We start from the raw sequence: 57,671 nt of genomic DNA, 5'->3' as shown, positions 1-57,671 counted from the left end.
CCTGATGGAAGAGCTGTTCAAGAACGGCGTCAGCCTGGTTGCTACCTCCAATATCGTGCCCGATGGCTTGTACAAGGACGGCCTGCAGCGCGCGCGCTTCCTGCCGGCGATTGCCCTGCTCAAGCAGCACACCGAGATCGTCAACGTCGACAGCGGTATTGATTACCGCCTGCGCGCCCTGGAACAGGCCGAGTTGTTCCATTGGCCGCTGGATGCCGCCGCCGAAGAAAGCCTGCAGAAGAGCTTTGTCAGCCTGTTGCCCGAGCACTGCGTGGTGCAGGAAAACGAGGCGTTGATGATCGAGAACCGTGCCATCGTCGCGCGCAAGGTCGGTGATGACGTGGCCTGGTTCGACTTCCGTGAACTGTGCGATGGCCCGCGTAGTCAGAACGACTACATCGAACTGGGTAAAATCTTCCATGCGGTGCTGCTGGCCAACGTCGAAAAGATGAGTACTGCCAAGGACGACATGGCCCGACGTTTTATCAACCTGGTGGACGAGTTCTACGACCGCAACGTTAAGCTGATCATCTCCGCCGAGGTGGAGCTTAAAGACCTCTACACTGGCGGTCGTCTTACCTTCGAGTTCCAGCGCACGCTGAGTCGTCTGCTGGAAATGCAATCCCACGAGTTTCTCGCGCGGCCGCACAAGCCTTAACTCAACACGCGTACATTCGTACCTAAAAGCCCGGATCATTTCGGGCTTTGTAGTTGATGGCCGGCTGAAGACAGTCAGGCCGTCTGCGCCCAGGCAGGATAAACTCTGCGCCATCGACTTTTTTCTGCGGTTAGCCCTATGACCTTTGCCTCCCTCGGCCTGATCGAGCCTCTGCTGCGTACTCTCGACAGCCTCGATTACAAAACCCCCACCGCCGTGCAGGCGCAGGCCATCGTGCCAGTGCTCAAGGGCCGTGATCTGATGGCCGCCGCGCAAACCGGCACCGGCAAGACCGCCGGTTTTGCCCTGCCGGTGCTGCAACGGCTGATGATGGAAGGGCCGCAGGTGGCCAGTAATTCGGTGCGCGCGCTGGTGCTGGTGCCGACCCGTGAGCTGGCTGAGCAGGTGTTGCAGAGCTTTCTCACCTACGGTCAGCACTTGCCGCTGCGCAGCTACGCGGTGTATGGCGGGGTCAGCATCAACCCGCAGATGATGAAGCTGCGCAAAGGCGTGGATGTGCTGGTGGCCACCCCCGGCCGCTTGCTTGATCTGTACCGGCAGAATGCGGTGAAGTTCAATCAGGTGCAAACCCTGGTGCTGGATGAAGCCGATCGCATGCTCGACCTGGGCTTTGCCAGTGAGTTGGAGAATGTTTTTGTGGCGTTGCCGAAAAAGCGCCAGACCCTGCTGTTCTCCGCGACCTTCTCGGACGCCATTCGCGCCATGGCCGCGCTGATGCTCAACGACCCGCTGAGCATTGAGGTCAGCCCGCGCAACGCCGCCGCCAAATCGGTCAAGCAATGGCTGATCCCGGTGGACAAGAAACGCAAGAGCGAGCTGTTTCTGCACCTCTACCAGAGCAAGCGCTGGAGCCAGGCTCTGGTGTTTGTGAAAACCCGCAAGGGTGTTGATGAGCTGGAAGCCGAGCTGCAACGCCACGGCATCAGCGCCGACTCGATCCACGGCGACAAACCCCAGGCCACCCGTCAGCGTGCCCTGCAGCGCTTCAAGGACGGCGAGGTCAAGGTGCTGGTGGCCACCGATGTGGCGGCCCGTGGGCTGGACATCGACGACATGCCGTTGGTGGTCAACTTCGATCTGCCCATCGTGGCCGAAGACTATGTGCACCGCATCGGCCGTACCGGGCGTGCTGGCACTACCGGTCAGGCGGTGTCGCTGGTCTGCGCCGACGAAGTGCAACTGCTCTCGGCCATCGAAACCCTGACCCAACAAGTGCTGCAACGCATCGACGAACCCGACTTTATCCCCGACCACCGCGTGCCGCAGACCCTGCCTGGTGGTCAGGTGGTGAAAAAACCGAAGAAACCGAAGAAGCCAAAAGTCGTTGGCGGTGGCAAGGGCGGCAGCCTGGGGCGCTGGATGGAGGCCGACGAGCCAGCCGCCCCGGCGGTCAAGGCTGTGCGCAAGGTGCCCAGCTTTGGCGGTAAGCCGGCCAAGGGCGGCAGAAAACCCTAGGGTGGACAACGCGAAGCCCGTCCACTGCTGGGGCTAACTGTTCTGTGCAATCCGCCAGAGCACGCCGCTGGGGTCGATGATCACAAAGTCGCGCATGCCCCAGGGCTGATCCTGGGGCGGCACCAGACGCACGCCGAAGCGCTCGACCAGCTGCTCATCCAGCACCTTCTGCCACCAGGCCTCGACGTCTTCCACCAGCAGGTGCATGACGAAGTTATCCGCCTGCTCCTTGATGTAGAGATTCTGCAGCAAAAAAGCGCAGTGTTCGCCGTGGCTGAAATAAGCCAGGTCATCGCCGACCCAGCCGGGTTTGAAACCCAGAGCCTGGTAGAACGCCTGGCTCACGGCGAAGTCGCGGGCGGGTACGAAGGTTTTCAGTTCAACGCTGTGCAACATCGGATGGTTCCTGCGCGAGTGGTGTCGAGCAGGCTAATACGGTTGGGCCGGCCCTCTGCCGGAGCCTGGCGAGTAGAGATTAGCGGCTGGCCTGCGCTGCTTCCAGCTGCTTCTTGTGGGTGGCAGCGGCCGTCATGTCATAGATCACCACACAGATGTGTTCCACTGCGTTGCCCGAGCCGCCCAGTGGCAGCAGGGTGACGTTCTGGTACATAAAGTCTTCCTGGCCTGTGATCGGCTGGTAGTTCTTGAAGTGCATCAGGTAGGGATGTTGTTCCCACAGGCTGAAGGCGCGGGTGCCCAGTGCCACGACGGTATCGACCTTGCGCCGCAGCCAGGCTTCGTCGATTTCACTGAACAGGCTGAACAGGGTTTTGCCGTGCACCTCGTCCGGGCCCATGCCGGAATGGTTTTCCATAAAGCTGTTCCACACCTCAACCCGGTATTGGCGGTCGAGCACGATCACCCCGACATCAATGCACTGCACGATATCGAGCAGCCAGTGAACCTCTTTGATATCTATCTGTGCAGGCATGGCTTAACTCATCAGGTAGTTGAGCTTGTTAGTCAGGCGTTTGATCGAATCTTCGGTAAACAGCAGCAAGAGGTCGAAGTGAATGCTGTGGGCTTCCAGGCTGTAGCTCACTTCAATGGCCAGCGTCTTGCGCCAGCGTCGTTGGTTGAGGTGAATCAGCCGCTCGATGGATGAATGCTGGCCCAGCAATTGCGGGTGGCCCTGAGAAAAACGCACATCAATCTGCTCGGCAATCCCGGCCAGGCAGGCACCGGTGAGGATGCTGGCCAGGTCCAGCAGCATTTCCGAGGTCTGGGTGTCGTCCTTGGGTTGCCAGCCCAGCAGTTTCGCCATGTCGGCCACTTCCGAATCATGGAACAGCAGCAGCGCCTCGCCAGCAATGCCATCACCGATAAAGCCCTGGCACACCGCGCTCAGGCGTTCACCGCGCATGGCATCGGTAAGGGTCATGTGCAGCTCACTGACCTCGAAGATGTTCACCTGCGGCACCGGCAATTGCACAAATACGTGCAGCACCTTGGCCAGTAACGCGGCGGCGCGGCCCATGGCGACGTTGGTGACCTCGCGCAGGGCATCGCGGAAGTTGACCTTCAACTCATCCAGTACGGCGGCCTGGGCGAGGGCGGTGGGGGTGGCCTTGGGGTCGAACAGGCCGAGTTCGAGCAGGGTGCTGCGCAGCGTATCGGGGTCGGCGGGTTTCTTGATAAAGGCCAGTGCGCCGAGTTCCTTGACCCGGCGTACGGCTTCGTCCTGAACGTCGCCGGACACCACCACCACTTTGCAGGCCAGGCCCTCGGCGCGCATGGCGGCGAGGGTTTCATAGCCGTCCAACACTGGCATGGTCAGGTCCAGCAGCATCACCTGGCCCAGCCCCTGGCGCAGGGCGGCCAGGGCCTCCTGACCGTTGGCAGCCTGGCTGATGGTCACCGGCCATTCGGGTGGCAGGGCGCGAATCAACTGCTTGCGCGCCATATTCGAGTCGTCGCAGACCACTAGTGGAATCACGGCTGGAGAGTACCTATGCGCGTGGAAGATCACCGCTCTATGACGGTTTTTCCAAAGCATAGTCGCTTGACGTGCGGCGTGGGGGCTTATCTGTGGTGTGACAGCCAGTTGAGCATGCCCTGGGCAGCGCGGCGGCCACTGGCAAAGCAGGTGGTCAGCAGATAGCCGCCGGTGGGCGCTTCCCAGTCAAGCATTTCCCCGGCGCAGAAGGTGCCAGGCAAGGCCTTGAGCATCAGCTGGCCGTCCATCTGTTCGAACGGCACGCCTCCGGCTGTGCTGATGGCTTCATCCAATGGCCGTGGACGTACCAGGGGGATCGGCAGGGCCTTGATTGCACTGGCCAGCTGTGCCGGATCATTGAAGGTTGCGGCGCTGGCCAGTTCCCGCAGCAGCGCCGCTTTGGCCCCATCGATCCCGGCCTGGCGGTGCAGGTGCTTGGCCATGGACTGCGACCCGCGCGGTTTGCTCAGGGCCACCTGCAATTTGCTCAGCGGCGTTTGTGGTAACAGATCAAGGTGTACGGTGGCGCTGCCGTGCTGGTTGATCGTTTCACGAATAGCTGCCGACAGGGCGTAGACCAGGCTGCCTTCGAGGCCGCTGGTGGTAAGCACACACTCGCCCAGGCGCGGTGTTTCTCCGGGTAGGCTGAGGCTGACGTTCTTCAGCGGCGCGCCGGCGAACTTGTCGCGCAGAAACGCGCTCCAGGCCGTTATATCGAAGCCGCAGTTGCTGGCCTGCAAGGGCGCGATCGTCACGCCGCGGTCTTGCAACAGACTGACCCAGGCGCCATCCGAGCCCAGTCGTGCCCAGCTGGCGCCTCCCAGAGCCAGCAGGGTGGCGTCCGCTTTGATCAGGTGCTCGCCGGCAGGCGAGACGATCCGCAACGCGCCCTGATCATCCCAGCCTAGCCAACGATGGCGGGTGTGGATGTACACGCCCAGTTCACGCAGGCGCTTGAGCCAGGCGCGCAGCAGCGGCGCGGCTTTCATGTCGGTGGGGAAGACCCGGCCCGAGGTGCCGACAAAAGTGTCGATGCCAAGGCCGTGAATCCAAGCGCGCAGGGCCTCGGCATCGAAGTCCTGCAGCAGCTTGGTCACTTCTGCCTGGCGCGCGCCATAGCGGGCCACAAAGGCCGGCTTGGCTTCGGCATGGGTGATATTCATCCCGCCGACCCCGGCCAGGAGGAACTTGCGCCCCACCGAAGGCATGCCGTCGTAAAGGTCGACCTGCACACCGCCCAGGGCCAGCACTTCGGCCGCCATCAGCCCGGCGGGGCCGCCGCCGATAATGGCAACGCGAGAGGCAGGTGGTTGGTGGTTGTCGGTCATGGCGATATCGGGCGGGAATTAAGGGCGTGCATTCTAACCGAGGCCGCGTGCGCCTTGTCATTTGCCCCGGCTTCGGGCAGGGTCGCGGGGTGAATTTCTGACCGGAGCCCCTTTATGTCTGACCTCTACCCCAGCATCGACCCCGACGGCCTGATCGAATATTCGGTGGTCTACACCGACCGCTCTCTCAACCATATGTCGCAGTCGTTTCAGGGCGTGATGAAGGAGATTTCCAGCACCCTGAAACAGGTCTACAACGCCCATGCGATGGCCATCGTGCCTGGTAGCGGCACCTATGGCATGGAGGCCGTGGCGCGCCAGTTGGCCACCGGGCAGAAGTGCCTGGTGCTGCGCAACGGCTGGTTCAGCTACCGCTGGACGCAGATTTTCGAGATGGGGCAGATCCCCTCTGAGTCTATTGTGCTCAAGGCGCGTCCGGTCAGCGAAGGCAGCCAGGCCGCCTATGCCCCGCCGCGACTGGCCGATGTGCTGGCGGTGATCGCCCTGGAAAAACCGCAGGTGGTGTTCGCCCCGCACGTGGAGACCTCTTCCGGCATGATTCTGCCAGATGGCTACCTGCGCGCCGTGGCGGATGCTGTGCATGCGGTCGGCGGCCTGTTTGTGCTCGATTGCATCGCCTCCGGCACCCTCTGGGTGGACATGCAGGCCTGCGGCGTGGACGTGCTGATCAGCGCGCCGCAAAAAGGCTGGAGCGCTTCGCCGTGCTGCGCCCTGGTGATGCTCAGCGAAGCCGCCCAGGCCCGCGTCGAAGCCACGCAAAGCACCAGCTTTGCCTGCGACCTGAAAAAGTGGCTGCAGATCATGCAAGCCTACGAACAAGGTGGCCATGCCTACCACGCCACCATGCCCAGCGATGCCCTGGCGCGTTTTCGCGATGCCATGCGCGAGGCCGAAGCCATTGGTTTCGCTAAGGTGCGCGAGCAACAGCAGGAACTCGGTGAGCGGGTGCGCGCCTTGCTCGCCCGCAAAGGCTTCAAAAGCGTGGCCGCCGAAGGCTTCGAGGCTCCCGGCGTGGTGGTGTGCTACACCACCGACGCGAGCATCAAGAACGGCAGCAAATTCGCTGCCCAGGGCCTGCAGATCGCAGCGGGCGTGCCGTTGCAGTGCGATGAACCAGCGGATTTCCAGACCTTCCGCCTGGGCCTGTTCGGGTTGGACAAACTGGGCAATATCGAGCGCACCGTGGCGACCCTTGAGCAGGCGCTGGATAAGGTGTTGGCGGGTAGTTGAAATAAATAGGTGTTGCTGGACTTGATTAACCGTGCGGGTGAAATTTTGCTTGAGGAGAGGCTGATTTCTATCGTGGCCAAATCAGAAGTGACCATTACTGCACTGAAGGCAGTTAGGCGGTTGAACCTGAGCTCTTGGTGTATAGGTGCGGGCGCGATTCGTAATCTTGTTTGGGATCACCTGCACGGTTTTGAAGTGGCAACCAAGTCCGATGACATAGATGTCGTCTTTTATGACGCAAACAATCTTTCCCTGGAGTTGGAGCAGTCCTTAAAACTGCAGTTGGACTTGTCCGAGCCTGAGTTTGCTTGGGATGTAGTTAACCAGGCGGCGGTTCATACTTGGATTCGGCCTCATCCCGGTAAAAAAATGATGCCGTTTCGTTCTCTAGCAGAAGGCGTAGCTTCATGGCCTGAGGTGGCTACATGCGTAGGCGTTACGCTTACGACATCAGGAAAGATTGAGGTTATTTCACCTCATGGCCTTATCGATCTTTTTGAAATGGTGATTCGCTGGAATCCAGAGCGCGTTCCGCGTGAGGTTTACGAGGAGCGCGTTGCTGATAAGCGTTTTTCTGAGCGCTGGCCAAGAGTCAAAGTTCTACCATGTCTTTAAGACTAAGTATTTCGATACCCATAAATCGTCTTTGCGTTACAGCTATGACTTCGGTCTATGGGTATCGCTGTGCTTGCGTGATCTGGCGGGTTAGCCGACCTTGACCGCCTGCAGCGTATAGCTCAATGGCAGCCTTTGCGGCTGGTTATCCAGCCGCCATTCACCATCCTCGCCCAGGCTCATCTGACCCGGTAGGGCTTCCCAGGGCAGGCTGGTGTGTTCTTCCAGTGCCGTCAGACGCATGCCGTGACGCAGCAGTGCGGTGATGATTTCGCCCAGGCCGTGGTTCCATTCGTGGGTGATGCTGGCGGTCAGCAGGGTGTCGGTTTTGACGTAGGTGTGCTCGTTATCCCAGACGGTGGGTTCGCTGTGTTCGAAATAGGGGTGGGCAAGCTGCAGGGCGTCCTCGCAGTCCTCGTCGAGCGCCATCAGCACCGGATGGGCTTCACGTAAGAACAGGCGTCCGCCGGGTTTTAGCAGGGCGGCGACATTGCGCGCCCAGTCATCGATCTGCGGTAGCCAGTTCAGTGCGCCGATGCCGGTGTAAATCAGGTCGAATGATTGCGCCCCGAGCACCTTGGCGGCGTCGTAGACCGAGGCTTCGACAAATTCGATGTGCTCACCGCAGCTGCTTGCCAGTTTGCTGGCTTGCGCCAATGAGGCGGCGGAGAAATCCAGGCCGCTCATCTGCGCGCCCAGACGGGCCAGCGACAGGGTGTCGGTGCCGATATGGCACTGCAGGTGCAGCGCGCGCAGGCCGTGGATATCGCCAAGGCGCGGCAGATCAAAGCGCACGACTTCGGATAAATGCGCGGGCGAGGTGATAAACAGCTGAACCTGGTAATCGGGCGACGCCGCATGCAAGGCGGCGCGCTCGTTCCAGTTGGCTTGGTTCAGGGCAAACGAGTCATCCATGACGGAACTCCATTCAATGTGTGGGGGAATGCGTATCCAGTGCGCTCAGTATGGCGTGGGCCGCCTTGATTCGGGCGGCGTTGGGGTAGTTCTTGTTGGCCAGCATGACCAGGCCGAGGTTCTGACTGGGAACAAACACCGCGTAGGCGCCGAAGCCGCGGGTTGAGCCGGTTTTATTGAACAGGCTGTCGCCTGGCGCTGTTTCCGGCGGTGCGAGGCGTTTAGCCGGTTGCGACTCCAGAGCCATGGCTGGGGAGTTGCCGGCTTGCAGGCGTTCCAGGCTGATCGGGTAGGGGTAACGCTCCCAGCCGAGGCCCTGGGTCATCTCGCCGACGCGGTAATAACCGGTGTGGGTGATGGCGATGGCGCGTTGCAGATCCTCGGTGAGACTGGCCGGATCAAGGTTGGCCTGGACAAAGCGCAGCATGTCCCGGGCGTTGGTTTTCACCCCGTAGGCTTCGGCGTCGAGCATGCCCGGCGTGACCCGCAGCGGCTGGTTGTCCTGGCTGTAGCCGTAGGCATAGCGCGGCAGCTGCGCCGTCGGCACCTGGATATAGCTGTGTGGCATGCCGAGCGCGGGGAACAGCGTGCCCTCCATCAGCGTGGGGAACGGCTGGGCCATGCTGCGCGCGGTGAGATGGCCGAGCAAGCCAATGCTGGGGTTGGAATAGCGCCGATGGCTGCCGGCGGCGTATTCAGGCTGCCACTGGCGGTAATAGGCGAGCAGGCTGGCCGGGTCGGTCACGCTGTCGGGGAACTGCAGCGGCAGCCCGCCAGCGCTGTAGGTGCCGAGGTTGAGCAGGCTGGCGTGTGCCAGCGGGCTGCCTTGCAGCTCGGGCCAGTGCTGGCCGGCGCTGTCGCTAAGGCTCAGTTTGCCGGTACTTTGCGCCAAGGCGGCGAGGGTGGCGGTGAGCGGTTTGCTCAGCGAGCCGATTTCAAACAGGGTGTCGCTGCTCACCGGCTGCTGGTCGTCCAGACGTGCCACACCATAGTTGAAGTAGTGCGCCTGGCCGTTGTGGGTGATCGCCACGGCCATGCCAGCGATGCCGTATTCCTGCATCACCGGGCGGATGGTTTCGTCTACCCGTGACTGCAATGTGTCGCCGGCGTGCGCGGCATTAGCGAATGCGAGAGCGGCAAGCAGTGCCGGCAGGGGGCTGAATTTTCCGTACATGCTGGGCGAATTCCTTGGTGGTGAAGATGCGCGATGTGACAGCGCTGATGGCTTTTTTATCCCAACCCGCGTGCCTGCCAGACCTTGGCGGCGCTGTGGTGCAGGATGCCGTGGCGTTTAGCCAGGGCATAACGGTCTTTGTCGTAACCGCCGCCAATCAGCCCGACCACCGGGATGTCGCGGCCCAGGCAGTGGTTGAGTAAGGCTTCGTCACGGGCGGCGATGCCGGCATCCGTCAGGTTGAGGTAGCCGAGGGCGTCGTGCTGGTGCACGTCGACACCGGCGTCGTAGAGCACGATATCCGGTTGATACAGCGGCAGCAGGTAATTGAGGGTGTCGTTGACCACCTTGAGGTAGTCGTCATCGCCCATACCGTTGGGCAGTGGAATATCCCAGTCACTGGCGGCTTTGCGCGCCGGGTAATTCTTCTCACAGTGCAGCGATACGGTGATCGCTTCCGGGGTGTTCTCCAGCAGGCGCGCGGTGCCGTCACCCTGGTGCACGTCGCAGTCGAAGATCAGCACGCGCTGGGCCTTGCCGCTGGCCAGCAGGTACTGACTGATCACTGCCAGGTCATTGAAGATGCAAAAGCCAGCCGGGTGATCGTAATGCGCATGGTGGGTGCCGCCGGCCAGGTGGCAGGCCAGACCGTGTTGCAGGGCTTGCTCAGCCGCCAGCAGCGAGCCGCCCACCGCCCGAATGGTGCGCTGGGCCAGGGCGGCGCTCCACGGCAAACCGAGGCGACGCTGCTCCTCATAGGCCAGTTCGCCGCTGGCAAAACGCTGGATATAAGCCGGGCAGTGGGCCAGGGCGAGTACGTCGGTGGGGCACAGTTCGGGGCGTAGCAGCTCGGCATCGGTGCTCAGGCCGCTGGCGACGAGGTGATCGCGCAGCAGGCGAAACTTCTCCATGGGGAAGCGATGGTTGGCCGGGAAGGGTGGGCTGTAGTCGTCGTGATAGACCAGCGGCAGGCGCATGGTGTCAGGCTCGGGCAGAGGTGGCCAAAGTATGGCGGCAGGTTCTGCTTGCGCTCAAGCCCGGCGCTCGATTGGCTAGAATGCTGCCATTATTGTCCACATCCATCTTTCAGTCGGGCCGACAAGCGTTGGCAAAGTCTTTACCATCTCGCCCCCCAGCCAGATGCGTTAACAGGAGAGTGTGCATGAGTCAGGTGTTGAATGAGTTGGTCGCCCTGCTGACCCTGGAAACCATCGAAGAGAATCTGTTTCGCGGCGTCAGTCAGGACCTCGGCTTTCGCCAACTGTTCGGCGGCCAGGTGCTCGGCCAATGCGTGTCGGCGGCCAGCCAGACGGTTGAACCCGAGCGCCATGTGCACTCCATGCATGGTTATTTTTTGCGCCCTGGCGATGCCGCGCTGCCGGTGGTGTATCAGGTGGATCGCGTGCGTGATGGCGGCAGTTTCAGCACGCGGCGGGTGACGGCGATCCAGAAGGGCAAACCGATCTTTACCTGCAGCGCCTCCTTTCAATTCGATGAAGAAGGCTTCCATCACCAGAACCCGATGCCGGATGTGCCAGGACCGGATGAATTGAAGTCGGAAACCGAACTGGCCCGCCTGGTGGTCAATGCCTTGCCCGAGCGCATGCGCGAGCGGGCGATTAGCGACAAACCGATTGAAATCCGGCCGGTGACCCTGAGTAACCCGTTTGCTCCCAAACCCTGTGACCCGGTCAAGCACGTGTGGTTCCGCGCCGCTGGCGAGCTGCCGAATGAGCCGCAGTTGCACAAATTACTGCTGGCTTACGCCAGTGACTTCAATCTGCTGACCACCTCGATGCTGCCGCATGGCGTGTCGGTGTGGCAGAAGTTCATGCAGGTCGCCAGCCTCGACCATTCGCTGTGGTTCCACGGCAACCTGCGCATGGACGACTGGCTGCTGTACAGCATGGACAGCCCCTGGGCCGGCAACGCCCGTGGCTTCTCCCGTGGCAGCATCTTTAACCGCCAGGGCCAGTTGGTGGCCTCGGTGGCGCAGGAGGGCTTGACCCGAATCCGTGAGGATTGGAAATGAGACGCGAGGACTGGAAATGAGCCTAAGCGCGGCCCGCCATTGGGTGTTCGATATGGACGGCACCCTGACCCTGGCGGTGCACGACTTCGAGGCCATCAAGCGGGCGCTGGATATTCCACTGGCGGACGACATCCTCGGCCATCTGGCTGGGTTGCCGGAGGCCGTCGCGGCCGCCAAGCATGCCTGGCTGCTGGAGCATGAGCGTGAATTGGCCCTGGCTTCGCAGCCCGCGCCAGGGGCGATTGAACTGGTGCGTGAATTGCGTGAACGTGGTTGCCGTCTGGGCATCCTGACCCGCAATGCTCATGAGCTGGCGCTGCTGACCTTGCGCGCGATTGGCCTGGATGACTGTTTTGCCGTGCCTGACGTGATCGGCCGTGACGAAGCACCGCCCAAGCCTGATCCGGGCGGCTTGCTGCATTTCGCCCGAACCTGGCAGGTCGCGCCGAGCGAGTTGGTCATGGTCGGTGATTACCGCTTTGACCTGGAATGCGCCCGCGCCGCCGGGGCGCGCAGCGTGCTGGTCAACTTGCCGGAAAACCCCTGGCCGGAGTTGGCCGACCATTTCGCCGTGGATTGCCGGGCGTTAAACGGCCTGTTGTAGGGTGGGTCGGGGCGCGTAGCTGGCGCTCCGCTCATCCATCACTGGTGCCGCAATTGGTGGATGGATACAGCGTCATCCACCCTGCGTGTGGTTACTCAATGACCGCACCCTGACTCCAGATCCCTGAGGATCGGGCAGTCCGGACGGTCGTTGCCCTGGCAGCTGTCCATCAACTCCTTGAGCGTGTCGCGCAGGCCGCTGAGTTCGCCGATCTTGCGTTCCAGTTCGTTGATATGGGCAGCGGCCAGGGCTTTGACGTCGGCGCTGGCGCGTTGACGGTCTTGCCACAGAGCCAGTAGTTGGCTGACTTCGGCCAGGGAAAAGCCCAGGTCGCGTGAGCGTTTGATAAACGCCAGGCGATGCAGATCCTGCGGGCTGTATTGGCGATAGCCGCTGTCGCTGCGGCCGGCGGCGGGTAGCAGGTCGATGCTTTCGTAGTAGCGAATCATCTTGGCGCTCAGGCCGGTTTGCTGGGCGGCTTGGCCGATATTCATCCTGCATCTCCTGCCCTGTGGCTCATTTGTGGTCCTTGGGTTTCCAGGTTTTCAGCAGCAACGCATTGCTCACCACGCTGACGCTGGACAGCGCCATGGCGGCGCCGGCGAGCATCGGGTTAAGCAGGCCGGCGGCGGCCAGCGGAATACCGATCAGGTTATAGGCGAAGGCCCAGAACAGGTTCTGGCGGATCTTGCTGTAGGTGCGTCGGCTGATCTCCAGGGCGTCAGCCACCAGACGCGGGTCGCCGCGCATCAGGGTGATGCCAGCGGCGTGCATGGCCACATCGGTGCCGCTGCCCATGGCGATGCCGACATCAGCGGCGGCCAGCGCTGGCGCGTCGTTGATGCCGTCGCCGACCATGGCCACCACCGCGTGTTTTTCCAGCGCGCTGATGATCGCCGCCTTGTCCGCTGGTAGCACGTCGGCGTGCGCGGCACTGATGCCTAACGCTGCAGCCACGGCCTTGACGCTGCCGGGGTTGTCGCCGCTGATCAGGTGGCTGGCAATGCCTTGAGCGGTCAGCGCGGCGATGGCCTCGGCTGCGCCTGGTTTAAGTGTGTCGCCAAAGGCAAATAGGCCGAGCACCTGCGGTTGCGGCGCCAATTCCAGCAGCCAGGATAGGGTGCGGCCTTCGGCTTCCCAGGCCAGGGCGTCGGCGGCCAGTTCATCGTGGTGCAGGAAGTGTTCTTCCAGCAGGCGTTTGTTGCCCAGTGCCAGTTGCCGCTCGCCGATCTGCCCGGCGATACCGCGCTCGGCCAGCGCCTTGCTGTTGCTGACGTCGGCAAGGTGCAGCTGCTGCTCTGTGCACTGATCCAATACCGCTTTGGCCAGCGGATGTTCGCTGCCGCGTTGCAGGGCGCCGGCCAGTTGCAGCAGTTGAGTTGTGTCGCCATCGACCGCGCGCAGATGGGCGATGCGCGGCGCGCCAGAGGTCAGGGTGCCGGTTTTGTCGAAAGCCACCAGGGTTACCGAATGGGCGATTTCCAGGGCTTCGGCGTCTTTGATCAGGATGCCGTGGCGCGCCGCCACGCCGGTGCCGGCCATGATCGCCGTGGGCGTGGCCAGGCCGAGGGCGCAGGGGCAGGCGATGACCAGCACCGCCACGGCATTTAGCAGCGCGGTTTCGACATCCGCGCCAAGCAGCAGCCAGCCGAGCAGGGTGGCCAGAGCGATCAGCAGCACACTGGGCACGAAGACCTGGCTGACTTTATCCACCAGCTTCTGGATCGGCGCTTTCGCCGCCTGGGCATCTTCGACCAGGCGAATAATCCGCGACAGCACGGTTTCCGCGCCCAGGGCGGTGGTTTCCACCAGCAGGCGGCCTTCGCCGTTGATGGCTCCGGCCGTTACGCAGTCTCCGGGCTGCTTGGGTTGCGGCAGGCTCTCGCCGCTGATCAGCGCTTCGTCGGCATGGCTCTGGCCTTCGCGGACCAGGCCATCGACCGGGAAGCGTTCGCCGGGCTTGACCACGATGGTGTCGCCCAGTTGCAGCTCACCCAGCGCCACCCATTGCTCGACGCCATCCTGCAGACGTAAGGCGCGCTCCGGACGCAGCGCTTGCAGTGCGCGGATGGCGCTGCTGGTCTGGCGTTTGGCGCGGCGTTCCAGGTACTTGCCGAGCAGAATCAGTGTGATGATCACCGCCGAGGCTTCGAAATACAGATGCGGCATGCTGCCCGCCGGACTTATCGCCCATTGATACAGGCTCAACCCGTAAGCGGCGCTGGTGCCGATGGCCACCAGCTGGTCCATATTGCCGGCACGGGCGCGCAGAGCGCTCCAGGCCGCGCGGTAGAAGCGCGCGCCGAAGATAAATTGCACCGGCGTGGCTAGGGCGAACTGCAGCCAGGCTGGCAGCATCCAGTGCAGGCCGAAGGGGGCGACGAGCATGGGAATGACCAGCGGTACGGTCAGCACAATCGCCAGCAGCAGTGACCAGCGTTCGCGCTGCAGGGGCCGCTCGCCGGTGGGGTGTGTCTGGGGTGTATCGCCGAGCAGGCTGGCGCGGTAGCCGGCCTGGCTGACGGCCTGTAGCAGAACCTGGTGATCAGTGCCGCGCAGCACCTGTAACTGCGCACGCTCGCTGGCCAGGTTGACGCTTACCGAGAGCACGCCCGGTTGCTGCGTCAGGGCGCGTTCGATTCGGCCCGCGCAGCTGGCGCAGGTCATGCCGTCCAGACTTAGCTCCAGACGCTCGCTGGGCACCGCATAACCGGCCGCGCTGACGGCGTTGACCAGTTGTTCCAGGCTGCCCGCGGGCGCTTCGACGCGTGCCTGTTCACTGGCCAGGTTGATGCTGACACTGACGACATCGGCCACCTTGGCCAGGGCGCGCTCGACCCGCCCGGCACAGCTGGCGCAGGTCATGCCGGCAATCGGCAGGTCGAAGTGGATGAGGTTGGACATGCGCGATCCTCCATAGCAATTCCCGGCAGGATCAACCTTGCCACCTTGGCAAGGTCAAGTGCCAATGCATTCGCCTGCCACCCTGCACGTGTGCCTGCGGTGCGTTGCCGCATAACGGTTACAAGGCGCGCCCGGCAATTTTTAGGGCTTGACCTTCCCCCGTTGGCAAGGGGGACACTGTGCGCCTATTCCAGATGAGTAAGGTGATAACCGATGCAAGCAGCAAGCGTTCATACATTCCGGGTTGAAGGCATGACCTGTGAGCATTGCGTCAAGGCTGTGACTGACGCTGTGCTGGCGCGTGATGCGGCGGCTGAGGTGAAGGTGAAGCTGCAGGGCGGTGAAGTGCGAGTCAGCAGCAGCCTGCCCAGCGATCAGTTGATCATCGCCATTGCCGAAGCCGGTTATGGGGTCGGTTTGGCCTGATCCAGTAGTTCGGTGGCTGGCCAGTCGCAGATCAGGCCGCGAAAGCAGGCGTCGACCATGGGCGCGGTGTCGCTGAGCGGGTCGAACAGATTGGGGTCGCGCGACCAGTCGTAGAACAGGCCAATCAGCAGTGCATGCACGGTGCGAGCGGCCAGGCGCGGCGTCAGCCCGGGATGCAGGCGCAGGCGGACTGACGGCGTGTTGAACTGCTGTTCGCAGAGCGCGATAAACAGGTTGATAAAGGCCTCTTGGCGCTCTTCGGCCTCGCGCAGTTCTTCGGTGAACTCACACTTGCGCAGCAGGATGGTGAAGATACGTTTCTTCTGCGGCTCGCGGGCCAGGTTCTCGATGGCCTCGATACACAACTCGCGCAGGGTCTGCAGCGGGTCGTGCTCGGGGCAGCCGCGCATACGTTCGGCCAGCTGTTCCGGCGGCAGCCGCACCTGATTGAGCATGGCATTGAACAGGTCGGCCTTGTTGGCAAAGTGCCAATACACCGCACCGCGCGTTACCCCGGCATGCCGCGCAATGTGCTCCAGACTGGTGTGCGCCACGCCTTTTTCCAGGAACAGCGTTTCGGCAGCCTCGAGAATGGCGCGGCGGGTTTTTTCGGCGTCTTCTTTGGTTCGGCGCATGGCGGCAGGCGGATTTCTGGCTAGGCTCAAACGCGAAGTGTAATGAATCGAGGGGCAATATTCTATTTACAAACACTTGTGTATGTAACTAGCATTGCCAGTCTCAAATGTTGCGCCCTGCGTGTTCTCGGAGACATTCATGCTTTTTGCCCGTCATCTGCCGGTCGTTGCCGGCTCCCTGTTGCTCGCTACCCTGGCTTCCTCACTGCATGCTGCTGATGCACCGCCGGCTCCCGAAGTTGTTGTGGAAATCGTTCAAGCTGCATCATTGCCCTTGGAGCTGGAATATTCCGCACGTACGGCAGGCTTTCGTGAAGTTCAAGTGCGCGCTCAGGTCAGCGGCATCCTGCAGGAGCGTACTTACCTGGAAGGCAGCCAGGTCAAACAGGGCCAGGTGATGTTCCGTATCGACTCGCGTACCTATCAGGCGGCGTTGAGCCGGGCCAAAGGCGCGCTGGCGCAGGAGCAGGCGCGCTACCGGCAGACCGAACGTGACCTCAAGCGTATCCGTGAGCTGCAGAAGAAAGGGTTTGCCAGCGAAAGCGAACTGGACAATGCCGTCTCCAACTTCGAGCAGAGCAAAGCGAACATCCAGGCGGCCGAGGCCGAGGTGCAGTCCAAACAGATCGACCTCGATTACACCACGGTGAAAGCCCCAATTTCAGGAATCACCAGCAAGGAAACCGTGTCCGAGGGCAGTCTGGTGGTTGCCGGCGACCCGAGTGCCAGCCTGCTGAGCAATATCACTCAGCTGGACCCGATCTACGTCAACTTCGCCGCCCCGGATTCCGATGTGGAAAGCGTGCGCAGCGGCCTGCAGAACGGCAGCCTGGTGCTGCCGGAAGACGGCAAGATGAGCGTGCAGATCAAACTCGGCGACGGCAGTGTCTATCCGCTGGAAGGTAAAGTCGATTTCACCGACAGCCTGGTTGACCGTGGTACGGGCACCGTCAGTGCCCGCGCTGTCGTGCCTAACCCGGATCAGAAGTTGCTGCCGGGCCAGTTTGTTCGCGTGCAGGTCAGGGGGCTGAGCATTCCCAACGCCATGACCCTGCCGGAGCGGGCGATTGCTCAGGGGCCGGGCGGCACTTTCGTCTACGTAGTCGATGAGGGCGGCGTGGCGCGCATGCGTCAGGTCACCACCGGGCACACCGCCAAGGGTCGCTGGGTGATTGTGTCTGGCATAAGCGCCGGTGAACGGGTGATTGTCGAGGGCCTGCCCAAGGTGCGCCCGGATACGCCGGTAAAAGTTGCCGCCCCAGCCGCCAGCCAATCTTAAGGAGCGCCCCCGGTGATCTCACGCTTCTTTATTGACCGCCCGGTATTTGCCGCGGTCATCTCGATCATCATCGTGCTGGCGGGCCTGATGGCCATGCGCACGCTGCCGATCGCTCAGTACCCACAGATCCTTCCGCCGCAGGTGTCGGTCAGCGCCAGCTATGCCGGCGCCAGTGCCCAGGTGATTGCCGAGACCGTGGCTGCGCCGCTGGAGCAGTCGATCAACGGCGTGGAGGGGATGATTTACCAGCAGTCCAACTCCGGCGGCAACTCGATGAGCCTGTCGGTGTACTTCGAGGTGGGGCGTGACCCCGACCAGGCCACCATCGACGTCAACAACCGGGTGCAGGCTGCCCTGGCCAAATTGCCGGAAGAGGTGCGCCGGCAGGGCGTCAAGGTGCAGAAGAAGTCCTCGGACATTCTTCAGGTGGTGACCCTGTATTCGCCGGATGGCTCGCGCGACCCTGTTTATATCAGCAACTACGCGCTGATCAACGTGATCGACGAACTCAAGCGCCTGCCGGGCGTGGGCGATGTCAGTCAGTTCGGCTCGAAAGACTATTCCATGCGCATCTGGCTGCGCCCGGACAAGCTGGCACAGTACAACCTGACGCCGACCGATGTGGTCAATTCAATCCGCGAGCAGAACTCACAGTTCGCCGCTGGCAGCTTCGGCCAGCAGCCACTCAAGCAGGAGCAGGATTTCACCTATACCGTGACCACCCAGGGTCGTTTCACCGACCCTAAAGAATTCGAGAATGTGATTCTGCGTACCGATGAAACCGGCGCCAGCCTGTTGCTCAAGGATGTTGCACGGATCGAACTGGGTGCCCAGGACTACTCGCTGATGACCTCGCTCAATGGTCAGCAGAATGCCGCCTTCGGTGTCTACCTGCAGCCCGGCGCGAATGCTCTGAATACTGCTGAGGCCGTGAGCACAACGCTGGAGCGGCTGTCGAAGAACTTCCCCAGCGGCATGACCTACAAAGTGCCGTACGACACCACCAAATTCGTGCAGGTGTCGATTGAAGAGGTGATCCATACCTTCTTCGAGGCGCTGGTGCTGGTGGTGCTGGTGGTGTTTATCTTCCTGCAGAACTGGCGCGCTACGCTTATCCCGGTGCTGGCCATTCCCGTTTCGCTGGTCGGTACGTTCGCCGGGATGTACATGCTTGGTTTTTCGATCAACCTGTTGACGTTGTTCGGCATGGTGCTGGCCATCGGCATCGTGGTGGACGATGCGATTGTGGTGATTGAGAACGTTGAACGGGTGATGGCCACTGACAAGATCGGCCCGCGTGAGGCGACCATCAAGGCCATGGAGGAAGTCACCGGGCCGATCATCGCCATTGTGTTGGTACTGTGTGCGGTCTTTGTGCCAGTGGGCTTCCTCGGCGGTCTGGCGGGGGAGATGTATAAACAGTTCGCCATCACCATTGCCGTATCGGTGGTGATCTCCGGTATCGTCGCCCTGACCCTGAGTCCGGCGCTTTGCGCCTTGTTGCTCAAACCCGGGCATCACGAGCCGGCTGCGCCATTCCGCGCCTTCAACCGGGTGTTCGACAAGTTGACCGATGGCTACACCGCGGGTGTGCGCTTCTTCCTCAAACGTTCGGCGGTCGGCCTGCTGCTGTTCGGTGCGATGATCGCGGTGATGGTGCTGCTGTTCAACCGAGTGCCCAGTTCCCTGGTGCCCAATGAAGACCAGGGCTATGTGATCAATGCCTACTTCCTGCCACCGGCCGCGTCGTTGACCCGCACTGAGAAGCTGACCGGCGACGTGACGCAGCAGTTAATGAAGCACCCCGCCGTGCAGGATGTGGTGACGTTTGCCGGTTTTGACGTGCTGACCTTTGGTACTCGCAGCAGTGCGGGGGTGTCGTTCGTACCCCTGAAAGACTGGAGTGAGCGCACCACGCCAGAATTGGATGCACGCAACCTCACTGGCCAGTTCATGGGCATGGGGGCTGCACAGAAGGACGGTGTGGTCCTCAGCTTCAACCCGCCGCCCATTACCGGTATGAGCACCACCGGCGGGTTTGAGGGCTTTATCCAGGACCGTAGTGGCGGCACGACCGCGCAACTGGCGGGCAAGGTGCAGGCTTTTCTCGCCGCAGCGGCAAAGCGTCCTGAGCTGGCCGGCGTGCAGAGCACCTTCAGCGCCAATGTGCCGCAGTACTTTATCGACCTTGACCGTACCAAGGCGCGTGCTCTGGGCGTACCGGTGAACGATGTGTTCACTGCCATGCAAGCCACGTTCGGCAGTTATTACGTCAACGATTTCAGTCTGTATGGCCGCACCTTCCAGGTCAGCCTGCAGGCCGAAGCAGAGTTTCGCAGCAAGCCGGAAGACCTGTCTCAGGTCTATGTGCGCGCAGCCAGCGGTGAATTGGTGTCGCTGGCCAGCCTGGTTAAGGTCGAGCGCATCCTCGGGCCGGATACCTATGCTCGCTTCAACGTTTACCCGGCGGCGAAGATCCTCGGCGGACCGGCGCCTGGTTATAGCTCGGGGCAGGCCCTGAGCGCGATTCAGGAAGTGGCAGATGAAGTGTTGGGCAGTGATTACAGCATTGGTTGGACCGGTTCGGCCTTCCAGGAAATCGCTACCCAAGGGTCGGGCAGCAGTGCCTTTATCTTCGGTCTGATCATGGTGTTCCTGATCCTCGCCGCCCAGTACGAGCGCTGGACCCTGCCGTTGGCGGTGGTTACAGCGGTGCCGTTTGCGGTGTTCGGGGCGATTCTCGCGGTGTGGCTGCGCGGCATCGAGAACGACCTGTACTTCCAGGTCGGCCTGGTTACGCTGATCGGTCTGGCGGCGAAGAACGCCATCCTTATCGTCGAGTTCGCCGTGCTCTGCCGGCACCAGGGGATGGGGATCTTCGAGTCGGCATTGGAGGCGGCACGGCTGCGCTTCCGGCCGATCATCATGACCTCGCTGGCGTTCATTCTCGGTGTCGTACCACTGGCGATCAGCTCCGGCGCAGGTTCGGCCAGTCGTCACTCGATTGGTACCGGGGTGATCGGCGGCATGCTGGCCGCGACCTTCCTGGCGATCTTCCTGATTCCGATGTTCTACCTGTTGGTGGAGTCGCTGGCGGCCAAACTCGGCAAAAGCCGGAAAAAAGCCGATTTGCCGGCGTGACCACGTAAGGGCAAACCGTAGCCCGGATGCACGCCGGGAGCGCTTTGTCAGCTTGCCGTAGCTTGGGGCTTATCCGGGCTACGGCGGCTCCATCTGTTATTTCATTTCTGGACCCCCATGCCGTTACGTCTTTTGCTGATTCTTGGCGCGCTAAGCGCCTTTGGCCCGCTGGCCATCGATTTCTACCTGCCGAGCTTCCCGACCCTGGCGCGCGCGTTCTCTACCGATGTGGAGCATGTGCAGCTGTCGTTGGCCGCCTACTTTGCCGGTCTGGCCATCGGTCAACTGGCCTATGGTCCATTGGCCGACCGCTTTGGTCGGCGCAAACCATTGTTGGTCGGAGTGTTGCTGTTCAGTCTGGCGTCACTGGCCTGTGCGCTGGCACCAAGTCTTGAGTGGTTGATTGCTGCACGGTTTGTCCAGGCCTTGGGTGGTTGCGCCGGGATGGTGATTTCGCGAGCGGTGGTGCGCGATCTGTGTGACCCGATCAGTTCGGCCAAGGTATTTTCCCAGCTGATGCTGGTGATGGGCCTGGCGCCGATTCTTGCGCCGCTGGGCGGGGGGCTGCTGCTCAGTACGCTGGGTTGGCCGTCGATTTTTGTCTGTCTGACCCTGTTCAGCTTTATCTGTCTGTTGGCGGTGGCTCAATGGCTGCCGGAAACCCTGGCCAAGGAGGCGCCGCCTGCACCTTTGCGCGGCGCGTTGGGCGAGTACAAGCGGCTGTTTACTGATCTGCCGTTTCTCGGTTACGCGCTGACCGGAGGTTGTGCGATTGCCGGGATGTTTGCCTATATCGCCGGTTCACCGTTCGTATTCATCGAGCTGTATGGCATACCTGCCGAGCATTATGGCTGGCTGTTCGGCAGCAATGCCCTGGGCTTTATTCTGGTGGCGCAGCTGAATGCCTGGCTGGTGGCACGGCACGGCCCATCCTACTGGTTGGGTAAGACCGTGTGGTTCTACCTGGCGTGTGGCCTGGCGCTGCTGCTGGTGGCACTGGCCAAACCACAAGCCTTGTGGCCGCTGCTGATTCCACTGTTTGGCTGTATTGCCAGTCTGGGCATTCTTCTGCCCAATGCTTCGGCCTGCGCCATGGCCGGGCAGGGTAGCCATGCCGGCAGCGCATCGGCGCTGCTGGGCAGTCTTCAGTTCGTTATTGCCGCCAGTGCCGCCGCTATGGTCGGCGTGCTGCATGACGGCACGGCCTGGCCAGTTGCGGTGGTGATTTTCAGCTGCGGCCTCTTGGTAGTAGGGTTTTCGCTGTTTACTCGTTGGGTGAGTGCCGAGCTTTAGCCGGTGGCGCGCAGCTGCGTAGCGGGTAGGCTGTGCGGAGCATTCAGGCGTGCCTGCAGGATGCTGACAAACTGCTGCGCTTCGCCCTCACTGCGAAATGTGACGCTCTGCTTGCCCATGCAGACTTGCCAGCTACGGCCGGTTGCCGGGTTGTTAATGGGTTTAATCATGACGTTCATGAACAGACCTCCTCTGCGAAGAGGGCAGTCTAGTTGTTCGAGATGAACTTTTATTGACCTGTAACAAGTCAGCTGACGGTTGGTACGAAGGGCTCTGGCTCGCTGGCTTTTGCCCCACTGAACTGCACGGCCAATCCGGCCAGTCGAGTGAACTCGGTTACCAGGGCGATATCGGCCGAGCTGGGGCGGGCTGGTTGCGGGTAATAGATTCCGAACGTCCCTAACACCTGGCCGCTGTCATCCTTGAAGGGTAACGACCAGCAAGCCTGCAACCCTGCCGCAAGCGCGATGCCTTTATAGTCTTTCCAGTAGCGGTGGGTGTTGAGGTCCTCGGCAATGACCAGTTCACCGCTACTGGCTGCATGCCCGCAAGAGCCGACTTCCGGCCCGGCCTGCACACCATCAATGGCTTGGCTGTAAGTCTCCGGCAGGCTGGGGGCGGCACCGATGCGCAGGCGTTGGTGGGCATCAAGCAGCATGATGGAGACGCGCATCTGTGGTTGCAGGCATTCCAGGCGGCGGCTGATGCCCGCAAGAATACTTTGCAGCGAATGCTGACCAAGTAACTCATCAAGCACGGCATTGCGAGCCTGCTGCAATTGCTGAATCTGGTGGCGTTCATGCATGTCACGCAGGCTGCCATGCAAGCCTTGTTCAAGCGAGCTGAGGTTGAGCTGCAGTTCAACCCGGCGAATTTCGCCGCTGCGAGTCTGCAGCTGGCATTCCAGGCGAAGATTATCCAACCGACCCGTACGCAGTTCTGCCAGGTGCTGGCTCAGCGGCATCTGGCCTAGTTCTGGCATAAAGCGTTGCAGCGGGCTACCCAGGCTGTCATGCAGGGCATAGCCGCTGATCTGCTCCCAGGCGGGGTTGAGGAATGTCAGCTGATTTTCGGTATTGGTGATGAAAATCGCATCGCCCAAGTGCTCGACCAGGCGGCGGTAACGGCTCTCGCTGACTTGCAGCTCGCTGTCGATTTTTTTCTGTTCGGTCAGGTCGATGTCGACGCAGTAGAGCTCTAGCTGGTCGAGGCTGTTACGTAGCATCAGGTGGCTGGAATACACCCAGACCAGGCTGCCGTCCTTGCGTTGCAACTGGATTTCCGCCGCCGGAATGGGAGGACCTCCGAGTTGCCAGAGCTTGATGGCATTGACCACTTTGTTACGTGCCGTTGGTGGCACGATCAGCTCTTCCAGGTGACGACCCATGACTTCATGCACGTTGTAGCCATAGAGCTGATTGCTGGCCTGGTTCCAATAGATCACCCGGCGTTCGCGATCATAGCCTTGCACGGCGATACGGGGAGTCTGTTCGAAGAGTTGGCGAAAGCGCAGGTCACTTTCGCGCAGGGCGTTCTCGTCCCGTTTCTGGGTGGTGATGTTCTGTATTGTGCCAAGTACCTCGCCTTGTTCATCGGCTTCACCGCGCAACATCAACCAAGTGCTTTGCTGCTGGTTGGGTTGCAACAGGCGGGTACTGACGCTCAGGGTGGTCTGGTCTTGCAAAAGTGCCTGCATGGCGCGCTGCACGGCAGCACGCTCGGCGGGGTGCAGCCAGCTGAGTAACTGTTCCAGGCTGCATTGCGCATCGCTTGCGGGGCGGTCGAGCAGGTTCAGGGCTTCCTGGCTCCAGTGAAACCCCTCATGGTATTCCCAACTGCCAAGTGCAGCATTGCGATGTGCCTGCTTGAGCAGCTGGCTGTTGTGTGTCAGGTCCTTCAGCAACTGATCCTGCGTCTGGCGATCACGGAGACTGACCAGAAAAATCAGCCCGGTACTGAGCAGGATAAACAGCACTTCCTTGGTGATATGCAGCTCGGCTATCAGTGCGCGGTCTTGAACCAGGGCATGCAGCAGATTGTCGCTGCCCAGAATCCACAGCGTGCTGAACAGGCTGTACACGCAGGCCAGGCGCAGTGGGCCTTTAAGGTCAGGTCGCATCGCTTACCGCCTGTAGGTCATCCAATGTACAGGTTGAGAGTGTTCACGCCGCCTGACAGCGCGTTAGCACTCCGGAAAGGGTAGCTGTCAGCCATGAATCTGCCGAGCACTTCGGTAGCATTTGTACGCAGCCGTGGTGGCAGACGTCCTTAGGTGCGCGCCGTGTGCTTCAGTCTGTCGTGGCCGGCACCGGCGTGTTCTGCAGGTCCAGCAGGGCTTTCTTCGCTGCGCTGTGCATGGGCACGCCAAGCTCGCGCAGGGCGTTTCGGCTCGATAACTGAGCGCCCTGGATGCTGCCATTGGCCAGCCATGGGTTATTGCGGGCAAACAACAGTTGAACCAGTCGTTCTATTTCGGCAGGGGTCAATTGCTCGCCTGTCAGTAACATGCTGGCGACTGCCAGTGTGGGTACCGCTTGTGCCTGCCCCGGATAGGTCTCGGCGGCAAAGCTGAACGCAAAGCTGCCGGGGCGTTGTGCTTGCAGGCGTTCGAGTGCGCTTGACTCCAGTGGGATCAGCCTGAGCGCAAAGGCTTCGCTGGCGGCGCGGATGTGATCAGCCGGTGCGCCTATTACATGAATCAGCGCATCCAGTTGGTCATCACGCAGTGCTTTCAGCGCCTGCTGCAGATCCAATTCGGTCACCGTTTGCAGGTCGCTCAGGGGCAGCTTGTGTGCCTCCAGAATCGCCAGTGCAGTGAGGCGTGAGGCTGAACCAGGCTGGCCAATATTGATCCGCTTGCCGCTTAAATCAGCCATTTTCAGCATTGGGCTGTCGGCCCTGACCAGCACATGCACCGGCTCGGGATAAAGACTGGCGATGGCCTGCAGGGCAGGGTCCGGACCTTGGGACTGTAAAGCACCGGTGCCGTGGATGGCCGCGTAGGCTGCATCGCTTTGTGACAGCGCCAGCATGGCATCGCCCTGGCGCAGCAGGCGCAGGTTGTCCAAGCCGCCCTCGGTGTTTAACACCGGCAGGCTGATGCCCTCACCACTGAGCTGTTGGCTAAATGCGTTGGCAAACCGGGCGTATTGGCCACCGGGTGGACCACCGGCCAAGGGGTAGCCATTTTTTAAACGTGACAGCCGCCCTTGAATGTTATTCAGCGAACGTTCCAGTTCTTCGCTGATGGCTTTGCGCTGCTGTGGCCCGGAGTCTCCGGGGCTGAGGTTAAGTGCCGTGCTGAACGCATTCAGCAGATTTTCCCGTGTGCTACCGCCGCCTTCATTGGCGCGCGCCTCGCGCGGGGCGGTAAAGCCTTGCGGCACCTCAGCCAGCCACTGGCCGCCCTGTTCACGGTAAATCAGACTGCCGTGAATGGTTAATGCATCGCCCGCCTGGTTGCCGCCCGTATCTATCCCGCTCAACCCGCGCGGGCCTGCGCCCATTAAGCTGATCAGGCTGGCCACGCCTGGGGAGTCCCAGGCACCAAAATTTTGCGCCTGTTCAACCTTGAGCGTGGCATCGAAGTAGACCACCAACCGCTTTTCGCCGGGTGGCGCGTTGGCGTCGTTGGCAGTGCCGCGGCGTTTGAGATCGGTCAGGCGTAACACCGAATCGGGAAAGGCTTGATGCAAACGTTGCTGCACATCGTGCTGCAAGGTGTCGCTGGCCGGACCTTTGGAGCAGCCATAGAGCAGCACCAGGCTGAGCACGGCTATGAATGCGCGCATGCTTAACCTCCGATCCATGGCAGTGACAGATAACCCGTTAGCACCAGCGCGTTAAGCAGGTCAATCAGGAACGCCCCGATCAAGGGCACGACCAAAAAGGCCTGGGGTGCGGGGCCGTACTTCTGAGTGATGGCCTGCATATTGGCAATCGCCGTGGCCGTCGCGCCCAGGGCAAAACCGCAAAAGGCGGCTGACATGACGGCGCTCTCGTAATCACGTCCCACTGCGCGGTACACCAGCCAGCCGCCATAGACCACCACCAGCAGCAGTTGCCCAAGCAGAATGACGATTAAGGGGCCCGCCAGGCTGGCGACGTTGGCCAGGTTCAGGGTCATCATGGTGATGGCGAGAAACAGCGCCAAGGTTAGGCTCGAGAGCATATCGATCCCTGAGTCGTTCAAGCGCAGGCCCACCAGATGACCCGCGTTGCGAATCAACACACCCACCAGCAAGCACCAGAGAAAGCTGGGTAAGGTGACAGGGCCGCCACTGACCAGATCACCCAGCCAGCGCCCGGCGATGACGGCAATCAGTACAGCGGCGAGAACCGGAATCAGATTCCCCGCGCTGATTGGCGCGTTTGCCTGGGTGTCTTGGGCGCTCTGCGGGGTGGGTTGGCCCGTCACGTTGTTGGCGAGGTTATGACGCTTGATCAGCCATTGGGCCAGCGGCCCGCCGCAGATACCGCCCAGCACCAGCCCCAGGGTCGCGGCGGTCATGGCCAGTTCCATGATCGACTGGATGTTGTTCACTTCGGCAAAGCGCTCGGCATAGGCCGCCCCCGTACCGTGGCCACCGACCAAGGTAATACTGCCGCCCACAAGGCCCATCAGCGGGTGCATGTCCAGCCCCCAGGCAATCAGCAAGCCGGTGAGGTTTTGCAGAAACAGGAAAGGGATCAGTACCAGAACAAACAGCAGTAACCGCTTGCCGCCTTGCCTGAGCAAACTGAGATTGGCCGACAAACCCACAGCCGCAAAAAACGCCAGCAAAAGTACGGGCTTGAGGGTGTTGTCAAACACCACCTCGGCCGGGGAAAACTGCCCGGCAAAGAGCATACCGAGAGCAAACAGCAGACCGCCGGTTATGGGGTCCGGGATGTTGTAGTGCGACAGCCAGGGCACCAGGCGGTTGACCACACGTCCTAGCAACAGCACCAGCGCGGCGATCAGCAGGGTTTCCAAGGGGAGTAGGGTCACTCGATGCTCCTAGCGGCGTTGGCGGATGCCCACGTTGAGGTCGTGCACTCATCCATGCAGGCGGCGTTACGGCATGGCCTTGGCGCTTATTTAATACTGCCCTGAGTTAAGCCGCCCGCGCTACTGCCTTCCAGTATGGCCAGGCGGGCGTCCCGAATCGCCGCATAAGCATGGTGTTGGCTTTGACTGTCGTATGCGCCGCCTGAAGCCGGGGGACATTCTGCCAATGCCCCACTACTATTGTTGTCGGCCACATGCGACATTGCATCGCAGTGCCGCTGTGTCACAGGCACCCGGAGCAATGCTAGAGTCGCGCCCCATGAAAATGACCTGTACTGACCGTCGTCTGCTGGCCTGGATGCTGTATTTCAGCGTTCTGTTCAGTGCATTCGCCTGCAGTATCGGGCATGGGCAAATGGCCGGTTTGCAATTGAGTGGTCTGGACAGCCAGTACTGCTCCTTCGAGGGCAACTTCGGTGCCGGTGCCGATCTGGATGGCTCCGGTGTGGTGGCGCCCAATCCGGCCACCGGCGCCGGTTGTTCCCTGAGTTCCACCTTCAGCGCGATCATCCTGGCGGCGCTCTTCGGTTTGTTGGGCCTGCTGGCGCCCAGTCGCGCGCCCCTGCTGACATTTTTCTTTACCCCGCGACCGGTTCGCTACCTCTGGCCTTCGGCCAATCCCCGCGCCTCTCCACGTTCCTGATGCACGGCGCCTTTAGGGCGCGCCCACCGTTTGCATGTGGTGAAGCCATGCCGCGTGCGATTGCTTGTGTTTTCAGGAAAACAATACGCTATGTCTATACCGTCTTCCCGCGCCCTGGGCGCTGCTTTGCTGTGCGCTGTAACCCCCTCACTCTGGGCTGAACAGGCCGTTACCTTGCCCGACACTGAAGTTCGTGGCCGCGCGGCGTTGGCGTCGGAGCTGTCGCTCGATACGCCCGCTGAGAGCGCATCACGTTTGGGGCTGACGCCTCGGGAAACGCCGGCTTCGGTCAGTGTCGTTAGCCGCGAGCAGATTGAACGGCGCGGTGCGGACAACACCCAGCAGATGCTCAATGGCGTACCGGGTGTAGTAGCCGCGGCACCGCCAGGCTTTGCCGGTGCCGTGTCGTGGCGTGGCTTTACCGGCAGCCAGGTCACGCAGATGTTTAACGGCATCACGGTGCAATACGACGCCATTGCCGCGCGTCCGGTGGACAGCTGGATTTATGACCGGGTTGAAGCGGTCGGTGGTGCGTCCAGCTTTCTCAATGGATCGGGTGCTGTCGGTGGTTCGATCAACTACCTGACTAAATTGGCCACGCGCGATCAGGCGTTCAGCGAAGGACGCATCCGCTACGGCTCGTTTGATGCCAACGAACTGGCCTATGGTTTCAACCAGCCGCTGGGTGAAGCCAATCACCTGCGTATGGATGTCAGCCGCACCAGCAGCAATGGCTATGTGGATCGCGAACAGCGTGAGGCCTGGACCAGCGCCTTTTCCCTGCTCACGGACTTCAACGAGCAGCTGTCGCACACCCTGGCGTTTGAGTATCAGGAAGAACAGGTCGACAGTCCTTATTGGGGCAGCCCGGTGCTCAAGGGGCGCTCGGGTGACCTGAAGGTGGACGAGAGCCGGCGCTTTGAGAACTACAACGTTGCAGACGGACGCTATGAACAGCGTGTGCGCTGGGTGCGTTCCATCACCGAGTATCAGCTGACGGACGCCACCCGCCTGCGTAATACGCTTTACCACTACAACGCGCAGCGTGATTACCGCAACCTGGAGACCTACGCCTACACGGATGCCACTAATAGCGCCGTGCAGCGTAGTAACGCGCTGCTGCAACGGCATGATCAGGAGCTTAATGGCAATCGATTTGAGGTGCGTCATCAGGGCGGGCTGTTTGGCCTGTCGAGTGAATGGGCTGCCGGTCTGGACTACAGCCATAACGTGCAAACCCGCTATCCACGTTCGGTCGCCGGTCCCTTCGGTGTGGTGGATGCTGAGCATTTCGAGCCCGGGCATTTCTTCGACCTGCCCGGTATGACCCCTGGTTACGCACGCCAGCGCACCAATCAACTCGACACCTGGGCATTGTTTGTCGAAAACCGTCTGGAGCTGACTGAGCGTCTGTCCCTGTTGACCGGCCTGCGGCATGATCGCATCGATCTGGACGTGACCAACCACCAGGCTGCCAGCCTGACCAACCCGGCGTTTTTCGCCCGGGAGTACGAGCCCACCACTGGCCGTGTCGGTATGGTCTATGCCTTGAGTCCTGCTGCCAATGTGTATGTGCAATACAGCACGGCTGCCGACCCGCCTGCTGGGGTTCTCACGACGGCTACCCTGGGACAAGTACAGGATTTTGACCTGACCAAGGGCCGTCAACTGGAGGTCGGCAGCAAGTTTGATTTCCTCGACGGGCGCGCCTCCACCACCGTTGCCGCTTACAAGATCGAACGCGAAAACCTGGCTACGCGCGACCCCGCTAACCCCGGACAAACGCTGCCGGTCGGCAAGCAATCGACGCTTGGTGTAGAGCTGGCAACAGCGCTGCGCATCACCCCGCGCCTGCTGGCAGAAGCCAATGTGGCGTGGATCGATGCTCAATACGATGAGTTCAATGAAAGCGTGGGCGGGCAGTCGATCTCGCGTAAGGGCAACACGCCGAGCAACGTGCCCGATCAGGTTGCCAACCTGTGGCTGACCTATGACCTGGCGCCACAGTGGCAGGTCGGTGCAGACAGCCGCTATGTAGCCTCGGTGTATACCGATGCGGCCAATCAGCTAAAAGCACCGGCCTATACCTTGTTCGGTGCATTTGTCAGCTACCGCCTGGATGCCGAAAGCCTGTTGACCTTGCGGGCGCGTAACCTGACCGACGAGGTATACGCCAGCTGGGCCAGCAGCGACATGCTGTTCCTTGGTGCGCCCCGGTCGTTTGAGTTGGCCTTGCAAACACGCTTTTAAGAGGTCGCCGGATGAAACGCTATCTCTACCTGTGGCATCGCTGGCTGGGGATTTTCCTCTGCTTGCTGATGGTGCTCTGGTTCGTGTCTGGCTTGGTGATGATGTATGTCGGCTATCCCAAACTGACCCAGCGCGAGCACCTGGCCCATCTGCCCCCGTTGTCGTTGGAGGGCTGTTGCGTACCGCTCGAGCAGGTGCTGGCGGCTACGGGAGAGAAAGCCGCCCCGGCATCTATTCGGCTGACCACGGTGGCCGGTGAGCCGCGCTTTGTTGTGCGGTTTGCGACGGGGGCGGTGGCGGTTGATGCGCGCAGCGGTAAGCGTATCGACTCGGTGACCCCGGCAGAGGCTGTGGCCGCCGCTCAACCCTTTGCCGCTGAGCGTGCGGTGCACTTCCAGGCCTCCATACAGGAGGACGCCTGGACGCACTCGCGCGCGCTCGACGGCGATCGGCCGTTGCATCGCGTGGGGCTGGATGACGGCACGCTGCTGTATGTCTCTGGGCGCAGCGGTGAAGTGGTGCGTGATGCCACTTTCACCGAGCGTACTTGGAACTGGCTGGGCGCCTGGCTGCACTGGCTTTATCCCCTGCGCGGTGGCGTTCTGGATCGCTGGTGGAGTGATGTGGTGATCTACCTGTCAGTGGCCGCCACCCTGATGACGCTCCTGGGCATTGTGGTCGGCCTCCTGCGTTGGCGCTTCGCCACACCTTATCGCAGTGGCGCGCGCAGCCCTTATAAAGGGCTGGCACGTTGGCACCACATTGGTGGTTTGTTGTTTGGTGGGTTGGCGCTGACCTGGATTTTCAGCGGCTTGATGTCGATGAACCCCTGGCGGCTGCTGGACAGCGCGACTCCGTTGAACCTGGCGCCCTATCAAGGCGCAGCGTTGCAGGCTGAAGCCTTTCCTCTCGGGCCTGAACAGGCTTTGTCGCGTTTCAATGCGATGGGCCTGCCGGTGCGTGAGCTGCATTGGCGCCTGTTGGGTGGCCGTGGCTATCTGCTGGGTGTGGACAATACGGGTGCCAGCGCGGTGCTGGCCATGGATGCATCCACACCGCAGTGGCGCTTGGATGAAGCGGAACTGTTGCGGGTGGTTCAGGCCATTCGACCTGGGGATGTGCCCACTGTCGAGCGCCTGACAACCTACGATTTTTACTACTACGGCCGGGCCGAGCACAGCATGACCGGGCACCTGGAACGGCCATTGCCAATCCTGCGGGTGCGCTTCAATGACCCGGCCAATACCTGGCTGCACCTTGATCCGCGCACCGGTGCATTACTCGGCCGAATGGATGAAGGCCAGCGCGCCTCGCGCTGGCTATTTGCCCTGCTGCACAGCTGGGATTGGCTGCCACTGCTGCAACACCGGCCCCTTTGGGATGGTTGGATGTGGCTGGCCAGCCTGGGTGGTTTGCTGATTTGCCTGAGCGGCACGGTTATGGGCTGGCGGCGGCTGCGTGGGCGGCGCGCTCTGCGCAATGGTGCACTTATTAACGTGAGGGGGTCTTTAAGATGACGTTACGCATTTGTTTTGGCGTTGTGCTCGACACGCGTTGTGTAGTGTCCTTCACGTCTTTCGGGGGCGTTGTTAGGAATGCGTGATTCTGTCTCGTTCTACAACCTGGCCTGGCGCTGGCATTTCTATGCCGGGCTGTTTGTGATTCCGTTTCTGATCCTGCTCTCGGTCACCGGCATCATTTACCTGTTCAAGCCGCAACTGGATCAGCTGATGTATGCCGAACTGCTGCAGGTCACGCCGGCCGAGCAGGCGATCTCGGCGGATCAGCAATTGGCGTTGGTGCGTCAGGCGTATCCCCAGGCGAGCATCACGCAGTACCTGCCGCCGCTGAACGCCGAGCGCAGCGCGCAGTTTGTGCTGGAAACCGCCGACCAGGGTCTCAATGTATTCGTTGATCCCTACAGCGCCAGGATTCTCGGTAGCCAGGATGAGCAGTTCAACCTGCAGGCCATCGCCCGTCAGCTGCACAGCGACCTGATGGTTGGGACGCTGGGTGATCGTTTGATCGAACTGGCGGCCGGTTGGGGCATTGTGCTGGTGGTCTCCGGCCTGTACCTGTGGTGGCCGCGCGGGCGCTCCGGGGCGGGTGTGCTGTGGCCACGGCTGAGTGCCCGTGGGCGACTGTTATGGCGTGACCTGCATGCGGTCACCGGGTTCTGGGGTTCGTTGCTGCTGTTGTTTATGCTGCTCACCGGCATGACCTGGACCGGCTTCTGGGGTGCCCAGTTTGCCGGTGCCTGGAATCACTTCCCGGCGGCGATGTGGGATGACGTCCCGCAGTCCGGCAAGCTTACCGGCAGCCTCAACACCAGCCGTCAGCAGACCGTGGCCTGGGCGGTGGAAACCACGCCGCTGCCGGCGTCTGATCCACACGCTGCGCATAACGGCCACGCAGCCCCCGAAATGCCTGCGTCTCCGGCCAATTTGCTGCAGTACGTGGTCGACAATGCAGCTGAGCGCGGCGTACAGCCGGGTTACAGCATCACCCTGCCGAAAGGTGAAACCGGGGTGTACAGCATCGCGCTGTTTGCCGACGACCCGCGTAACGACGCCACCCTGCATATCGATCAGTACAGCGGCACCGTGCTCGCCGATGTGCGCTGGAAGGATTACGGCGTGGTGGCGAAAACCGTGGAAACCGGGGTGATGCTGCATGAAGGCAAGCTGTTCGGCCTGGCCAACCAGTTGCTGATGCTCGCGGTCTGCCTGCTGGTGCTGCTCAGTGCCATCAGCGGCTTGATCATGTGGTGGCAGCGCCGGCCGAGCGGCAAATTAGGCGTCCCGCCACTGCGCCACGACCTGCCGCGCTGGAAAACCGCGATGGTGATCATGGGCCTGCTGGGCGCGGCCTTCCCGCTGGTGGGCGCATCCCTGCTGCTGATCTGGGCGTTGGACTGGCTGCTGTCACGCCTACGGCCCTGGGACGCGATGAGCCCTTAAACCTGATTCATCTGATCCATTGGCAGCCAAGGCCACCGTCTTGGCTGCCATAACAGCCTCACGCCGGCAAAACCGGGTGCAGGCATAACGACTTTATCGATAACAGGCATTGGCCTGCGCCTTGCTTTTGCTTCAGGAATGAACGCACATGCCGTTTCACTTAAAACCACTCAGCCTGTTGTTGGCCACGAGCACGATCGCGCTGAGTGTTCACACCTTACCCGTGCTTGCCGACAGCACCCTGGCGCTGGGCAGTGTCACGGTGACGGGCGAGGAGAAGGGCCCGCTGTCCAGCTACAACATCCTCAGTTCGGTGGACTATGTCGGCCGTGATGTGCTGGAAAAGCAGCCCGTGCAATACAGCTGGGAGCTGTTCAACCGTGTGCCAGGGGTCATGTTGACTCCGTTCAATCAGGGCACCACCTCCGGCAAGCTGTCGTTTCGTGGCTTTAATGGTGAGGGTGAAGTCAACGCGGTCAAGCTGCTGATCGATGGCATCCCAAGTAACACCAACGACGGCAACATGCCGTTTATCGACATGGTCTATCCGCTGGATATCGATGATATCGAAGTGGTACGCGGCACCAACGACCCGCGCTACGGCCTGCACAACATTGCCGGCAATGCCAGCATCAATACGTTGCAGGGCGGCAACGAGGGCAAGCTGCGCCTGCGCAGCGGCAGTTTCGACACGCAAGAACTGCAACTGGTGAAGGGCATCGAAAGTGGCAACTGGTCGCAGAACTACTTCGTCGCTTACCAGAAGAGCGGTGGTTACCGCGACCATGCCGATGCCGAGCGGCAGAGCTTTGCGGGCAAATGGTTTTACACCGCCGACGCGGGCTGGCGTGCCGGGCTGATCGCACGGTATTACGAAGCCGATGCGCTGGAGGCCGGTTACCTGAGCAAGGCCGATGCCCATGATGATCCGCGCCAGTCGTACCTGAATAACGCGACGGACAAGGGCGAGCGCCGCATGGACTCGCTTAGCCTGCATCTGGATACCGACCTGGCCGACGACCTCGCCTGGTCGAGCAAGGCGTACTACAACCGGTTTGAAGACCGCCGTTGGACCAAGTACTGGATCACTTCCGCGCAGCAGGAACGCTTCAACGACGAAGACCAGTACGGCGCGCTCAGCAGCTTGACCTGGCGTCCTGATGTGTCGGGGCTGCACGACTTCGCCCTGGAAGGTGGCGCCGATATCCAGCGCCAGGAGGTGATCAGTGAGCGCTATCGGACGGTCAGCCGTGTGCGTACCGCACAGACCCGCGACCAGGTGTTCGATCTGATCACCACGGGCGTTTACGTGCAGGCGGTGATCGAACCCTGGGAAACCCTCAAGCTCATCCCAGCCTACCGGGTGGACCGCGTCGAGGGCGACTATCACGATCAGCTGTCTGGCGAGCGGGCCCGCGTCAATGACTTCGGCACCATCAACCAGCCCAAATTCAGCCTGGTCTATTCCCCCTGGCAGACGGCCAGCTTTTACGCCAACTGGGGGCGTACCTTCCAGATCGGTGTCGGCTCGGGCGCTTATCGACTGGCCAGCCTGCAGGATGACCTGAAACCCTCGATCAACGAAGGCTGGGAGACCGGTGTCAAGTTCAACCCGGTGGCCTGGCTCGATGGCCGTGTGGCCTATTGGGAACAGCACGCCACCGATGAAGTACAGCGCCGGCTCAATGCCCCGTCCGGGGATACCGAGAACGTCGGCGAAACCCTGCGCCGGGGTTATGACGTGCAGCTCAACCTGTACCCCAGCGACCTGGCGCGCGTGTGGTTTTCCTATTCACGGCAGTTCTCGGAAATTCTGACGCCCGGCCCACGCTTGCCGGCCAGCAAGGGCAAGGAGATGGACCACGTACCGCACCACCTGTATGCCGTGGGCGGTGATTATCAGGCCAGTGAAAAACTCAAGCTCAGCGCTTGGGTCAACGGCCAGAGCGACTACTATCTGGAACGCACCAACAGCACCGGTCTCTATGGCGGCTATACCCTGCTCAATATCGCTGCGGAGTACCGCCTGAGTGAACGTGTCAGCGTGGACCTGCAACTGAAAAACGTCACCAATCGCTACTACGAGTACGTCTGGTATGACCCCGATGGCGCGCTGGATTCCCTGCATGCCCCCGGCGATGGCCGTGCGTTGTATGCTGGGTTGACCCTGGATTTCTGACTTTCGTTTTCCTACAAGGAGGCAACACCCATGATGCTGAAGAAAACCCTGCTTGGTCTGTCCCTGATGCTGCCGGCGCTGTTGGTGCAAGCGCACGACTACAGCGTCGGCAACCTGCACATCGAGCACCCCTGGTCCCGTGAGATGCCGGCCGTAGCGCCCACAGCAGCCGCTTATTTTGTGGTGCACAACAAAGGTAGCGACGCCGATCGCCTGCTCAGCGCCAGCACCCCGGTGGCCGGCAAGGCCGAACTGCACGAACACATCCACGCGGATGGTCTGATGAAGATGCAGCAGGTGCAGAACGTGGCGATTCCTGCCGGTGGCGAGGTGAAGTTCGAGCCGATGGGCTATCACGTCATGTTGTTCAACCTGAAGCAGCAGGCCAAGGACGGTGAGCGCTTCCCGCTGACCCTGACCTTCGAGAAGGCCGGCACGGTCGACGTGGAGATCGCCGTGCACAAGGATGCGCCTGAGGGCAGTGCACACGGCGAAGGTCAGCACCAGCACTGATGAACCCTGCGGCGCAAGGTAAGGGGTTGGGCGCAGCGCTCGGTTTGCTGGCGCTCGCGTTGCTGATCCTCGCGCCGTTGTTTTCCCAACTCCGCGCACCACCCCAGGATTGGTCGTGGCTCGCGGAGTTGGCGTGTCACGAGGGGGCGATTCAGGCGCCTGGTCACAACCCTCTGTTGCCGCAGTCCGACTCGTTGGATGCCTGCGGTTACTGTTCACTGCTGGTTCACAGCCCTGCACTGGCCGGCCAAGGCGTCGCTGTGGCGGCCTGTGCGCTTGTTGTGCCGATATCTTTTGCGCGTGGCTCCAGCCCATGCCCGATACGGCTTTTCCCTGCCGCGCAATCGCGTGCGCCCCCTGCAGCGCTCGGTTGAGGTCAGTCCGCGCAACGTCGAGTGTTCTCGGTTGCGTGTTCCCGGTCCCTCGGATCGGCCTTGCATGGAGCGTGAAAAATGCAGTTATGCAAACCCCGGGTGATGCCTGCGCACAAGCGTATCGCCCGCGAAATGATCTTCCCGGATTACCCCAGCAACGCGCGGTCGTTTATTGCCCTTGATGGCAAGCTGCTGCCCTATTGGCACCTGCTGTTTGATCTGTGCCCGTCACTGCTCAAGTTGGATCCGCCTGAGGGTTTGACGTTGTTTCGACGCTTTATGACCTGGGCGTATCGTCATCAACCTGCGCAAGACTGGACCTTTCACATCAGTGTGTGCCGTTGGTTGCTGGATTCGGAATATGCCTCCAAGGTCACTGCTGAGCAGGTGGAAAGCCTGCTGTCGGCAGCTGCAGCGCGCTGGGTCAATCATGATCAGAGTTCGGCGCAGGGCATTCTGCTGGCTTGTCGGGACAGGCCCATGACCTGGGTGGATTGGAAGCACAATGGCGCTGGCCTGAGTGAGGTCATGGAGGTGGTGCCACCGGCGCGGTTTGACTTTGCCTGGTCGCCGTTACGCCGATCGGGCATGGCCGGTTTCAGCCGTTGGCTGCGTATTGCCCAGTGAGGGCTGCGACCGCGTGCCGCAGCCTGGCGGCTGGGGGCGCATGGACGTATCAGTCGCCAAGCTGTGGTGGATTGTCGCAGTTGAGGGTGATCAATGGCGTCCCTAGGATGCACTGACTTCGGGTTGGAATATGTCTTGTCTGGGCATCCACGGTTAAGCCCGAAGTCCACTTTATCGGCTTAGGCTCGGTATCAGGCTCTCCCTCGGGAGGGCCGTCTTTTCTCTACGACGTGAGGCGCTGCGAATACGCGGCCGGCTGGTGCCTGGGCGCGATTATTGGCAGGCGCAAGGCCATCCCTGATTGGATGGGCGAAGCTCGAATACCTAGAACAGCACGTGAACTGATGAGGTCTACACAATGAAAAAAGCGATTTGCTTGGCGTTTGCACTGTTATCGCTGGGGTCGGTGCAGGCTGCACAAGATCCGCAAGCGGTCTTCAACCGTTCGTGTGGCATGTGCCACAACGGTCAATTACCCACGGCTCCCAAGAAAGGCGATGCCGCTGCATGGACGCCGCGTCTGGCGGCGGGCATGGACACCCTGGTTAAACACGTTACCGAGGGGTTCAACGCCATGCCGGCGCGCGGTCTGTGCATGGACTGCTCGGCTGAGGATTACAAAGCGGTGATTACCTGGATGTCCAAATAACGGGATGGTGGGCAGGTGCCGCTCGATTGTTCCGTCTCGGGCGGCATTCAAGGGTGCAGAGCGGGTATCGCCGCTGATCGGCGCTGGCCGACCATGGGTTGATACCCGGTCTCTATTAGCAACACCGTCTGCCGTTAGGCCATGAGCCGTTGAGGCGTTTGAACGACAAGGACATGACCTAATACAGCCTTAAGCTTGCCGCGCGACAGTAGTCCCCGCAGACACACAACTTCCCCTGCATCACGAGGACTTCACCATGCGCAAATTGCTTCTGCTGTCTCTGGTACTGGCCAGCCCGCTGACCTTCGCCGCCACCCAATGCACCACCGCCGACAAGGCGCAGTGGCAGGATCAGGATAAATTTCAGGCCGACCTCAAAGCCCAAGGTTACGAGATCAAGAAGTTCAAAGTGACCGGCGGCAACTGCTACGAAATCTACGGCTTCAACAAAGAAGGCCAGAAGGTCGAAATCTACTTCGATCCGGTCAGCGGCAAGGTCATTAAAGGCGGCGTTGAAGACTGATGAACAGTTCGACCACACGCCTGTGGGACCCGCTGGTCAGGCTGTTCCACTGGTCTCTGGCGAGCGCTTTTCTGGCCAATTACTTCTTCACCGAAGAGGGCGAGAACTGGCACCGCTGGTTCGGTTACTACGCCGTGGCCTGGTTGGCGATTCGCCTGGTGTGGGGTTTTGTTGGGTCACCGGCAGCGCGCTGGGCGGACTTTTGGCCGACCCGGGCGCGCCTGGCCGAACACCTGCGGGCCTTGCTCAGCGGGCGTGATTACCACCGCATGGGGCATTCCCCGCTGGGCGGCCTGGTGATGATCGGCATGATGCTGTTGATGCTCGGCCTGGGTGTGACCGGCTTTCTGATGGAGGAGGTCGATTACTTCTGGGGCGCTGATTTACCGCTGGAACTCCATGAATTCTGCGCCGATGCGCTGATGGCCCTGGTGGGCCTGCACATCGCGGCGGCGCTTTTTGAAAGCTACCGCCTGAAGGAAAACCTGCCGCTGTCGATGGTCACCGGCAAGCGGCGCAAGCTGGATCACTGAGTTTTTATCTGTCGCGGCTAAAGTCCCGCCCACAGCGTATACGGACTGTGGGCGCGGCTTCAGTCGCGATGATTTTGCTTAAACCAGGCGCGCATCCAGGCTGTTCTGCGCCAGGCGCTTGGCCTGCTCCTGGGTCATGCCCAGGCTGTCGTACAGAGCGGCGAAGTTCTCAGTGACGTAGCCCCCGAAGTAGGCCGGGTCGTCCGAGTTCACCGTCACCTTCACCCCGCGTTCAAGCATCTGCAGGATGTTGTGCTGGCGCATGTCGTCGAATACACAGAGTTTGGTGTTGGACAGCGGGCAAACAGTCAGCGGGATCTGTTCATCAATGATGCGCTGCATCAGGCGCTCGTCTTCGATGGCCCGCACGCCGTGGTCGATGCGCTCGATTTTCAGCAGGTCCAGGGCTTCCCAGATGTATTCGGGCGGGCCTTCCTCGCCGGCGTGGGCGACGGTCAGGTAGCCCTCACTGCGTGCCTTGTCGAACACGCGCTGGAACTTGCTCGGCGGGTGGCCCATTTCCGAACTGTCCAAACCGACGGCGATAAACGCATCGCGGAATGGCCTGGCCTGTTCCAGGGTTTTGAAGGCTTCCTCTTCAGACAGATGGCGCAGAAAGCTCAGGATCAAACCGTGGCTGATGCCCAGCTGCTTTTCACCATCGATCAGCGCCTGCTTGATCCCGCGCAGCACCACCTCGAAGGGAATGCCCCGGTCGGTGTGGGTCTGCGGGTCGAAGAACGGCTCGGTGTGGATGACGTTCTGCGCTTTGCATTTTTGCAGGTAGGCCCAGGTCAGGTCATAGAAATCCTGCTCGGTGCGCAGCACGTCGGCCCCGGCGTAATACAGGTCGAGAAACTCCTGCAGGTTGTTGAACGCGTAGGCGCTGCGCAGCGCTTCAACGTCGTTCCAGGGCAGGGCAATCTTGTTGCGCTCGGCCAGGGCAAACAGCAACTCGGGCTCCAGCGAGCCCTCAATGTGCAGGTGCAGTTCGGCCTTGGGCAGGGCATTGAGCCAGTCGTACATGGTCAGATCTCGTTATCAGGCGTGGTCGCGACAAAGTTTAACCGTAAGGACAGGATTTCGCCGAATCGGTAGGTAGATACGCTACTTGTGGGAGGGGCTTTCGGCTCTGGCATCCTGCTTCGCTCTACCTCCTGCATCCATGCAGTCGTAGCCGCGAGCTGTTTGGTTGTCGCGGCTAAAGCGGAGTGCCGCCCAGCCCCTCCCACCGTTTCAGTTGGCTTGCTCTTCACGCCGATACGCATAGGTGTCGGCAAAGCGCGACAGCAGGTACTCGGCGCTGGTTACGCTCGGGTACTTGGGTGGGTTGCTGGCGTCTGAGCAGTTCGGCAGGCAGCTGATCTCGGTGTCCGGGTGCGGTTCGGCGAAGAACGGCATGGAGTAGCGATCGACCCCCAACGGGTTGATCACCCGGTGCGGCGTTGAGGTGTAACGGTCGTTGCTCCAGCGCGCGAGCATGTCGCCGATGTTCACCACAAAGCTGTCGGCAAGCGGCGGCGCGTCGATCCACTGGCCATCGCGGTGGCGCACCTGCAGGCCGCCGGCGTCGTCTTGGTAGAGCAGGGTGATGCAACCGTAATCGGTGTGTTCACCCGCGCCTTGCTGTTCGGCACTGCTGGCGGTGTGGCGCGGCGGGTAGTGGATCATCCGTAGCACGCTGATCGGCTCATGGAAACGCGTGTCGAAAAAGTCGCGGTCTATATCCAGGGCGATCGTCATGGCGCGCAGCAGGGTTTGCGCCAGCGCCTGCATATCGGCGTAGTGCTGTTCCATCAGGGTTTCCCAACCGGGCAGGTCGGGATGCCGATTGGCGCCGCGCAGCGGTTTGCCGGCCAGCACTTCAGGGTGATTCAGGTCCATATGGAAACCCATGTCGAAGGTTTCCTTGAGATCGCTCGGTTTGCTTGGGTCCAGCTGCTCGGTGGCAATCGCGCCGTAGCCCCGGTGATGGGCTGTCTGGGTGATGTCGATCTTGAGTTTTTCGGCCGCCGGTAGGGCGAAGAAGGTCTTGGCTGCAGTCAGCAGTTCGTCGATACGCGCCGGGCTGATCGGGTGGCCGGTGATGTAGAAAAATCCCCACTCGCGGCAGGCGTGGTCGATCTGCTCGGCCACGACGGGCCAGGCGGATGGATCGTCGCTGTAGAGCGGGGCTATGTCGATGATGGGCAGGCGGTTCATTAAAAGCTCCGGGATGTTGCTGCGAGTCTTCTCGTACCCAGGGCAGCGAATAAGAGCGCCCCGTTTACGGGGCACCCTTTTGATGCGGTTCTGTCAGAGGGCAGGGACGGCATCGGTGTTATGTGTGGAAGGGGCAGATTTTCGCGGCTAAAGCCCCTCCCACAGCCCTACGTTTACTTGGGCAATTCAGCCTTCACGTTTTTCACGTAGTAGTTCATCGAGGCCAGTTCGGCGTTGGTGGCGGCGACGCCGGCCGGGATTTTCTCGACGCCGCTCTGGTCCTTGATCGGGCCGGTAAACGGGTGGAAGGCGCCGCTCTTGATGTCGGCGATGATCTGCTCGGCTTCGGTTTTCACGTCCGCCGGCACCAAATCGCTGATCGGCAGTTTGATGGTTTCTTCGGTCAGGCCGCCCCAGAAATCTTCGGATTTCCAGGTGCCGTCGATCACGGCCTGAGTGGATTTGACGTAGTGCGGGCCCCAGTCGTTGACGATCGAGGTGAGCACGGCCTTCGGCCCGAAGTGCGCCATGTCCGAGGCATAGCCCACGGCATACACGCCGCGACGTTCGGCGGTCTGGATCGGTGCCGGGCTGTCTGTGTGCTGGAACATCACGTCCACGCCTTGGTCGATCAGCGCGTTGGCTGCGTCGGACTCCTTGCCCGGATCGAACCAGGAGTTGACCCATACCACCTTGATCTCAGTGCCGGGGTTGTACTTGTCCAGCGCCAGTTGAATGGCGTTGATGTCGCGGATCACTTCCGGGATCGGGAAGGAGGCGACGTAGCCGACTTTCTTGGTCTTGGTCATCTTCGCCGCGAGGTATCCGCCGACGTAACGGCCTTCATAGGAGCGCGACAGGTAGGTGCCGAGGTTCTTGTCCTGCTTGTAGCCGGTGGCGTGCTCGAAGGTCAGCTTGGGGAATTGCTTGGCCACTTTCAGCGTCGGGTTCATATAGCCGAACGAGGTGGTGAAGATCAGGTCATAACCACCCTTGGCCATGTTGCGAATCACCCGCTCGGCGTCCGCACCTTCAGGGACGTTTTCCACGTAGCTGGTTTCAACCTGGTCGCCGAGCTGTTTGATCACCGCCTGACGGCCCTGCTCATGCTGGTAAGTCCAGCCGTGGTCGCCAATTGGGCCAATGTAGACAAAGCCGACCTTCAACGGATCGGCGGCAGATGCGCCCAATGTGGCGCTAAAGCCAAGGGCGGCAACGAGGGCGCGCAGCAGCGGTTTTTTGCTCTTCTCAAACATGGTTGGCGGAACTCCGATAGGTGTGGGTACGGTGTGGTTAAACAGCTGCCAGTTGAATTGCAAAAAACTGACCAACTGGACAATTAGCGCTGTGGGCCGCGTAAAAACGCAGAACCCCGCCGAAGCGGGGTTCTGTGGGGGGGCTGTGCTGGTGCGTCAGGTGCTGCTTGTGCTGCCTACTGGTGCGTGAGTGTCAGTGCCCTGGCTGCCACGGCTTGCCCAGTGATACCGGGGCAAACAGGCGGGTTTTGATCGCATCGCGCGACAGCAGGACCAGCACCAGAATGGTTGCCACATAGGGCAGCATCGCCAGCAGGTTGGAGGGGATCGACAGGCCGATGCCCTGCGCCACCAAGTGGATGATGCTGGCCAGGCCGAACAGGTAGGCCCCAAGCAGCACACGGAATATCCGCCAGCTGGCAAACACCACCAAGGCTAGGGCGATCCAGCCGCGCCCGGCGGTCATGTTTTCCGCCCACATCGGCGTGTAGGCCAGCGACAGGTAACCGCCCGCCAAGCCGGCCATGGCTCCGCCGAACAGCACTGCCAAGGTGCGCACGCGCAATACCGGCAAGCCCATGGCGCTGGCCGCGTCGGGGTTTTCACCGACCGCCTGGATGATCAAACCGATGCGGCTTTTCAGCAGCACCCAAGCGACTAAACCGAACAGGGCGAAGGACAGGTAAACCAGAATGTCCTGGGCAAACAGCATGCGCCCGATCAGCGGAATGTCGCTGAGCAGTGGAAGGGCGATGGGCTCGAAACCGGCCAGCGGTTTGCCGACCCAGGCCGCGCCAACAAAGGTCGACAGGCCAACGCCAAAGATGGTCAGCGCCAGGCCGGTGGCCACCTGATTGGCGTTAAAGCCCAGCGCCACGGCGGCGAACAGCATCGACAGCAGCATGCCGGCGCTCATCGCCAGCAGCACGCCGAGCCACAGGTTGCCGGTGCTCAGGGCGACGATAAAACCGATCACCGCGCCGAACAGCATCATGCCTTCCTGGCCGAGGTTGAGCACGCCGCTCTTCTCGCAGATCAGTTCACCCAATGCCACCAGCAGCAGCGGCGTACCGGTGCGCACCATGGCGTAGAAAATATTGCTTATTAGGTCGAGATCCATCTGGAATTCCTCTGCGTATAGCTTTTATAGGAGCGAGGGGGACGCCCAGTTCTTGCTCGCGATTAGTGTCGCGACGGATCGCGAGCAAGCGGTACGTCGCCCGGCCGCTCCCACAGGTTCTTTGTTAGGCCAGGGCCTCGGTGTTGGTTTTGGCTTTGCGCTGCGCCCAAGCCCACTTCAGCCGTGGCCGATAGAGGATCAGCACATCGCAGGCGAGCAGGAAGAACAGCATCATGCCTTGGAACAGTTGGGTGATCGCCTGGGGCAGGTTCATGGTCATCTGCGCGTTTTCACCGCCCAGGTACAGCAGGGCCATGAGCAGGCTGGCGAAGACAATGCCGAGCGGATTCAGGCGGCCGAGAAAGGCCACGGTGATCGCCGCATAGCCGTAACCGGGTGAGACCTGCGGCACCAGTTGGCCAATCGGCCCGGCCACTTCACCGACACCCGCCAGGCCAGCCAGGCCGCCGCTGACCAGCAGGGCAAACCACACCAGGCGCTTCTCGCGAAAACCAACGAAACCGGCAGCGCGACGGTCGAGGCCGAGCACCTTGATCTGAAAACCAAGAAAGCTCTTGTGCAGCAATACCCACACCGCCACCAAGGCCAGCAGGGCGAAATACAAACCGGCGTGCAGGCGGCCGTCTTCGCTCACCAGCGGCAGGCGGCTGGCATCGCCGAACATCGCCGACTCAGGGAAGTTGAAACCGGCCGGGTCTTTCAGCGGGCCATGCACGAAGAACAGCAGCAGGTTCAGCGCGATGTAGTTGAGCATGATGCTGGTGAGGATTTCGTTGGCATTGAACTGCGTGCGCAGCCAGGCGGTCAGACCGCCCCAGGCCGCGCCCGCCGCCACGCCGGCGAGCACCACCCAGACCAGCGCCCAGCGGCTGTCCCAGTCGATGATCTGGATCGCCATGGCGCTGCCGGCAAGCGCGCCGAGCAGCAGTTGACCTTCTGCGCCGATGTTCCAGATGCGCGCCTGGTAGGCCACCGCCAGGCCGAGGGCGCAGAGCAGAATCGGTAGCGCCTTGACCAGCAGTTCGGATACGCCATACCAATCGGCCAGCGGCGCAATCAGCAGGGTGTGTAGGGTGTCCAGCGGGTCGTGGCCGAGCAGGGCGAATAACAGCGCGCCACTGCACAGGGTCAGCACGGCGGCGAGCAGCGGCGATAACCAGAGCATGGCGCGCGATTGCTGACCGCGCGGTTCGAGGGATAACAGCATGGAAAACTCCGTCAGCTCAGGCTGGCAGCAGCGGCTGCCGGCGTGCTTGTAATAGGGGGAAGCGGGGCGAACTCGCCGGCCATCCAGCGGCCGACTTCTACCGCTTCGGTTTCTGCGGTTGCGGCCAGGGGCGAGAGCTTGCCGCTGCACAGCGCACCGATGCGGTCGCTGATCTGGAACAGCTCGTCGAGGTCTTCGGAGATCACCAGAATCGCCGCACCGGCATCTCGCAGGGCAATCAGCGCGCGATGGATCGCCGCCGCTGCGCCCACGTCCACACCCCAGGTTGGGTGCGCGGCCACCAGCAGTTTGGGGTTCTGCAAAATCTCGCGTCCGAGGATAAATTTTTGCAGGTTGCCGCCGGACAGGCTGCGCGCGGGTGCATCGGCATCCGGCGTTTTCACCGCAAAGCGCTGGATGATTGCTTCGGCCAAGGCGCGGACCTTGCTGCGCTGAATCAGCCCTTTGCTGATTAAACCTTGCTGGAAAGCGGTGAGCAGGGCGTTATCACTCAGGCTCATGTCCGGCACTGCGCCGTGGCCCAACCGTTCAGCCGGGACAAAGGCCAGGCCCAGTTTGCGCCGTGCATCCGGGTATAGGTCGGCGATGGGGTGCGTGTCGAGGCTGATGCGTTCGCGCTCGCTGCGCGGCAGGCGGGTTTCACCACTGAGCAGGGCTAGTAATTCGTCCTGACCATTGCCGGCAACCCCGGCGATGCCGACGATTTCGCCGCTGCGCACTTCCAGACGGATCTGGTTGAGGGTGCAGCCGAACGGGTCGGCGTTGTGCCAGCTGAGGTCATCCACACGTAAACGTGGCAGGCCGCCACTGGCTTTCGGGTAACTGCTTTCCAGTCCTTCGGCGTCACCGACCATCAGCCGCGCCAGCTGCAGATCGCTGCATTCGGCCGGTATGCAATGCCCCGATACCTTGCCGCCGCGCAGCACCGTGGCGCTCTGGCACAGGGCGCGCACTTCGCCGAGCTTGTGGCTGATAAACAGAATGCTGCAGCCCTCGGCCGCCAGACGGCGCAGCGTAACGAACAGTTCGTCGGCCTCCTGCGGGGTCAGCACCGAGGTCGGCTCATCAAGAATCAGCAGTTGGATGTCCTGCATCAGGCAGCGGACGATCTCCACCCGTTGCCGCTCGCCGATGGACAGGCTGTGCACCAGTCGGCCCGGTTCCAGGGCCATGCCGTAACGCTGCGACACCTCGCGAATCTTCGGCTCCAGCTGTTTCGGTGTGCCGGCCGCTGCGCCCATGGCCAAGGCGATGTTCTCTGCCACCGTCAGGGTCTCGAACAGCGAGAAATGCTGGAACACCATGCCCACACCCAGGCGGCGCGCCATGGCCGGGTCGCGCATCTTCAGTGGCTCACCTTGCCAGCGAATCTCGCCACTGTCGGGTTGGGTAACGCCATAGATGATTTTCATCAGTGTGCTTTTGCCAGCACCGTTCTCGCCGAGCAGCGCATGGATTTCCCCAGGCGCGATGCTCAGGTCGATACGGTCATTGGCCAGGCAGCCGGGGTAGCGCTTGCTGATACCGCTCAGCTGCAAGCGTGGAATAGCAGGGGAAATGGACATAGACAGAGGCTCGGAAATGACAACTGCCCGAGCTAAAGCAAAAAGCTGGCCAGTGAGTCAGAAAAGCCTGCTGGCGGCGTCGATGCGAGCCCTGCCGTAATACCACGCCATTAAGTGGCCCTGGCTTGGTGCAAGGCGACGAGATGCTGGTGCGTTTTGGCGCAGTGCAGAGCGTTGCGCCAGGATTTAGAGCGGCCGCAGCTCACTCCGCCCACGGCTGATATCCGCCAGTAGCCGCTGCAACTCGGCGACCCGTGGCGCGGGGAGTGCCAGGTGCAGTTCAGCCCCTGCGGCGTCGTAGGTTTCGCGTTCCAGCAGGCAGTCGAGTTCCGCCAGGCGCGCCTTGAGCAGCGGCAGTTCGGCGAACAGGCAGTGGCAGCGGAACTGCTCGCGGGCGACTAACTCGATGCGCGGTGCGCTTTGCAGGCACTTATTGGCACTGCCGCCATAGGCGCGAGCGAGGCCGCCGGTGCCGAGTTGGATGCCGCCGTAAAAGCGAATCACCAGCACCGCCACCTGATCCATCTCCTGGGCGTCGATGGCGGCGAGGATCGGCCGGCCTGCGGTGCCGCCGGGCTCGCCGTCATCGCTGAAGCGGTACTGCTGGCCCACCTTCCAGGCCCAGCAGTTATGGCTGGCGCTGGCGTCGCTGTGCGCGGCGATAAACGCCTGCGCCTCGGCTGCGCTGGTAACCGGCGCGGCGAGGGCGATAAAGCGGCTTTTGCGAATTTCCTCGCGGTACTCGCACGGTTCGAGCAGGGTGAAGGGCATCAGGCGTCTTGGGTGGGCGGGGTCAGACCACAGCCTTTGAGGATGATGGTAATCAGCTGGTCGGCGGCTTCTTCGTAATCGGCTTTCACCAGGCGCGAGCGACCGGTGACGCGGCAGATCTGTGAAGCAAAGTCGGCGTAATGTTGGGTGCTGCCCCACAGCAGGAAGATCAGGTGCACCGGGTCCACGGGGTCCATCTTGCCGGCGGCGCTCCAGGCTTCGAACACTGCGGCGCGGCCGCGGAACCAGGCCTGGTAATCCTGATTGAGCATCTGCGAGAGGTGCTCGCCACCGCTGATCACTTCCATGGCGTAGATGCGCGAGGCTTTCGGGTGGCGGCGGGAAAATTCCATCTTGGCGCGGATATAGGCGGCCAGCGCCTCGGCGGGGTCGTCGTCCACGGTCAGGTTGTTGAAGGTGTTGTCCCACAGCTCAAGGATGTTCACCAGCACCGCCTGATACAGCCCCAGCTTGTTGCTGAAGTAGTAATGCAGGTTGGCCTTGGGCAGGCCAACGTTCTGCGCGATGGTGTTCATGCTGGTGCCTTTGAAGCCGTGGCGGGCGAACTCTTCCTCGGCGGCCTTGATGATCGCTTCTTCGTTTTTCTGCCGAATGCGGCCGGCAGGTTTGGTCGTCGGATCGGCTCGGTGCGCAAGTACTTCAACAGTCATGGGCGGTTCCGCAGTGGTCAGGTTTTCGGACGACTGCACTGATAACCCAGAGCCGCCGAGGTGACAAGCGCGAGGGGCAGAAAAAGCTGGTTAAGCGCCATTTGCCGGGCCTTGTGCACTGTCTTTGTGCGGAAAACGACGCGTAACAGCCGGTTGTGCAGTGATCCAATGCGCTGCGGATCAACAGGCCGTTGAAAAACGTAGGCGAGGCAGGCAAGACAAGGCAAAAACAGGCGAGGAAGCGGAGTTTACGAGCTGTAAATGAGCATTCCGAGCCTGTTTTTAACGCCGTATTGCCAACGCAGGTAGTTTTGCAGCGGCCTGTTAACCTTCGGCCAGGGCCTCCAGAAAGCTCTCCAGTACCAGATGCGGACGGCGGCCTTTGCGCGTCACTGAGGCCAGGCTGATGTCATAGAAGCGGCTGGCCGGCTTCAGCACGCGCAGGCGGCCCTGCTGCACCCAGGCCTGGGCGTAATGGTCGGGCAGGTAACCGATATAGCGCCCGGTGAGGATAAGAAAGGCCATGCCTTCGCGGTCTGAGGCGCTGGCGGTGCAATTGAGCGCCTGGTAGTGACTCTGCACTTCGGGCGGTAGGCGGAAGGTCGGCGCGATGGCTTCCTGAGCGTTCAGCCGTTCATCCTCCAACTGTTGATCATCGACGTAGAACAGCGGGTGGCCGACCGCGCAGTAGAGCAGCGAGCGCTCGTCGTACAGCGCCTGGTAATCCAACCCGGACAGCGCCGTGACCTGCGGCACCACGCCGATGTGCAGGCGGCCGTCGAGCACGCCTTGCTCCACCTCACTCGGCGGCGTCATGCGGATGTGGATATGCACATCCGGGCCGCGCTCCTTCAACCGCGCCAAGGCATTGGTGATGCGCATATGCGGTACCGTCACCAGGTTGTCGGTCAGGCCGATATTCAGCTCGCCGCGCAGGTGCTGGTGCAGGCCGTTGACCTCGGTGCGAAAGCTCTCCAGCGCCGCCAGCAACTGCTGGGTACTCTGGTAGACCTCGCGGCCCTCTTCGGTCAGGGCAAAGCCGGCGCGGCCGCGTTGGCACAGGCGCAGCCCGAGGCGTTGTTCCAAGTCGCTCATCTGCTGGCTGATCGCCGAGCGGCCGATGCCCAAAGCGCTTTCCGCCGCAGAAAAACCGCCGCACTCCACCACGCTGCGAAACAGCTTGAGCAGGCGGATATCAAAGTCGCTGACTTGGGCCAGTGGGTCGGGGCGGCGAGTGCTCATGGTGAGGTGCTCATGGTGAGGTCTTTGTTTAGCAGTCGCTTAACTAAAGATATGAAGAGTCATGTTTTCCTGACTCTAAGCCCGTGGCACCTTTACTGGCAACAGATTCGACTTCACCGCTTCAATCGCCCACACCGAGGCCACCATGAACATGCCGCAGATCGAAGTCCCATCCCTCGCCAGCCAGCTCAAGCTGGATGCGCACTGGATGCCGTTTTCCGCCAACCGCAACTTCAAGCGTGACCCACGCCTGATTGTCGGTGCCGACGGTAACTACTTTATCGATGACAAGGGCCGTCGCGTGTTCGACAGCCTGTCCGGTCTGTGGACCTGCGGTGCCGGGCACAACCGTAAAGAAATTCAGGAAGCCGTGGCCAAGCAGTTGGGCACCCTGGATTACGCGCCGGGCTTCCAATACGGCCACCCGCTGTCCTATCAGCTGGCCGAGAAAATCACCGAGCTGACCCCGGCCGGCCTCGATCACGTGTTCTACACCGACTCCGGTTCCGAGTGCGCCGACACCTCGGTGAAGATGGCCCGCGCCTACTGGCGCTTGAAAGGCCAGCCGAGCAAAACCAAATTTATTGGCCGCGCCCGTGGTTATCACGGTGTGAACATCGCCGGCACCTCGCTGGGCGGCATCGGCGGCAACCGCAAGATGTTTGGCCAGATGATGGACGCCGACCACCTGCCACACACCCTGCAGTCGCACCTGGCCTTCACCAAGGGCATGGCGGCCACCGGTGGCGTGGAATTGGCCAACGAACTGCTGAAACTGATCGAACTGCACGACGCCTCGAACATCGCCGCCGTGATTGTCGAGCCGATGTCCGGCTCCGCCGGGGTGATCGTGCCGCCAGTCGGCTACCTGCAGCGCCTGCGTGAGATCTGCACCCAGCACAACATCCTGCTGATCTTCGACGAAGTGATCACCGCCTACGGCCGTATGGGCAAGTGGACCGGTGCCGAGTTCTTCGGCGTGGTGCCGGACATCATGAACACCGCCAAGCAAGTGACCAACGGCGCTATTCCGCTGGGCGCAGTGATCGCTTCCAGCGAGATCTACAACACCTTTATGAACCAGGCGATCCCCGAGCACATGGTCGAGTTCGGCCACGGCTACACCTACTCGGGCCACCCGGTGGCCTGCGCCGCCGGCCTGGCAACCCTGGAGCTGCTCAAACGCGACAACCTGATCGAGCAGTCCGCCGCCCTGGCACCGATCTTTGAAGAGAAGCTGCACAGCCTCAAAGGCAGCAAGAACGTCGTCGACATCCGCAACTGCGGCCTGGCCGGCGCGATCCAGATCGCCCCGCGTGACGGCGACCCGGTGATCCGCCCGTTCGAGGCCGGTATCAAACTGTGGAACGCCGGTTTCTACGTACGCTTCGGCGGCGACACCCTGCAGTTCGGGCCAACCTTCAACACCAAGCCCGAGCAGCTGGACTCCTTGTTCAACGCCGTGGGCGAAGTTCTTAGCACGCTGGATTAACAAACACCGATCACCGTAGGGCGGATGGCGCTTTTTCCATCCGCCGCAGGCAAACCTCAAGGTGGATGGGTGAAGCGTCATCCACCCTACGGGAACAGCCCACTTTTCCTGCAGGTGCCAGCCGTTCGGTGCCTGCAAAAACAAGATCCGTTATTAAGGTATTGCCATGACCCTCGTTAACCACCTGATCCACGGCGAACTGACCGCCGGCACTGGCCGCAGCGCTGACGTGTTCAACCCGTCCACTGGTGCCGTGACCAAGCAAGTGGCCCTGGCCGACCGCGCCACCCTGCAACTGGCCATCGACTCGGCCAAGAGCGCCTTCCCGGCCTGGCGCAACACCCCGCCCGCCAAACGCGCCCAGGTGATGTTCCGCTTCAAGCAGCTGCTGGAGCAGCACGAAGCGACCATCGCCAAGCTGATCAGCGAAGAGCATGGCAAAACCCTGGAAGACGCCGCCGGTGAACTCAAACGCGGCATCGAGAACGTCGAATTCGCCTGCGCCGCCCCGGAAATCCTCAAGGGCGAGTACAGCCGCAACGTCGGCCCGAATATCGACGCTTGGAGCGATATGCAGCCTATCGGCGTCGTGGCCGGCATCACCCCGTTCAACTTCCCGGCCATGGTGCCGCTGTGGATGTACCCGCTGGCCATCGTCTGCGGCAACTGCTTTATCTTGAAGCCGTCCGAGCGTGACCCAAGCTCCACCCTGTATATCGCCCAACTGCTGATCGAGGCCGGTCTGCCGAAAGGCGTACTCAACGTGGTGCATGGCGACAAGGAAGCGGTGGATGCGCTGATCGAAGCGCCAGACGTCAAAGCCCTGAGCTTTGTTGGCTCCACGCCGATTGCCGAATACATCTACAGCGAAGGCACCAAGCGCGGTAAGCGTGTCCAGGCCCTGGGCGGCGCGAAGAACCACGCCGTGCTGATGCCCGATGCCGATCTGGACAACGCCGTCAGCGCACTGATGGGTGCGGCCTACGGTTCCTGCGGCGAGCGCTGCATGGCCATCTCCGTGGCCGTGTGCGTAGGCGACCAGATCGCCGATGCGCTGGTCGAGAAGATCGTGCCGCAAATCAAGGCGCTGAAAATCGGCGCTGGCACCTCCTGCGGCCTGGACATGGGCCCGCTGGTTACCGGCGCAGCGCGTGACAAGGTCAAAGGCTACATCGATGCAGGCGTGGCCCAGGGCGCACGCCTGGTGGTCGACGGTCGAGACTTGGTGGTTGCCGGCAACGAAAACGGTTTCTTCGTCGGCGGCACCCTGTTCGACAAGGTGACCCCGCAGATGTCCATCTACACCGACGAAATCTTCGGCCCCGTGCTGTGCATCGTCCGCGTCGGCAGCCTGGAAGCGGCCATGCAACTGATCAACGACCACGAATACGGCAACGGCACCTGCATCTTCACCCGCGACGGTGAAGCCGCGCGCCTGTTCTGCGACGAAATCGAAGTCGGCATGGTCGGCGTCAATGTACCGCTGCCCGTACCGGTCAGCTACCACAGCTTCGGCGGCTGGAAGCGCTCGCTGTTCGGCGACCTGCACGCCTACGGCCCGGACGGTGTGCGCTTCTACACCCGCAAAAAAGCCATCACCCAGCGCTGGCCGCAGCGCGCCTCGCATGAGGCGGCGCAGTTCGCTTTCCCGAGTAATGGTTAAGTAATACCCAGGGGGCTGATCGCAGGGTCAGCCCCCTTTTTTTAATATGGATGACGGCTTGTAGGAGGGGCTTTCGGCTCTGGCATCCTGCTTCGCGATCCACAGGGATGTGGTGAATGCCGCAGACCCGCCGGGAGCGGGTGCGGCCCTACCTCCTGCATCCATGCAGTCGTAGCCGCGCGCTTTGCGACCCTCGCACAGACGTAGGTTGGGTTGAGGAGCGGAGTGACGAAGCCCAACGAGCGATAGTAATGCCTGTTGGGCTTCGCGGCGTTCAGCGGAACGCCGCCCGACTCAACCTACCGATTGCATGCAGCACGTAATGGATACATAGCGATAGCTTTACGCAACAAACCAGCCGCGCGGGCGCGGCGTTGGTGCAGTGACCGCAGGTTACGGCACCCCTTGGGTGAGCGGGTTCAGGGTTTCCTGGCCCGCAAGCCCGCTCTCCCAAGGGCAGCCCACTTCAATGACTAATGAAGAGGACTCCTTGCAATGAGCAAACCCATGATTGGCCTTCCCCTGTGCCGTTGGCAGCTGACCAGCCGTGATATTGGCTGGTTTCACCTGGTCGGCGAGAAGTACATCCACGCCGTCACCGGCTTCGGTGCCTTCCCGCTGATGATCCCGGCTTTTGGCGATGATCTGGACATGGACACGGTGCTGGATAGCGTCAGCGGCATCATGTTCGGCGGCTCGCTCTCCAACGTGCACCCCAGTTTCTACGGCGACGACCACCCCGGCCTAGGCCTGGCCGACAAGCCCCGCGATGCAACCGTTCTGCGTCTGCTGCGCGCCTGTATTGACCGCGGCATTCCCTTCCTCGGCATCTGCCGGGGCATGCAGGAAATGAACGTGCTGTTCGGCGGCACCCTGCACCGTGAAGTGCATGCGGTTGAGGGGCGGCTTGATCACCGTGAGGTGAAGGACGTACCGGATGACGTGGCCTACGGCCCGATCCACAACGTGGCCCTGACCGAGGGCGGCGTGCTGCATTCGCTGTTTGGCGAGCGGCAGATCAAGGTCAACTCGCTGCACGGTCAGGGCATCGATCGCCTCGGCGAGGGCTTGCAGGTTGAAGCTGTGGCCGAGGATGGGCAGATCGAGGCGGTCAGTGTGATTGGGGCCAAGGCGTTTGCTGTTGGGGTGCAGTGGCATCCTGAGTATCGCTATTGGGAGAAGGCGGATTACAACGCGCTGTTGGAGGCGTTTCATCAGGCGGCGAGGGAATATCAGGGGAAGAAGCTTGGGCGTCGTAGCGAGGCGGCGGTGGCCTAAACGCTGGGCTAGTAATCGAATAAAATGCCCGTCGATTGACGGGCATTTTATTTATGGAAAATGTTTGTTTAGAAATGCTATTGCATCAGTAATAGGTGTTCAATCAAAAGTTCCACACAGTGCTATATGCTTTTTCTGCAAGAGCGTTTGTGCGCTCGGTGATTTTTTCCTCATCCCATTTTGTCGCATTGATTATATATTCATCGAGTTTTACTCCATGAGATAGCAGTATTTCTTTTTTTGATGAAAAGTCTTTGTTTGCGAGTTTTTCGTTAAGGCTTTGATCTATGAGTATGAGGTTTCCGAGCTTTCCTACAATCTTGTCTTCCAGTTTTTTAATGCTTTTAGGGTTTTCTGGGTATAAGTGTTCAATTGTCATGTTCTCATAGTCTACTGGGTAGCCTACATGCTCATGCCTGTGCATTGTTGAAAGTATATATTGGGCTAGTCGTTTTTGTTTGCTAAGTTTCTTTGTGTATAAAACTTGAGAAAAATTAACTGAGAACTCTTCGTAGCTTGGTATTCTTTGACGAAGCTTATCTTTTAATTCGTTTATTACTAGGTTCTTGGCTTGAGTGTCTTCTGCTTTGCTCAGCCGTTTGGCATAGGAGGCATACATCTGAGATACGCCGCCGGAAGATCTTTGTGATGTGATTGTGGTAAATATAAAATGGAATCTTGATATGGCGGAAATCATGCGCTCAGCAGATGCCTTACTTAAGTCGCCGGCAAAGTATTCTCTGAGGACAGATAGTACTGTTGGAGTTTGCAGTTTTACTCTGAATAGATTCAGGGCTTCAATTCCTAGCACAATATTCGATTCTTCTTTTTTCCAAGTTCTAAATTCTGGTTCATGTATGGCTCTATAAGTTTCTGAGTCTTGGATTAGCTGCTCAAGGAAAGACTTTGCTTCATCTTTGCCAACTGTTTTTTTGATTTCTTTGAATAGTTTCTTTTGCGTTATGAAATCAAATTTCGATAGCCAGAAGTGATGGAGAAATGAGTCGATATCGAGGTCGGCGTTTGACTCTTCAATTACTTTTCTTAGGTGGGACCATTTCTCTTTGGTTGCATCTACATTTGAATTATGTGCTTTTAAAAGTTTTGATAAGTGGTTTTTGATTAGGTCTGAGCAGTTTAAATCTTTTCCTCGTGTGTTTAGTGTTTCAAATATTAAATACGCGTCATCTTCATTGTCTAGTTCAATGAATATTACTTTTAAATCTAACAGGCGATCTCGTATGGATTTAAGTCTTGAGTATATTCTTTCGCTAGTAGGGTCGGGTGATGGTGTTTCTTTTATGACTTTTATTTCGCTGTTTATTAATTCTTCTGTAAGTTTTAGTGCGTTTTGTAGGGTTTTTTCTTCTTCAAGCGGGGTTATTATTAAATCAGGAGGTCCAAATTTTTGAATGTGCTCCTGCATATATGGGTAAGATGATTCTGTTGTTAGTACGTACTCTGGGATGTTGTCAATGTTGTTGCGTTCAATTAAGGAGTGAACGCCAAGTGCCAGGTCTTTAAATTCCAAATCATTCATTACGTTACGTAATGTGGATAGCATTATGGTTAGGGTCGTCAGTCGTTGCTGTCCATCCACTACACCGTAATATCCCTTTTCTTGTCGGTATACCACCATTGAACCGATGAAGTAGTCATCATCACTCTCGACTACGATGTCATTCCAGAAGTCGAGAACATGTTCTTTTTCCCAGCTATAAGGACGTTGAAATCTAGGTATTCCATAGTATCCGGATTGTAGTATTGATCTTACGTCTTTATCAGTTGATTCAATTTTCAATTGGCACCTCTAGAGTATTTGGGTGTCTGCGAAGTTTGTTGGTTTTACTTGTTCTAGAAGACGTGGCGTATGTTTTCCGTGACTGTTTAATACACCGTGACAACGTTTTTCGCCCTTACGGCGAGTTACTTTCTCTTTGTCGGCGTCTATTAATACGGCGAGGTGTTTTTGCTGCCGAGCGGGGCTGGGTTTGGCGGCCATGCTTCTTCCTTGAATAGCGTTGGCTCGACCTTACTGCTAATGGGTGGCAATGCGCCATAGTTTGCGTATTGGCTTTTGGTCTTGGGCCGGTGTGTATCCGCCGCTTATGCGTTGTTGCTAGTAATGGTTCCGCCCTTACGGCGGGTCACTTCTGGCAGACGCCCCAGAAGTAACCAAGAGGTCTTGCCCCTTGCATCCGGGTCTCGCTGCGCTCGACTTCCCTCGTTCCATCATTGCTCCAGGGGCCCGCCGCGAAGGGCCATCCCTGGCCCATCACGGCTCTCGCGGCATCCATGCCGCTCAACCCCTTACGCAACGATTCCACTCGGCCTCCTGATGGGGCGTTTGGCATCGTCTGTGAGATTGGTGTTTTAGAAGCAAAGCAAACTGTGTAGCGGGCTTGCCCGCGATGCTTCTGCTGTTGCTCTGCTTTTGCCTTTCGCTCTGCCTTCCACAAATCGCCTAGGCAATGCGGTCCCCGAATCCCGTCAGGAGGCCGAGTGGAGGTGCTGTGGAGAGGGGCGTTTGGCATGGAGGCCAAACGAGGCATGTCGGGCCATGGATGGCCCGTCTTGCCGACCCTCGGAACAGCACCGGAGCGAGGGGAGTTGAGCGCAGCGAAACCCGGATGCCGGGCGCGCTTTCTCTTTGGTTACTTTCTCTTTCGCGCGAGCAAAGAGAAAGTAACTCGCCGTAAGGGCGAAACCCTTAATCCGCGTCACCGCTGCGGCGGCGGAATACCTGCGATCAACCAGCCACCGATTTACCGCAACAGTCGCTTTCGCGCTGCCGCTGTGTCGTGGTGAGGCCAGCGCTGGCGCTGTCATACGCCTTAACTATCCTCTACAAGCGCCGATAGAGCGTATTACTGGCCAGCTAGAAGGCGATGTCCCATGAATATCAAATCCAAACTGTTGCTGAGCTTTCTGGTGGCAACCCTGATTCCGGTGCTGGTGGTGGCGCTGCTGACGATTCGCAATGTCACGCAGCAGGCTAAAGAGAACTTTCTGGTCGCCAGCAGCCTGGATATGAAGCTGGTGAACAACAGCTTTGCCACCTTCTTTGATTCGGTGGGCTACACCGTTTCTGCCCTGGCGGAATACCCCGCGGTGCAGGATGCCCAGAACGGCGAGCTGACCACCTACTTCGGTGAGGCGCGCAAGCCGGGTCAGGTGGCTACCGCCAATGGTGGACGGGAGAAGCAGATTTTCGATTACTTCTCCAGCATCGGTAAGAACAACCCCACCTTCGGCTACGTGTACATGAGCGATACCAAGGGCGGTTATGTGGAGTGGCCGGGCACCGGGGATTACGGTGATTGGGACCCGCGTACGCGCGAGTGGTACCCCATTGGCAAGGACGCCAACTTCACCCTGGCCCGCCGCGACGGTTATTACTGGGAGCCGGATGACGCGGTGTATGTTTCGGTGCTCAAGGGCTTCAAGGATAACGCCGGGCAGTTTGCCGGGGTGGTGGCGGTGGATGTGTCGCTCAAGGCGCTGACCGATATGGCGCAGAAGGTGCGCTTTGGCGAAACCGGCTTTCTGATGTTGGCGGAGGGCAGCGGCACCTTGCTGGTGGATGGCCTGCAGCCGGACAACAACTTCAAGAAGGTCAGCGAGCTGCCCGGTGAGCACTTTGCGGTTATCGGCAAAACCGAGAACGGCCTGGTCGAGGTGGAGATTGATGGCGTGGCTTATATGGCCAACGTTTATACCTCGCCGGAGCTGGGCTGGAAGTTTGTTGGCTTCAAGCAGGCCGACGAGATTTACGCGAGCGCCCGTGAGCTGACCTGGATCACCCTGATTGTCTGCGTGGTGCTGGTGCTGGTATTTGGCGCGGCTGGGGTGGTGATCGCCAATCGGATCGTCAACCCGATCAATCTGGTGAAGGATGGGTTGCGCACTATCGCCCAGGGTGAGGGTGACCTGACCCGCCGCCTGGACCTGCTCAGCCGCGATGAAACCGGCGAGCTGGCCAAGTGGTTCAATCAGTTTATTGCGTCGATCCAGGGCATGATCAAGGTGATCAAGGAGAACGCCATCAGCATGGATGGCGTTTCCAGCGACACCAACAAGCGCACCACGGCGATGTCCGCCACGCTGCAGCGCCAGTTGAGTTCGGTGGAGCAGATCGTCACGGCGGTGACCGAGATGTCCTCGGCGGCCAATGAGGTGGCCAAGACCTGCGTGCAGACCGCCGAGGTGTCGGAGCAGGGTCTGGCCGCCACGCGCAATGGTAAAGAGGTGATCGCGCGCAGCACGTCCGGGGTCAACAAGCTCGGCACCAGCATCCAGAACTCCAGCAAGGTGATTCAGGAGCTGGAGAAGGAAACGGTCAACATCAATAACATTCTCTCGACCATTCAGCAGATCGCCGAGCAGACCAATTTGCTGGCCTTGAACGCGGCCATCGAAGCCGCCCGCGCGGGCGAGCAGGGCCGTGGGTTTGCGGTGGTGGCCGATGAGGTACGCAATCTGGCCAAGCGCACTCAGGACTCCACCGAGCAGATCAACAATATCCTCAACCTGCTGGTCAACCGCATCAAGGAAGTGACGGTGAGCATGGATCAAAGCCTGGTCGAGTCGGGCAAGGCCATTGGGCTGTCCGATGAGGTGATGGCCGCCTTCGAGAGCATTGAAGGCAAGGTGCAGATGATCCGCGACATGACCATGCAGATCGCCACCGCGACCGAGGAACAGCACCTGGTGACCGAGGAAATCAACCAGAACATCGTCGCCATCAACGACGCGGTAACGCAGATATCCGCTCAAGCTGCCGAGGTGGAGAGCTACGCCCAGGAACAAAGCGGCCTGAGCAGTGAGCTGAAACAGCTGGTGGTACGTTTCCGCACGGAATAAGGCCGGTTGCGTTGAGCCGACTAACCCCAAGAAAAAGCCCCGCAGTTGCGGGGCTTTTTCTATCGGCGATATCCATGGCTGTGCGCAAACTGTATCGCCAATAGCTGGGCGAGTTAACAGGGCGCATCTGTTGCGCATGACGTTGTTCTATTCCGCCCCTTATGATCGCCGGCTTGTTTACTGCACTGGTCAGAGAGGGCCTTACGGATGAAGCGATATCTGCGTCAATGGAATTTCTGGGTGCTCTGCGTGCTGTTGGGTTGCGTGCTGGGGTGCGGGACGTCGGCAAGGCGGATGATCGGGTAGGCGGTAGGCGTGTAATCAGGCTCAG

50 protein-coding genes and 1 pseudogene (1 of these 51 only partly in view) are annotated in these 57,671 nt (G+C 60.6%); 26 read left to right on the top strand and 25 right to left on the bottom strand.

Translation table 11 applies throughout. The annotated features are described in order from the left end of the window. Both zapE and DBR00_RS08730 read left to right on the top strand, forming a co-directional pair. A protein-coding gene (gene zapE / locus DBR00_RS08735; RefSeq protein WP_108487946.1) for a cell division protein ZapE crosses the window boundary here: on the top strand, positions 1-658 show its 3' portion. 437 nt of this gene lie to the left of the window's left edge; the window shows 658 of its 1,095 coding nt (coding positions 438-1,095); its start codon lies off the left edge, out of view; it ends in the stop codon at positions 656-658. A 138-nt stretch (positions 659-796) separates the two neighbouring features. Next, positions 797-2,134, top strand: coding sequence for a DEAD/DEAH box helicase (locus DBR00_RS08730; RefSeq protein WP_108487947.1), 1,338 nt, complete (start codon positions 797-799; stop codon positions 2,132-2,134). 33 nt (positions 2,135-2,167) lie between these two features. On the opposite strand, the gene DBR00_RS08725 is transcribed toward DBR00_RS08730, so the two are convergent. The 4 genes from DBR00_RS08725 to DBR00_RS08710 form a co-directional block, all read right to left on the bottom strand. Then, a complete protein-coding gene (locus DBR00_RS08725; RefSeq protein WP_108487948.1) occupies positions 2,168-2,530 on the bottom strand; it encodes a VOC family protein in 363 nt (120 codons plus the stop codon). A gap of 79 nt (positions 2,531-2,609) precedes the next feature. Beyond that, on the bottom strand, positions 2,610-3,065 hold the full coding sequence (locus DBR00_RS08720; RefSeq protein ID WP_108487949.1) for a PAS domain-containing protein: 456 nt from the start codon (positions 3,063-3,065) through the stop codon (positions 2,610-2,612). Between the two features lie 3 nt (positions 3,066-3,068). After that, positions 3,069-4,070, bottom strand: coding sequence for a response regulator (locus tag DBR00_RS08715; RefSeq protein ID WP_108487950.1), 1,002 nt, complete (start codon positions 4,068-4,070; stop codon positions 3,069-3,071). 86 nt (positions 4,071-4,156) lie between these two features. Next, complete coding sequence (locus DBR00_RS08710) at positions 4,157-5,398, bottom strand: TIGR03862 family flavoprotein (protein WP_108487951.1); 1,242 nt, start codon at positions 5,396-5,398, stop codon at positions 4,157-4,159. 114 nt (positions 5,399-5,512) lie between these two features. Between DBR00_RS08710 and DBR00_RS08705 the strand changes: the two genes are divergently transcribed. Together DBR00_RS08705 and DBR00_RS08700 are read left to right on the top strand one after the other, a co-directional pair. Continuing rightward, positions 5,513-6,649: an aminotransferase class V-fold PLP-dependent enzyme gene (locus tag DBR00_RS08705; protein WP_108487952.1), complete on the top strand. Its 1,137-nt coding sequence runs from the start codon at positions 5,513-5,515 to the stop codon at positions 6,647-6,649. A gap of 9 nt (positions 6,650-6,658) precedes the next feature. Beyond that, positions 6,659-7,264, top strand: coding sequence for a nucleotidyltransferase family protein (locus DBR00_RS08700; RefSeq protein ID WP_218276604.1), 606 nt, complete (start codon positions 6,659-6,661; stop codon positions 7,262-7,264). Between the two features lie 90 nt (positions 7,265-7,354). Here the strand turns inward: DBR00_RS08700 and DBR00_RS08695 are convergent, their stop codons facing one another. The 3 genes from DBR00_RS08695 to DBR00_RS08685 are packed head-to-tail and all read right to left on the bottom strand — an operon-like array spanning position 7,355 to position 10,330. After that, positions 7,355-8,179, bottom strand: a complete 825-nt coding sequence (locus DBR00_RS08695; protein WP_108487953.1) for a bifunctional 2-polyprenyl-6-hydroxyphenol methylase/3-demethylubiquinol 3-O-methyltransferase UbiG — start codon at positions 8,177-8,179, stop codon at positions 7,355-7,357. A gap of 13 nt (positions 8,180-8,192) precedes the next feature. Then, positions 8,193-9,353 (bottom strand): class C beta-lactamase, encoded by a 1,161-nt coding sequence (gene ampC / locus DBR00_RS08690; RefSeq protein WP_108487954.1) that lies wholly within the window; start codon positions 9,351-9,353, stop codon positions 8,193-8,195. 56 nt (positions 9,354-9,409) lie between these two features. Then, complete coding sequence (locus DBR00_RS08685) at positions 9,410-10,330, bottom strand: histone deacetylase (protein ID WP_108487955.1); 921 nt, start codon at positions 10,328-10,330, stop codon at positions 9,410-9,412. Between the two features lie 185 nt (positions 10,331-10,515). Between DBR00_RS08685 and tesB the strand changes: the two genes are divergently transcribed. Further along, entirely contained in the window at positions 10,516-11,385 is an 870-nt protein-coding gene (tesB, locus tag DBR00_RS08680; RefSeq protein ID WP_108487956.1) for an acyl-CoA thioesterase II, read from the top strand. A gap of 16 nt (positions 11,386-11,401) precedes the next feature. Continuing rightward, positions 11,402-11,989 (top strand): HAD family hydrolase, encoded by a 588-nt coding sequence (locus DBR00_RS08675; RefSeq protein ID WP_108487957.1) that lies wholly within the window; start codon positions 11,402-11,404, stop codon positions 11,987-11,989. A gap of 95 nt (positions 11,990-12,084) precedes the next feature. Here DBR00_RS08675 and cueR read toward each other — a convergent pair whose 3' ends face one another. Continuing rightward, positions 12,085-12,483 carry a Cu(I)-responsive transcriptional regulator gene (gene cueR / locus DBR00_RS08670; protein WP_108487958.1) on the bottom strand — a complete coding sequence of 133 codons (399 nt, stop codon included), beginning with the start codon at positions 12,481-12,483 and terminating at the stop codon, positions 12,085-12,087. A gap of 22 nt (positions 12,484-12,505) precedes the next feature. Beyond that, the gene (locus DBR00_RS08665) at positions 12,506-14,893 is read right to left on the bottom strand and encodes a heavy metal translocating P-type ATPase (protein WP_108487959.1); all 2,388 of its coding nucleotides are present in this window, start codon (positions 14,891-14,893) and stop codon (positions 12,506-12,508) included. 213 nt (positions 14,894-15,106) lie between these two features. Here DBR00_RS08665 and DBR00_RS08660 point away from each other — a divergent pair, with 213 nt between their 5' ends. Continuing rightward, a complete protein-coding gene (locus DBR00_RS08660; protein ID WP_108487960.1) occupies positions 15,107-15,319 on the top strand; it encodes a heavy-metal-associated domain-containing protein in 213 nt (70 codons plus the stop codon). Here DBR00_RS08660 and DBR00_RS08655 read toward each other — a convergent pair. After that, complete coding sequence (locus DBR00_RS08655; protein ID WP_108487961.1) at positions 15,298-15,954, bottom strand: TetR family transcriptional regulator; 657 nt, start codon at positions 15,952-15,954, stop codon at positions 15,298-15,300. The genes DBR00_RS08660 and DBR00_RS08655 overlap by 22 nt on opposite strands. A gap of 139 nt (positions 15,955-16,093) precedes the next feature. On the opposite strand from DBR00_RS08655, the gene DBR00_RS08650 reads away from it, so the two are divergent. From DBR00_RS08650 to DBR00_RS08640, 3 genes are all read left to right on the top strand, one after another. Continuing rightward, positions 16,094-17,233, top strand: a complete 1,140-nt coding sequence (locus DBR00_RS08650; protein ID WP_108487962.1) for an efflux RND transporter periplasmic adaptor subunit — start codon at positions 16,094-16,096, stop codon at positions 17,231-17,233. 12 nt (positions 17,234-17,245) lie between these two features. Further along, complete coding sequence (locus DBR00_RS08645; RefSeq protein WP_108538040.1) at positions 17,246-20,374, top strand: efflux RND transporter permease subunit; 3,129 nt, start codon at positions 17,246-17,248, stop codon at positions 20,372-20,374. A 117-nt stretch (positions 20,375-20,491) separates the two neighbouring features. Then, positions 20,492-21,667: a multidrug effflux MFS transporter gene (locus DBR00_RS08640; protein ID WP_108489258.1), complete on the top strand. Its 1,176-nt coding sequence runs from the start codon at positions 20,492-20,494 to the stop codon at positions 21,665-21,667. Here the strand turns inward: DBR00_RS08640 and DBR00_RS08635 are convergent. The 4 genes from DBR00_RS08635 to gltS form a co-directional block, all read right to left on the bottom strand. Beyond that, positions 21,664-21,846: a hypothetical protein gene (locus DBR00_RS08635; RefSeq protein ID WP_108489257.1), complete on the bottom strand. Its 183-nt coding sequence runs from the start codon at positions 21,844-21,846 to the stop codon at positions 21,664-21,666. The two genes, DBR00_RS08640 and DBR00_RS08635, sit on opposite strands and share 4 nt — an antisense overlap. Before the next feature lie 68 nt (positions 21,847-21,914). Further along, positions 21,915-23,786, bottom strand: a complete 1,872-nt coding sequence (locus DBR00_RS08630; protein ID WP_108489256.1) for a PAS domain S-box protein — start codon at positions 23,784-23,786, stop codon at positions 21,915-21,917. Positions 23,787-23,955: 169 nt separating this feature from the next. Then, positions 23,956-25,458 carry a TAXI family TRAP transporter solute-binding subunit gene (locus tag DBR00_RS08625; protein WP_108489255.1) on the bottom strand — a complete coding sequence of 501 codons (1,503 nt, stop codon included), beginning with the start codon at positions 25,456-25,458 and terminating at the stop codon, positions 23,956-23,958. A gap of 2 nt (positions 25,459-25,460) precedes the next feature. After that, entirely contained in the window at positions 25,461-26,657 is a 1,197-nt protein-coding gene (gene gltS, locus DBR00_RS08620) for a sodium/glutamate symporter (RefSeq protein WP_108489254.1), read from the bottom strand. A gap of 319 nt (positions 26,658-26,976) precedes the next feature. Here gltS and DBR00_RS08615 point away from each other — a divergent pair, with 319 nt between their 5' ends. The 11 genes from DBR00_RS08615 to DBR00_RS08565 all read left to right on the top strand — a co-directional run bounded on the left by DBR00_RS08615 (position 26,977) and on the right by DBR00_RS08565 (position 37,968). Beyond that, positions 26,977-27,360, top strand: a complete 384-nt coding sequence (locus DBR00_RS08615; RefSeq protein WP_108489253.1) for a DUF2946 domain-containing protein — start codon at positions 26,977-26,979, stop codon at positions 27,358-27,360. Between the two features lie 90 nt (positions 27,361-27,450). After that, positions 27,451-29,610: a TonB-dependent siderophore receptor gene (locus DBR00_RS08610; protein WP_108538039.1), complete on the top strand. Its 2,160-nt coding sequence runs from the start codon at positions 27,451-27,453 to the stop codon at positions 29,608-29,610. Between the two features lie 11 nt (positions 29,611-29,621). Continuing rightward, positions 29,622-31,127 carry a PepSY domain-containing protein gene (locus DBR00_RS08605; RefSeq protein WP_108486018.1) on the top strand — a complete coding sequence of 502 codons (1,506 nt, stop codon included), beginning with the start codon at positions 29,622-29,624 and terminating at the stop codon, positions 31,125-31,127. A 78-nt stretch (positions 31,128-31,205) separates the two neighbouring features. After that, positions 31,206-32,570: a PepSY domain-containing protein gene (locus DBR00_RS08600; protein WP_108486019.1), complete on the top strand. Its 1,365-nt coding sequence runs from the start codon at positions 31,206-31,208 to the stop codon at positions 32,568-32,570. Between the two features lie 148 nt (positions 32,571-32,718). Further along, on the top strand, positions 32,719-34,749 hold the full coding sequence (locus DBR00_RS08595; protein WP_108486020.1) for a TonB-dependent receptor: 2,031 nt from the start codon (positions 32,719-32,721) through the stop codon (positions 34,747-34,749). Between the two features lie 30 nt (positions 34,750-34,779). Then, the gene (locus DBR00_RS08590; protein WP_108486021.1) at positions 34,780-35,262 is read left to right on the top strand and encodes a copper chaperone PCu(A)C; all 483 of its coding nucleotides are present in this window, start codon (positions 34,780-34,782) and stop codon (positions 35,260-35,262) included. Next, positions 35,262-35,636: a DUF2946 family protein gene (locus tag DBR00_RS08585; RefSeq protein ID WP_108486022.1), complete on the top strand. Its 375-nt coding sequence runs from the start codon at positions 35,262-35,264 to the stop codon at positions 35,634-35,636. Before DBR00_RS08590 ends, DBR00_RS08585 begins: the two co-directional genes overlap by 1 nt. A 78-nt stretch (positions 35,637-35,714) precedes the next feature. Further along, positions 35,715-36,263 (top strand): putative natural product biosynthesis protein, encoded by a 549-nt coding sequence (locus DBR00_RS08580; protein ID WP_256582956.1) that lies wholly within the window; start codon positions 35,715-35,717, stop codon positions 36,261-36,263. 358 nt (positions 36,264-36,621) lie between these two features. Continuing rightward, on the top strand, positions 36,622-36,912 hold the full coding sequence (locus DBR00_RS08575; protein WP_108486023.1) for a cytochrome c5 family protein: 291 nt from the start codon (positions 36,622-36,624) through the stop codon (positions 36,910-36,912). 256 nt (positions 36,913-37,168) lie between these two features. Further along, positions 37,169-37,435 (top strand): PepSY domain-containing protein, encoded by a 267-nt coding sequence (locus DBR00_RS08570; RefSeq protein WP_090255403.1) that lies wholly within the window; start codon positions 37,169-37,171, stop codon positions 37,433-37,435. Then, the gene (locus DBR00_RS08565) at positions 37,435-37,968 is read left to right on the top strand and encodes a cytochrome b/b6 domain-containing protein (RefSeq protein ID WP_108486024.1); all 534 of its coding nucleotides are present in this window, start codon (positions 37,435-37,437) and stop codon (positions 37,966-37,968) included. Before DBR00_RS08570 ends, DBR00_RS08565 begins: the two co-directional genes overlap by 1 nt. Positions 37,969-38,046: 78 nt before the next feature. Here DBR00_RS08565 and DBR00_RS08560 read toward each other — a convergent pair whose 3' ends face one another. The 9 genes from DBR00_RS08560 to DBR00_RS08515 form a co-directional block, all read right to left on the bottom strand. Beyond that, positions 38,047-38,994, bottom strand: a complete 948-nt coding sequence (locus tag DBR00_RS08560) for an adenosine deaminase (RefSeq protein WP_108486025.1) — start codon at positions 38,992-38,994, stop codon at positions 38,047-38,049. Between the two features lie 210 nt (positions 38,995-39,204). Then, a complete protein-coding gene (locus tag DBR00_RS08555) occupies positions 39,205-40,170 on the bottom strand; it encodes a 2-oxoglutarate and iron-dependent oxygenase domain-containing protein (RefSeq protein ID WP_108486026.1) in 966 nt (321 codons plus the stop codon). 173 nt (positions 40,171-40,343) lie between these two features. Then, a complete protein-coding gene (locus DBR00_RS08550; RefSeq protein ID WP_108486027.1) occupies positions 40,344-41,426 on the bottom strand; it encodes a BMP family ABC transporter substrate-binding protein in 1,083 nt (360 codons plus the stop codon). A 193-nt stretch (positions 41,427-41,619) separates the two neighbouring features. After that, positions 41,620-42,546 (bottom strand): ABC transporter permease, encoded by a 927-nt coding sequence (locus tag DBR00_RS08545; protein ID WP_108486028.1) that lies wholly within the window; start codon positions 42,544-42,546, stop codon positions 41,620-41,622. 124 nt (positions 42,547-42,670) lie between these two features. Beyond that, positions 42,671-43,774 (bottom strand): ABC transporter permease, encoded by a 1,104-nt coding sequence (locus DBR00_RS08540; RefSeq protein WP_108486029.1) that lies wholly within the window; start codon positions 43,772-43,774, stop codon positions 42,671-42,673. Positions 43,775-43,785: 11 nt separating this feature from the next. Beyond that, positions 43,786-45,366 (bottom strand): ABC transporter ATP-binding protein, encoded by a 1,581-nt coding sequence (locus DBR00_RS08535; RefSeq protein WP_371920638.1) that lies wholly within the window; start codon positions 45,364-45,366, stop codon positions 43,786-43,788. Positions 45,367-45,546: 180 nt separating this feature from the next. After that, a complete protein-coding gene (locus tag DBR00_RS08530; RefSeq protein WP_108486031.1) occupies positions 45,547-46,131 on the bottom strand; it encodes a YigZ family protein in 585 nt (194 codons plus the stop codon). After that, complete coding sequence (locus tag DBR00_RS08525; RefSeq protein WP_108486032.1) at positions 46,131-46,802, bottom strand: TetR/AcrR family transcriptional regulator; 672 nt, start codon at positions 46,800-46,802, stop codon at positions 46,131-46,133. Before DBR00_RS08525 ends, DBR00_RS08530 begins: the two co-directional genes overlap by 1 nt. 324 nt (positions 46,803-47,126) lie before the next feature. After that, a complete protein-coding gene (locus tag DBR00_RS08515) occupies positions 47,127-48,044 on the bottom strand; it encodes a LysR family transcriptional regulator (protein ID WP_108486033.1) in 918 nt (305 codons plus the stop codon). Between the two features lie 145 nt (positions 48,045-48,189). Between DBR00_RS08515 and DBR00_RS08510 the strand changes: the two genes are divergently transcribed. From DBR00_RS08510 to DBR00_RS08500, 3 genes are all read left to right on the top strand, one after another. Further along, entirely contained in the window at positions 48,190-49,536 is a 1,347-nt protein-coding gene (locus DBR00_RS08510) for an aspartate aminotransferase family protein (protein WP_108486034.1), read from the top strand. 166 nt (positions 49,537-49,702) lie between these two features. Then, positions 49,703-51,199: a CoA-acylating methylmalonate-semialdehyde dehydrogenase gene (locus tag DBR00_RS08505; RefSeq protein ID WP_108486035.1), complete on the top strand. Its 1,497-nt coding sequence runs from the start codon at positions 49,703-49,705 to the stop codon at positions 51,197-51,199. Positions 51,200-51,706: 507 nt separating this feature from the next. After that, positions 51,707-52,477, top strand: coding sequence for a gamma-glutamyl-gamma-aminobutyrate hydrolase family protein (locus tag DBR00_RS08500; protein ID WP_371920628.1), 771 nt, complete (start codon positions 51,707-51,709; stop codon positions 52,475-52,477). A gap of 103 nt (positions 52,478-52,580) precedes the next feature. Here the strand turns inward: DBR00_RS08500 and DBR00_RS08495 are convergent, their stop codons facing one another. After that, the gene (locus tag DBR00_RS08495; protein WP_108486037.1) at positions 52,581-54,278 is read right to left on the bottom strand and encodes a DUF262 domain-containing protein; all 1,698 of its coding nucleotides are present in this window, start codon (positions 54,276-54,278) and stop codon (positions 52,581-52,583) included. A 9-nt stretch (positions 54,279-54,287) separates the two neighbouring features. Further along, the gene (locus DBR00_RS20535) at positions 54,288-54,479 is read right to left on the bottom strand and encodes a hypothetical protein (RefSeq protein WP_146180678.1); all 192 of its coding nucleotides are present in this window, start codon (positions 54,477-54,479) and stop codon (positions 54,288-54,290) included. A gap of 893 nt (positions 54,480-55,372) precedes the next feature. On the opposite strand from DBR00_RS20535, the pseudogene DBR00_RS21440 reads away from it, so the two are divergent. Further along, positions 55,373-56,479, top strand: a pseudogene (locus DBR00_RS21440) (cache and HAMP domain-containing protein); the annotation flags it as partial. 15 nt (positions 56,480-56,494) lie between these two features. Beyond that, complete coding sequence (locus DBR00_RS21435; protein WP_371920637.1) at positions 56,495-57,340, top strand: methyl-accepting chemotaxis protein; 846 nt, start codon at positions 56,495-56,497, stop codon at positions 57,338-57,340. Positions 57,341-57,671: the final 331 nt, after the last annotated feature.

Source organism: Pseudomonas sp. HMWF032 (genome assembly GCF_003060885.1).
GTDB lineage: Bacteria > Pseudomonadota > Gammaproteobacteria > Pseudomonadales > Pseudomonadaceae > Aquipseudomonas.
This window is presented reverse-complemented; position numbering and strand designations above follow the sequence as displayed.

Coding starts and splice junctions, on each gene's coding strand:
- DBR00_RS08730 (WP_108487947.1), top strand. CDS start 797: ATGACCTTTGCCTCCCTCGGCCTGATCGAGCCTCTGCTGCGTACTCTC.
- DBR00_RS08725 (WP_108487948.1), bottom strand. CDS start 2,530: ATGTTGCACAGCGTTGAACTGAAAACCTTCGTACCCGCCCGCGACTTC.
- DBR00_RS08720 (WP_108487949.1), bottom strand. CDS start 3,065: ATGCCTGCACAGATAGATATCAAAGAGGTTCACTGGCTGCTCGATATC.
- DBR00_RS08710 (WP_108487951.1), bottom strand. CDS start 5,398: ATGACCGACAACCACCAACCACCTGCCTCTCGCGTTGCCATTATCGGC.
- DBR00_RS08705 (WP_108487952.1), top strand. CDS start 5,513: ATGTCTGACCTCTACCCCAGCATCGACCCCGACGGCCTGATCGAATAT.
- DBR00_RS08695 (WP_108487953.1), bottom strand. CDS start 8,179: ATGGATGACTCGTTTGCCCTGAACCAAGCCAACTGGAACGAGCGCGCC.
- ampC (WP_108487954.1), bottom strand. CDS start 9,353: ATGTACGGAAAATTCAGCCCCCTGCCGGCACTGCTTGCCGCTCTCGCA.
- DBR00_RS08685 (WP_108487955.1), bottom strand. CDS start 10,330: ATGCGCCTGCCGCTGGTCTATCACGACGACTACAGCCCACCCTTCCCG.
- tesB (WP_108487956.1), top strand. CDS start 10,516: ATGAGTCAGGTGTTGAATGAGTTGGTCGCCCTGCTGACCCTGGAAACC.
- DBR00_RS08675 (WP_108487957.1), top strand. CDS start 11,402: ATGAGCCTAAGCGCGGCCCGCCATTGGGTGTTCGATATGGACGGCACC.
- cueR (WP_108487958.1), bottom strand. CDS start 12,483: ATGAATATCGGCCAAGCCGCCCAGCAAACCGGCCTGAGCGCCAAGATG.
- DBR00_RS08665 (WP_108487959.1), bottom strand. CDS start 14,893: ATGTCCAACCTCATCCACTTCGACCTGCCGATTGCCGGCATGACCTGC.
- DBR00_RS08660 (WP_108487960.1), top strand. CDS start 15,107: ATGCAAGCAGCAAGCGTTCATACATTCCGGGTTGAAGGCATGACCTGT.
- DBR00_RS08655 (WP_108487961.1), bottom strand. CDS start 15,954: ATGCGCCGAACCAAAGAAGACGCCGAAAAAACCCGCCGCGCCATTCTC.
- DBR00_RS08650 (WP_108487962.1), top strand. CDS start 16,094: ATGCTTTTTGCCCGTCATCTGCCGGTCGTTGCCGGCTCCCTGTTGCTC.
- DBR00_RS08640 (WP_108489258.1), top strand. CDS start 20,492: ATGCCGTTACGTCTTTTGCTGATTCTTGGCGCGCTAAGCGCCTTTGGC.
- DBR00_RS08635 (WP_108489257.1), bottom strand. CDS start 21,846: ATGAACGTCATGATTAAACCCATTAACAACCCGGCAACCGGCCGTAGC.
- DBR00_RS08630 (WP_108489256.1), bottom strand. CDS start 23,786: ATGCGACCTGACCTTAAAGGCCCACTGCGCCTGGCCTGCGTGTACAGC.
- DBR00_RS08625 (WP_108489255.1), bottom strand. CDS start 25,458: ATGCGCGCATTCATAGCCGTGCTCAGCCTGGTGCTGCTCTATGGCTGC.
- DBR00_RS08615 (WP_108489253.1), top strand. CDS start 26,977: ATGAAAATGACCTGTACTGACCGTCGTCTGCTGGCCTGGATGCTGTAT.
- DBR00_RS08610 (WP_108538039.1), top strand. CDS start 27,451: ATGTCTATACCGTCTTCCCGCGCCCTGGGCGCTGCTTTGCTGTGCGCT.
- DBR00_RS08605 (WP_108486018.1), top strand. CDS start 29,622: ATGAAACGCTATCTCTACCTGTGGCATCGCTGGCTGGGGATTTTCCTC.
- DBR00_RS08600 (WP_108486019.1), top strand. CDS start 31,206: ATGCGTGATTCTGTCTCGTTCTACAACCTGGCCTGGCGCTGGCATTTC.
- DBR00_RS08595 (WP_108486020.1), top strand. CDS start 32,719: ATGCCGTTTCACTTAAAACCACTCAGCCTGTTGTTGGCCACGAGCACG.
- DBR00_RS08590 (WP_108486021.1), top strand. CDS start 34,780: ATGATGCTGAAGAAAACCCTGCTTGGTCTGTCCCTGATGCTGCCGGCG.
- DBR00_RS08585 (WP_108486022.1), top strand. CDS start 35,262: ATGAACCCTGCGGCGCAAGGTAAGGGGTTGGGCGCAGCGCTCGGTTTG.
- DBR00_RS08580 (WP_256582956.1), top strand. CDS start 35,715: ATGCAGTTATGCAAACCCCGGGTGATGCCTGCGCACAAGCGTATCGCC.
- DBR00_RS08575 (WP_108486023.1), top strand. CDS start 36,622: ATGAAAAAAGCGATTTGCTTGGCGTTTGCACTGTTATCGCTGGGGTCG.
- DBR00_RS08570 (WP_090255403.1), top strand. CDS start 37,169: ATGCGCAAATTGCTTCTGCTGTCTCTGGTACTGGCCAGCCCGCTGACC.
- DBR00_RS08565 (WP_108486024.1), top strand. CDS start 37,435: ATGAACAGTTCGACCACACGCCTGTGGGACCCGCTGGTCAGGCTGTTC.
- DBR00_RS08560 (WP_108486025.1), bottom strand. CDS start 38,994: ATGTACGACTGGCTCAATGCCCTGCCCAAGGCCGAACTGCACCTGCAC.
- DBR00_RS08555 (WP_108486026.1), bottom strand. CDS start 40,170: ATGAACCGCCTGCCCATCATCGACATAGCCCCGCTCTACAGCGACGAT.
- DBR00_RS08550 (WP_108486027.1), bottom strand. CDS start 41,426: ATGTTTGAGAAGAGCAAAAAACCGCTGCTGCGCGCCCTCGTTGCCGCC.
- DBR00_RS08545 (WP_108486028.1), bottom strand. CDS start 42,546: ATGGATCTCGACCTAATAAGCAATATTTTCTACGCCATGGTGCGCACC.
- DBR00_RS08540 (WP_108486029.1), bottom strand. CDS start 43,774: ATGCTGTTATCCCTCGAACCGCGCGGTCAGCAATCGCGCGCCATGCTC.
- DBR00_RS08530 (WP_108486031.1), bottom strand. CDS start 46,131: ATGCCCTTCACCCTGCTCGAACCGTGCGAGTACCGCGAGGAAATTCGC.
- DBR00_RS08525 (WP_108486032.1), bottom strand. CDS start 46,802: ATGACTGTTGAAGTACTTGCGCACCGAGCCGATCCGACGACCAAACCT.
- DBR00_RS08515 (WP_108486033.1), bottom strand. CDS start 48,044: ATGAGCACTCGCCGCCCCGACCCACTGGCCCAAGTCAGCGACTTTGAT.
- DBR00_RS08510 (WP_108486034.1), top strand. CDS start 48,190: ATGAACATGCCGCAGATCGAAGTCCCATCCCTCGCCAGCCAGCTCAAG.
- DBR00_RS08505 (WP_108486035.1), top strand. CDS start 49,703: ATGACCCTCGTTAACCACCTGATCCACGGCGAACTGACCGCCGGCACT.
- DBR00_RS08500 (WP_371920628.1), top strand. CDS start 51,707: ATGATTGGCCTTCCCCTGTGCCGTTGGCAGCTGACCAGCCGTGATATT.
- DBR00_RS20535 (WP_146180678.1), bottom strand. CDS start 54,479: ATGGCCGCCAAACCCAGCCCCGCTCGGCAGCAAAAACACCTCGCCGTA.
- DBR00_RS21435 (WP_371920637.1), top strand. CDS start 56,495: ATGATCAAGGTGATCAAGGAGAACGCCATCAGCATGGATGGCGTTTCC.